At 64.3% G+C, this 54,331-nt stretch carries 47 protein-coding genes and 1 pseudogene (1 of these 48 only partly in view); 18 read left to right on the top strand and 30 right to left on the bottom strand.

All coding sequences use genetic code 11. The features are described from left to right. Positions 1 to 106: 106 nt before the first annotated feature. On the bottom strand, positions 107 to 2,302 hold the full coding sequence (katG, locus tag NKJ78_RS26215; RefSeq protein WP_023738280.1) for a catalase/peroxidase HPI: 2,196 nt from the start codon (positions 2,300 to 2,302) through the stop codon (positions 107 to 109). 140 nt (positions 2,303 to 2,442) lie between these two features. Between katG and NKJ78_RS26210 the strand changes: the two genes are divergently transcribed. Continuing rightward, a complete protein-coding gene (locus tag NKJ78_RS26210) occupies positions 2,443 to 3,351 on the top strand; it encodes a hydrogen peroxide-inducible genes activator (protein WP_023749153.1) in 909 nt (302 codons plus the stop codon). Positions 3,352 to 3,458: 107 nt separating this feature from the next. Here the strand turns inward: NKJ78_RS26210 and NKJ78_RS26205 are convergent, their stop codons facing one another. The 5 genes from NKJ78_RS26205 to NKJ78_RS26185 all read right to left on the bottom strand — a co-directional run bounded on the left by NKJ78_RS26205 (position 3,459) and on the right by NKJ78_RS26185 (position 10,282). Continuing rightward, a complete protein-coding gene (locus NKJ78_RS26205) occupies positions 3,459 to 4,562 on the bottom strand; it encodes a calcium:cation antiporter (protein WP_023738279.1) in 1,104 nt (367 codons plus the stop codon). A gap of 95 nt (positions 4,563 to 4,657) precedes the next feature. Continuing rightward, positions 4,658 to 6,418, bottom strand: coding sequence for an AMP-binding protein (locus NKJ78_RS26200; protein WP_023738278.1), 1,761 nt, complete (start codon positions 6,416 to 6,418; stop codon positions 4,658 to 4,660). Between the two features lie 231 nt (positions 6,419 to 6,649). Further along, on the bottom strand, positions 6,650 to 7,351 hold the full coding sequence (gene hisG / locus NKJ78_RS26195; protein WP_023701298.1) for an ATP phosphoribosyltransferase: 702 nt from the start codon (positions 7,349 to 7,351) through the stop codon (positions 6,650 to 6,652). Then, the gene (locus NKJ78_RS26190) at positions 7,348 to 8,466 is read right to left on the bottom strand and encodes an ATP phosphoribosyltransferase regulatory subunit (protein ID WP_023738277.1); all 1,119 of its coding nucleotides are present in this window, start codon (positions 8,464 to 8,466) and stop codon (positions 7,348 to 7,350) included. The genes hisG and NKJ78_RS26190 overlap by 4 nt, the downstream gene beginning before the upstream one ends. Positions 8,467 to 8,644: 178 nt before the next feature. After that, positions 8,645 to 10,282: a histidine--tRNA ligase gene (locus tag NKJ78_RS26185; RefSeq protein ID WP_023738276.1), complete on the bottom strand. Its 1,638-nt coding sequence runs from the start codon at positions 10,280 to 10,282 to the stop codon at positions 8,645 to 8,647. 203 nt (positions 10,283 to 10,485) lie between these two features. Here NKJ78_RS26185 and NKJ78_RS26180 point away from each other — a divergent pair, with 203 nt between their 5' ends. Then, positions 10,486 to 10,728, top strand: a complete 243-nt coding sequence (locus NKJ78_RS26180; protein ID WP_023738275.1) for a hypothetical protein — start codon at positions 10,486 to 10,488, stop codon at positions 10,726 to 10,728. Positions 10,729 to 10,865: 137 nt separating this feature from the next. Here the strand turns inward: NKJ78_RS26180 and NKJ78_RS26175 are convergent, their stop codons facing one another. After that, a complete protein-coding gene (locus NKJ78_RS26175) occupies positions 10,866 to 11,504 on the bottom strand; it encodes a DNA-3-methyladenine glycosylase I (protein ID WP_023738274.1) in 639 nt (212 codons plus the stop codon). A 209-nt stretch (positions 11,505 to 11,713) separates the two neighbouring features. On the opposite strand from NKJ78_RS26175, the gene NKJ78_RS26170 reads away from it, so the two are divergent. Beyond that, positions 11,714 to 12,460 carry a L,D-transpeptidase gene (locus NKJ78_RS26170; RefSeq protein ID WP_023738273.1) on the top strand — a complete coding sequence of 249 codons (747 nt, stop codon included), beginning with the start codon at positions 11,714 to 11,716 and terminating at the stop codon, positions 12,458 to 12,460. A gap of 271 nt (positions 12,461 to 12,731) precedes the next feature. Continuing rightward, positions 12,732 to 13,651, top strand: a pseudogene (locus tag NKJ78_RS26165) (bifunctional 5,10-methylenetetrahydrofolate dehydrogenase/5,10-methenyltetrahydrofolate cyclohydrolase). Positions 13,652 to 13,655: 4 nt separating this feature from the next. Here the strand turns inward: NKJ78_RS26165 and glcF are convergent. The 4 genes from glcF to NKJ78_RS26145 all read right to left on the bottom strand — a co-directional run bounded on the left by glcF (position 13,656) and on the right by NKJ78_RS26145 (position 19,485). Beyond that, positions 13,656 to 14,981: a glycolate oxidase subunit GlcF gene (gene glcF, locus NKJ78_RS26160; protein WP_352562729.1), complete on the bottom strand. Its 1,326-nt coding sequence runs from the start codon at positions 14,979 to 14,981 to the stop codon at positions 13,656 to 13,658. A 4-nt stretch (positions 14,982 to 14,985) separates the two neighbouring features. After that, positions 14,986 to 16,197 carry an FAD-binding protein gene (locus NKJ78_RS26155; protein ID WP_023738271.1) on the bottom strand — a complete coding sequence of 404 codons (1,212 nt, stop codon included), beginning with the start codon at positions 16,195 to 16,197 and terminating at the stop codon, positions 14,986 to 14,988. Between the two features lie 203 nt (positions 16,198 to 16,400). After that, a complete protein-coding gene (locus tag NKJ78_RS26150; protein WP_023686828.1) occupies positions 16,401 to 17,897 on the bottom strand; it encodes an FAD-linked oxidase C-terminal domain-containing protein in 1,497 nt (498 codons plus the stop codon). Positions 17,898 to 18,162: 265 nt separating this feature from the next. After that, entirely contained in the window at positions 18,163 to 19,485 is a 1,323-nt protein-coding gene (locus NKJ78_RS26145; protein ID WP_023738269.1) for a DUF3422 family protein, read from the bottom strand. A gap of 205 nt (positions 19,486 to 19,690) precedes the next feature. Here NKJ78_RS26145 and NKJ78_RS26140 point away from each other — a divergent pair, with 205 nt between their 5' ends. The 3 genes from NKJ78_RS26140 to NKJ78_RS26130 are packed head-to-tail and all read left to right on the top strand — an operon-like array spanning position 19,691 to position 22,460. Continuing rightward, positions 19,691 to 20,488: an FCD domain-containing protein gene (locus tag NKJ78_RS26140; RefSeq protein ID WP_023695102.1), complete on the top strand. Its 798-nt coding sequence runs from the start codon at positions 19,691 to 19,693 to the stop codon at positions 20,486 to 20,488. Positions 20,489 to 20,500: 12 nt separating this feature from the next. After that, the gene (locus tag NKJ78_RS26135) at positions 20,501 to 21,637 is read left to right on the top strand and encodes an alpha-hydroxy acid oxidase (RefSeq protein WP_023738268.1); all 1,137 of its coding nucleotides are present in this window, start codon (positions 20,501 to 20,503) and stop codon (positions 21,635 to 21,637) included. Between the two features lie 55 nt (positions 21,638 to 21,692). Next, the gene (locus tag NKJ78_RS26130; protein WP_352460445.1) at positions 21,693 to 22,460 is read left to right on the top strand and encodes a metallophosphoesterase family protein; all 768 of its coding nucleotides are present in this window, start codon (positions 21,693 to 21,695) and stop codon (positions 22,458 to 22,460) included. On the opposite strand, the gene NKJ78_RS26125 is transcribed toward NKJ78_RS26130, so the two are convergent. Together NKJ78_RS26125 and NKJ78_RS26120 are read right to left on the bottom strand one after the other, a co-directional pair. Beyond that, a complete protein-coding gene (locus tag NKJ78_RS26125) occupies positions 22,457 to 22,597 on the bottom strand; it encodes a hypothetical protein (protein WP_006206855.1) in 141 nt (46 codons plus the stop codon). The two genes, NKJ78_RS26130 and NKJ78_RS26125, sit on opposite strands and share 4 nt — an antisense overlap. A 277-nt stretch (positions 22,598 to 22,874) precedes the next feature. Then, positions 22,875 to 23,573 carry a type 1 glutamine amidotransferase gene (locus NKJ78_RS26120; protein WP_023692350.1) on the bottom strand — a complete coding sequence of 233 codons (699 nt, stop codon included), beginning with the start codon at positions 23,571 to 23,573 and terminating at the stop codon, positions 22,875 to 22,877. An 86-nt stretch (positions 23,574 to 23,659) separates the two neighbouring features. Here NKJ78_RS26120 and NKJ78_RS26115 point away from each other — a divergent pair, with 86 nt between their 5' ends. The 4 genes from NKJ78_RS26115 to NKJ78_RS26100 all read left to right on the top strand — a co-directional run bounded on the left by NKJ78_RS26115 (position 23,660) and on the right by NKJ78_RS26100 (position 27,713). Continuing rightward, positions 23,660 to 24,307 (top strand): hypothetical protein, encoded by a 648-nt coding sequence (locus tag NKJ78_RS26115; RefSeq protein ID WP_023738266.1) that lies wholly within the window; start codon positions 23,660 to 23,662, stop codon positions 24,305 to 24,307. Positions 24,308 to 24,338: 31 nt separating this feature from the next. Beyond that, positions 24,339 to 25,073, top strand: coding sequence for a 16S rRNA (uracil(1498)-N(3))-methyltransferase (locus NKJ78_RS26110; protein WP_023738265.1), 735 nt, complete (start codon positions 24,339 to 24,341; stop codon positions 25,071 to 25,073). Between the two features lie 114 nt (positions 25,074 to 25,187). Continuing rightward, positions 25,188 to 26,561 carry a glutamate--cysteine ligase gene (locus NKJ78_RS26105; RefSeq protein WP_023670558.1) on the top strand — a complete coding sequence of 458 codons (1,374 nt, stop codon included), beginning with the start codon at positions 25,188 to 25,190 and terminating at the stop codon, positions 26,559 to 26,561. Between the two features lie 90 nt (positions 26,562 to 26,651). After that, entirely contained in the window at positions 26,652 to 27,713 is a 1,062-nt protein-coding gene (locus NKJ78_RS26100) for a DUF937 domain-containing protein (protein ID WP_023710135.1), read from the top strand. A 233-nt stretch (positions 27,714 to 27,946) separates the two neighbouring features. On the opposite strand, the gene NKJ78_RS26095 is transcribed toward NKJ78_RS26100, so the two are convergent. Continuing rightward, a complete protein-coding gene (locus NKJ78_RS26095; protein WP_023670560.1) occupies positions 27,947 to 28,237 on the bottom strand; it encodes a DUF1127 domain-containing protein in 291 nt (96 codons plus the stop codon). A 178-nt stretch (positions 28,238 to 28,415) separates the two neighbouring features. Here NKJ78_RS26095 and NKJ78_RS26090 point away from each other — a divergent pair, with 178 nt between their 5' ends. Then, positions 28,416 to 29,372 carry a LysR substrate-binding domain-containing protein gene (locus NKJ78_RS26090; RefSeq protein WP_023670561.1) on the top strand — a complete coding sequence of 319 codons (957 nt, stop codon included), beginning with the start codon at positions 28,416 to 28,418 and terminating at the stop codon, positions 29,370 to 29,372. 6 nt (positions 29,373 to 29,378) lie between these two features. Here the strand turns inward: NKJ78_RS26090 and NKJ78_RS26085 are convergent, their stop codons facing one another. Then, entirely contained in the window at positions 29,379 to 31,577 is a 2,199-nt protein-coding gene (locus NKJ78_RS26085) for a bifunctional diguanylate cyclase/phosphodiesterase (RefSeq protein ID WP_352562728.1), read from the bottom strand. Positions 31,578 to 31,668: 91 nt separating this feature from the next. On the opposite strand from NKJ78_RS26085, the gene xseA reads away from it, so the two are divergent. Together xseA and NKJ78_RS26075 are read left to right on the top strand one after the other, a co-directional pair. After that, positions 31,669 to 33,345, top strand: coding sequence for an exodeoxyribonuclease VII large subunit (gene xseA / locus NKJ78_RS26080; RefSeq protein ID WP_352460442.1), 1,677 nt, complete (start codon positions 31,669 to 31,671; stop codon positions 33,343 to 33,345). Between the two features lie 8 nt (positions 33,346 to 33,353). After that, entirely contained in the window at positions 33,354 to 34,472 is a 1,119-nt protein-coding gene (locus tag NKJ78_RS26075; RefSeq protein WP_352460441.1) for a DmpA family aminopeptidase, read from the top strand. A 33-nt stretch (positions 34,473 to 34,505) separates the two neighbouring features. Here the strand turns inward: NKJ78_RS26075 and NKJ78_RS26070 are convergent, their stop codons facing one another. The 7 genes from NKJ78_RS26070 to NKJ78_RS26040 form a co-directional block, all read right to left on the bottom strand. Beyond that, positions 34,506 to 34,748: a DUF768 domain-containing protein gene (locus NKJ78_RS26070; protein ID WP_023670565.1), complete on the bottom strand. Its 243-nt coding sequence runs from the start codon at positions 34,746 to 34,748 to the stop codon at positions 34,506 to 34,508. 621 nt (positions 34,749 to 35,369) lie between these two features. Next, positions 35,370 to 36,263 carry a sugar phosphate isomerase/epimerase family protein gene (locus tag NKJ78_RS26065; protein ID WP_352460440.1) on the bottom strand — a complete coding sequence of 298 codons (894 nt, stop codon included), beginning with the start codon at positions 36,261 to 36,263 and terminating at the stop codon, positions 35,370 to 35,372. 65 nt (positions 36,264 to 36,328) lie between these two features. After that, positions 36,329 to 37,267 carry an ABC transporter substrate-binding protein gene (locus NKJ78_RS26060; RefSeq protein ID WP_023670567.1) on the bottom strand — a complete coding sequence of 313 codons (939 nt, stop codon included), beginning with the start codon at positions 37,265 to 37,267 and terminating at the stop codon, positions 36,329 to 36,331. 76 nt (positions 37,268 to 37,343) lie between these two features. Next, a complete protein-coding gene (locus NKJ78_RS26055) occupies positions 37,344 to 38,336 on the bottom strand; it encodes an ABC transporter permease subunit (protein ID WP_023738261.1) in 993 nt (330 codons plus the stop codon). After that, positions 38,333 to 39,829 (bottom strand): sugar ABC transporter ATP-binding protein, encoded by a 1,497-nt coding sequence (locus NKJ78_RS26050; protein ID WP_352460448.1) that lies wholly within the window; start codon positions 39,827 to 39,829, stop codon positions 38,333 to 38,335. Before NKJ78_RS26050 ends, NKJ78_RS26055 begins: the two co-directional genes overlap by 4 nt. Before the next feature lie 44 nt (positions 39,830 to 39,873). Then, entirely contained in the window at positions 39,874 to 41,253 is a 1,380-nt protein-coding gene (locus NKJ78_RS26045; RefSeq protein ID WP_352460439.1) for an FGGY-family carbohydrate kinase, read from the bottom strand. After that, the gene (locus tag NKJ78_RS26040) at positions 41,250 to 42,032 is read right to left on the bottom strand and encodes a DeoR/GlpR family DNA-binding transcription regulator (protein WP_023701285.1); all 783 of its coding nucleotides are present in this window, start codon (positions 42,030 to 42,032) and stop codon (positions 41,250 to 41,252) included. The genes NKJ78_RS26045 and NKJ78_RS26040 overlap by 4 nt, the downstream gene beginning before the upstream one ends. A gap of 193 nt (positions 42,033 to 42,225) precedes the next feature. On the opposite strand from NKJ78_RS26040, the gene NKJ78_RS26035 reads away from it, so the two are divergent. Genes NKJ78_RS26035 through NKJ78_RS26025 form a run of 3 tightly spaced genes read left to right on the top strand, consistent with a single transcriptional unit; the run spans position 42,226 to position 45,390 of the window. Beyond that, the gene (locus NKJ78_RS26035; protein ID WP_352460438.1) at positions 42,226 to 43,269 is read left to right on the top strand and encodes a class II aldolase/adducin family protein; all 1,044 of its coding nucleotides are present in this window, start codon (positions 42,226 to 42,228) and stop codon (positions 43,267 to 43,269) included. Next, positions 43,253 to 44,542, top strand: a complete 1,290-nt coding sequence (locus NKJ78_RS26030) for an FGGY-family carbohydrate kinase (protein ID WP_352460437.1) — start codon at positions 43,253 to 43,255, stop codon at positions 44,540 to 44,542. Before NKJ78_RS26035 ends, NKJ78_RS26030 begins: the two co-directional genes overlap by 17 nt. Further along, complete coding sequence (locus tag NKJ78_RS26025; protein ID WP_352460436.1) at positions 44,539 to 45,390, top strand: TIGR01459 family HAD-type hydrolase; 852 nt, start codon at positions 44,539 to 44,541, stop codon at positions 45,388 to 45,390. Before NKJ78_RS26030 ends, NKJ78_RS26025 begins: the two co-directional genes overlap by 4 nt. A gap of 69 nt (positions 45,391 to 45,459) precedes the next feature. On the opposite strand, the gene NKJ78_RS26020 is transcribed toward NKJ78_RS26025, so the two are convergent. Genes NKJ78_RS26020 through NKJ78_RS26005 form a run of 4 tightly spaced genes read right to left on the bottom strand, consistent with a single transcriptional unit; the run spans position 45,460 to position 49,393 of the window. Next, on the bottom strand, positions 45,460 to 46,641 hold the full coding sequence (locus tag NKJ78_RS26020; protein WP_352460435.1) for a hypothetical protein: 1,182 nt from the start codon (positions 46,639 to 46,641) through the stop codon (positions 45,460 to 45,462). 30 nt (positions 46,642 to 46,671) lie between these two features. Beyond that, positions 46,672 to 47,682, bottom strand: coding sequence for a succinylglutamate desuccinylase/aspartoacylase family protein (locus tag NKJ78_RS26015; RefSeq protein WP_352460434.1), 1,011 nt, complete (start codon positions 47,680 to 47,682; stop codon positions 46,672 to 46,674). Between the two features lie 2 nt (positions 47,683 to 47,684). Beyond that, complete coding sequence (locus tag NKJ78_RS26010) at positions 47,685 to 48,029, bottom strand: RidA family protein (protein WP_023670576.1); 345 nt, start codon at positions 48,027 to 48,029, stop codon at positions 47,685 to 47,687. A gap of 38 nt (positions 48,030 to 48,067) precedes the next feature. Continuing rightward, the gene (locus tag NKJ78_RS26005) at positions 48,068 to 49,393 is read right to left on the bottom strand and encodes an alanine racemase (RefSeq protein WP_352460433.1); all 1,326 of its coding nucleotides are present in this window, start codon (positions 49,391 to 49,393) and stop codon (positions 48,068 to 48,070) included. Positions 49,394 to 49,464: 71 nt separating this feature from the next. On the opposite strand from NKJ78_RS26005, the gene NKJ78_RS26000 reads away from it, so the two are divergent. Further along, positions 49,465 to 50,406 carry an amidohydrolase family protein gene (locus tag NKJ78_RS26000; RefSeq protein ID WP_352460432.1) on the top strand — a complete coding sequence of 314 codons (942 nt, stop codon included), beginning with the start codon at positions 49,465 to 49,467 and terminating at the stop codon, positions 50,404 to 50,406. Here NKJ78_RS26000 and NKJ78_RS25995 read toward each other — a convergent pair. The 4 genes in view from NKJ78_RS25995 to NKJ78_RS25980 are tightly spaced (at most 27 nt apart) and all read right to left on the bottom strand, a layout consistent with a single transcriptional unit that may run on beyond the window. After that, complete coding sequence (locus NKJ78_RS25995) at positions 50,380 to 51,351, bottom strand: ABC transporter permease (protein WP_352460431.1); 972 nt, start codon at positions 51,349 to 51,351, stop codon at positions 50,380 to 50,382. The genes NKJ78_RS26000 and NKJ78_RS25995 overlap by 27 nt on opposite strands. Beyond that, positions 51,348 to 52,313: an ABC transporter permease gene (locus tag NKJ78_RS25990; RefSeq protein ID WP_352460430.1), complete on the bottom strand. Its 966-nt coding sequence runs from the start codon at positions 52,311 to 52,313 to the stop codon at positions 51,348 to 51,350. Before NKJ78_RS25990 ends, NKJ78_RS25995 begins: the two co-directional genes overlap by 4 nt. Beyond that, entirely contained in the window at positions 52,310 to 53,809 is a 1,500-nt protein-coding gene (locus NKJ78_RS25985) for a sugar ABC transporter ATP-binding protein (RefSeq protein ID WP_352460429.1), read from the bottom strand. Before NKJ78_RS25985 ends, NKJ78_RS25990 begins: the two co-directional genes overlap by 4 nt. Before the next feature lie 27 nt (positions 53,810 to 53,836). Then, positions 53,837 to 54,331: the 3' portion of an ABC transporter substrate-binding protein gene (locus tag NKJ78_RS25980; protein WP_023723360.1), read on the bottom strand. 558 nt of this gene lie beyond the right edge of the window; only the last 495 of its 1,053 coding nucleotides appear in the window; the start codon falls outside the window, past its right edge; its stop codon occupies positions 53,837 to 53,839.

Raw genomic sequence — 54,331 nt, 5'->3', positions numbered from 1 at the left:
TCGCTGCTGTGGTGGGGGGGGCTTTTTTTTTTATCCTCCCCTGCCCCCCCCCCCCAACCCGGCGGGGGGGGCCCCGGCCCCCGCCCCCTTCGTTTGGGAGGTTGTATCAGGCAGCGATGTCGAAACGGTCGGCGTTCATCACCTTGGTCCACGCCTTGACGAAATCGCCAACGAATTTCTGCCCGGCATCCGCCGACCCGTAGACCTCGGCCAGCGCGCGCAGCTGCGCATGCGAGCCGAAGATCAGGTCGGCGCGTGTGGCGGTCCACCTGACTGCCCTGGTCTTGCGGTCGCGTGCTTCGTAGACCTCATGCGAGCCGGGCTCGGAGGCCGGATCCCAGATGGTGCTCATCGAGAGCAGGTTGACGAAGAAGTCGTTCGTCAGCGTGCCCGGCCTGTCGGTCAACACACCATGCTTCGAGCCGCCGGTGTTGGCGCCGAGCACGCGCAGGCCACCAACCAGCACCGTCATCTCCGGCGCCGTCAGGTTGAGCAGTTGCGCCCGGTCGACCAGCATGGCTTCGACCGACATCGGCGGTTTGCCCCTGACATAGTTGCGGAAGCCGTCAATTTTCGGCTCGAGCGCCGCAAAGGAATGGACGTCGGTCTGCGCCTGCGAGGCGTCGGTGCGGCCGGGCGTGAAGGGGACCTTCACCGCATTGCCGCCATCCGTTGCGGCTTTCTCGACCGCGGCGACGCCGCCGAGCACGATGAGGTCGGCCAGCGAGACCTTCTTGCCGCTTGCGTTGAACTCGTTCTGGATGGCTTCGAGCTCCGCCAGCACGGTAGCCAGTTCGACAGGCTGGTTGACCTCCCAGTCCTTCTGCGGCGCCAGGCGAATGCGCGCGCCATTGGCGCCGCCGCGCTTGTCGGAGTTGCGGAAGGTCGAGGCCGAGGCCCAGGCGGTCGAGACCAATTGCGAAACGCTGAGGCCCGAAGCCAGGATCTTGGCCTTCAGCAATGCAATGTCCTGGTCGCTGACCAGCTCATGGTCGACGGCCGGAACCGGATCCTGCCAGATCAGCTCTTCCTTCGGCACCAACGGGCCGAGATACCGCACGACCGGCCCCATGTCGCGATGGGTGAGCTTGTACCAGGCACGGGCGAAGGCATCGGCGAACTGCTCCGGATGCTCATGGAAGCGGCGCGAGATCTTCTCATAGGCCGGGTCGGCCCGCAGCGCGAGGTCGGTGGTCAGCATTGCCGGCGCATGACGCTTCGAGGGATTGTGCGCGTCCGGCACCGTAACCGCGCCAGAGCCGCCCTTCGGCGTCCACTGATGGGCCCCGGCCGGGCTCTTGGTCAGCTCCCATTCGAAGTTGAAGAGATTGTCGAAGAAGTTACTGCTCCACTGGGTCGGCGTCGTCGTCCAGGTAACTTCGAGGCCGGACGTGATCGCATCGCCGGCAATGCCGGTGGCATGCTTGCTCGACCAGCCGAGGCCCTGCGCCTCGATGCCCGCGCCTTCCGGCTCGGCGCCGACAAGTGCTGCATCACCGGCCCCATGGGTCTTGCCGAATGTGTGGCCGCCGGCGATCAGCGCCACGGTTTCCTCATCGTTCATTGCCATGCGCGCGAAGGTCTCGCGGATGTCGCGGGCCGAGGCCAGCGGATCCGGCTTGCCGTTCGGCCCTTCCGGGTTGACGTAGATCAGGCCCATCTGCACCGCGCCGAGATGGCCGTGCAGCTCACGGTCGCCGGAATAGCGCTTGTCGTCGAGCCACTTGGTTTCCGAACCCCAGTCGACATCCTGCTCGGGCTCCCAGACATCGGCGCGGCCACCGGCAAAGCCAAAGGTCTTGAAGCCCATCGATTCCAGCGCGACGTTGCCGGTGAGAATCAACAGGTCGGCCCAAGAGATCTTGCGGCCGTATTTCTGCTTGACCGGCCACAAAAGCCGGCGCGCCTTGTCGAGATTGGCGTTGTCCGGCCAGCTGTTCAGCGGCGCGAAACGCTGCTGGCCCGCACCGGCGCCACCCCGGCCGTCGCCGATGCGATAGGTGCCGGCGCTGTGCCAGGCCATGCGGATGAACAGCGGCCCGTAATGGCCGAAATCGGCCGGCCACCAATCCTGCGAATCCGTCATCACCTTGTGCAAATCCTCGATCACCGCATCGAGGTCGAGCGTCTTGAACTCCGCGGCGTAGTCGAAAGCTTCGCCCATCGGGTCCGAAAGGCTCGACTGCTGGTGGAGAACGCCGATGTCGAGCTGGTTCGGCCACCAGTCGCGGTTGGTCCTGGCGGAGGTTCCATGCGCGACCGGGCATTTGCCGGCGCTGTTGTCGTCGGTCATCGCGTCCATCTTGGCCTCCGAATTGCTGATTTATGTGTTGGTTTTTCCGGGCCGGCCGGGAGCCGCGCCACTCTGGAATGGTTCCAGACTAAGCCGTCTCTTCGATAAAAACAAATTGCCTTTCCTGTTTGTTGCGATAGGTTTTCCTTATGATTGGCCTGACGGTGCGGCAGATGCAGTATTTCGAGGCTTTGGCGCAAACGCTGCATTTCGGCCGCGCCGCAAAACTCGCCGGTGTCAGCCAGCCGGCGCTGTCCGCGCAGATCGCCGAGATGGAGCAAAGGCTGAACTGCCGGCTGTTCGAGCGCGGCGGCAAGGCGGTGCGGATGACGGAAGAGGCGCAAGCGCTGCTGCCACGCATCGAGCGCATCCTGCGCGACATCAGCGACGTCGAGACGACGGCCCGGCGCGGCCGCCCGGCCATGGAAGGCCGCTTCCGGCTGGGCATCATCCCGACCGTGGCGCCGTATCTTTTGCCGCATGTGCTCCCGGAGCTGAAGCGGCATTTTCCGTCCCTGCAGCTCGAACTGCGCGAAGCAGTGACGGCATCACTGGTCGAGGACACGGCAACCGGACGGCTCGACGCCTTCATCGCCGCGCTGCCGCTCGAGCAGCCGGGCCTGGTCACCGAGGAACTGTTCGCCGACCGCTTCTTCCTCGCCGTGCCAGCCGGAGATCCAGCCTTCGCCTCGCCACCGGTGCCGCCGGAAAGCCCGGCGCTGGAGCGGTTGATGCTTTTGGAGGAAGGCCACTGCCTGCGCGAACAGGCGCTGGCCCTGTGCGGCAGCGTGCGCCCGGTGGCAATGGCAAGCTATGGCGCCACCAGCCTGACGACGCTCTTGCAGATGGTGGCGCATGGTCTCGGCGTCACGCTCATCCCCGAAATGGCGGCAAGGCCGGCCAGCGCCATGCCGGACCTCAAGATCGTGCCGTTCCAGGAGCCAATGCCGCAACGCACGATCTGCCTGGCCTGGCGCCGCAACAAGGTGCGGCATGATGAGTGCGTCGAGTTGGCGAAGATCATTCGCGGGCTGGGTGGGATGGTGATGGGGGGGTGAGTCGTTTGGGTCTTGGATGTCGCCTTGGGAACCCCGAAAAAAAGCTCAAATCAGGCGCGTTCGAGAATACCCGCCTTGGTGGCTGGTCGCCAGATCGCACCAAAGCCTCAAGGGATAAATACCAGAAATACATACGTAAAAAACACAACGGCATGGACGATTCCGGTCAGGAAGGTCGTCCTTTCGTTGCTAAAGCTTACGCCGCATATGAAAAGCGCTAAAACCAAAAGTACTGCGTCAGCTTCCGGGAGCCCCAGGGTTAAGCCTCGTCCCGTAAGCAGGCTGGCTGCTGCGACCGCAGGTATCGTCAAGCCAATCGTGGCGCAAGCCGAACCCATTGCGACATTCAGGCCGCGCTGCAGCTCATTGTTGAGTGAAGCACGAACCGCCGAAATGGCTTCCGGCATCAAAACCAGACCCGCGATCATTGCCCCCACAATGCTGTCAGCCTGGGTCATCTGGTAAGCAACGAGCGCATTTTCAACACTTGCGGCGACCTGCTCGGCGAGCATGACAATTCCGATCAGTCCGATTATCAGGAGCAGAGCGCTGGAAGAGATGCTTTTGTGAGGGGCGGTTCGCGCCGAAAGGTCGTGTGCCAGTCCTTCGATGAAGTCGTCCCGGTGCCGGACGGTTTGCGCGAACACAAAACTTGCATAGAGCAGCACGGAAAGTACGCTCACAAGGCCAAGCTGAGCTGCCGAAAATGTGCCGGCATCGGTGGTCCGTGTATAGGTCGGCAGGATAAGCGTCATGACGGTCAGTGCGGCCAGAACCGCCAGATATGCGCTTGTCCCTTGCCGGACAATTGCCTGCTTGCGATGACGCCAGCCGCCAAACGTGAGACACGTCCCCACAACGCCGGTGGAGGCAATCATCACCGTCGAGAAGACGGACTCACGTGCAAGCGTGGGGTTGTTCTCTCCATGCAGCATCATGGAAACGATGATCGACACCTCGATTGCCGTCACGGCAAAAGTCAGCACCAATGTGCCGTAGGGTTCCCCCACACGGTGGGCCACCGCCTCGGCGTGATCGAGCACCACGAAAATAGTGATGAACATGATCGCACTCGAGAGCGCTCCGACGAGAATCCTGACGCTCGGCGAACCTTCGTCCATCGATAGCCCGCTGACTCTGACCGCAACGGCCAGTGCCAGCGCGGCCAAAGGCATCGCATAGGAAGTCGCTGATCGTGCGAAACCAGTCATTCAAGCCCCAATGCGTTCGGCGAACCTTGCGGAAGCCTGTCGAGCACCCCAATGTCGTTTCGAAGCGGGCAATCCCGTCCCCCGGCGTTCAACCCTCAAGCCGTCTTCTGCACCACCAGCCCCAGTTCCTCCACCATCGCCTCGCGCATCAGAAACTTCTGCGGTTTTCCCGTCACCGTCATGGGCAGTTCGGTGCGGAAGCGGATGTAGCGGGGGATTTTGTAGTGGGCGATCTGGCCGGCGCAGAAATTCTTGATCTCCTGCTCGGTGGCGATCTGGTTGGGCTTCAGCACGATCCAGGCGCACAGCTCCTCGCCATATTTGGCGTCGGGAATGCCGAACACCTGCACCTCCTTGACCTTGGGATGGCGGTAGAGGAATTCCTCGACCTCTCTGGGATAGACGTTTTCGCCGCCGCGGATGACCATGTCCTTGACCCGGCCGACAATGTTGCAATAGCCCTTGGCGTCGATGGTGGCGAGATCACCGGTGTGCATCCAGCCGTCGGCGTCGATCGCCTCGCGGGTTTTTTCCGCGTCGTCCCAGTAGCCTTTCATGACGGAATAGCCGCGGGTGCACAGCTCGCCCGGCGCGCTGATGGCGACGGTGGCGCCCTCGGCGTCGATGGCCTTGACCTCGACATGCGGATGGATGCGCCCGACAGTGGAGACGCGTTTTTCCAGCGGGTCGTCGACGCTGCTCTGGAAGGAGACGGGACTCGTCTCCGTCATGCCATAGGCTATGGTCACCTCTTCCATATGCATCAGCGACACCACCTTCTTCATCACCTCGATCGGGCATGGTGAGCCCGCCATGATGCCGGTGCGCAGGCTGGAGAGATCGAAGCTGGCGAAATCCGCATGGTCGAGCATGGCGACGAACATGGTCGGTACGCCGTAAAGGCCGGTGCAGCGTTCCTGCGCCAACGCCTTCAGCGTGGCGCCGGCGTCAAAACCCTCGCCCGGGAAAACCATGGTTGCGCCTTTGGAGACACAGCCCATCGTGCCCATCGACATGCCGAAGCAGTGGTAGAGCGGCACCGGGATGCAGAGCCGGTCGTCGACGGTGAGCTTGATCGCAGCGGTGACGAAATTGCCATTGTTGACGATGTTGGTGTGGGTCAGCGTCGCGCCCTTGGGCGCGCCCGTCGTGCCTGATGTGAACTGGATGTTGATGGCCTCGCCCGGCTTCAGCCCTTCGGAGATGCGGTCGAGGCTGTCATGCTCGTCGCGGCCGGCCATCGACAGCACATCGGCGAAATTGAACATGCCGGGCGAGTTGTCGTCGCCCATGCGAATGACGATCTTCAGCGTCGGCAATTTCTGCGCCTTGAGCTTGCCGGGGGTGGCCTTGGCGAGCTCCGGCGCCAGCGTCTCGATCATGCCGAGATAGTCGGAGGTCTTGAAACTGGCGGCGGTGACCAGCGCCTTGCAGCCGACCTTGTTGAGGGCATATTCCAGCTCCGTCAGCCGGTAGGCCGGGTTGATGTTGACCAGGATCAGGCCGATGCGAGCTGTGGCGAATTGGGTGACCAGCCATTCCCAGCGGTTGGGCGACCAGATGCCGACACGGTCGCCTTTTTCGAGGCCGAGCGCCAGGAAGCCGGCGGCGAGCGTATCGACCGTGTCCGACAATTCGCTCCAGGTGAAGCGCTTGTCCTGTCCGACGAAGACGGCAGCATCCTGCGTGGCGTATCTGCCGACCGTGTCGGAGAAAAGCTGAGGGATCGTCTTGTCGAGCAGCGGCACCGAACGGTCGCCCGACACATGTGCCCGGCCGTCGAGCGGAGCGATGAACGCCCTGCCGCGCCCGCGCAGATTGGTGGCGTTCTTAAGCTCGTCGAGATTAATCGCCATCGCCGTTTCCTCCCGATGAGTGAGCCTAGCAGCCTGATGGGGTGGTGGAAAGTACAGGCGGTTCCCCTCCCCCTCGAGGGGAGGGTGCCTCGCGAAGCGAGGCGGGTGGGGTCCTCGGCGAAGTGCTCGACTTCCTTGGTCACGGTCGACCCGGCTTGGGTGGTCTCGCGTCGAGCACTGCCGGAGCGACCCCACCCGTCCATCCGCCTTTGGCGGCTGTCCACCCTCCCCTCAAGGGGGAGGGAGCGCGCTCATCTTCGCGGCTATTTCCCGCACTAGCGCCTCATCCGCAGCAGCACGATCTTTCCTGGCAGCCACGAGGCAGGCCTGCGACTTCAGCACAACCCCATCGGCCAGCACCTTGAGATGGTTGGCGCGCAGGGTCGAGCCGGTGGTGGTGATGTCGACGATGACATCGGCAAGGCCTGCCGCCGGCGCGCCTTCGGTGGCGCCGAGGCTTTCGACGATGCGGTAGACCTGGATGCCGTGCTTTTGCGAGAAGAACTGCTGCGTGAGCCGCCAGTATTTGGTTGCGATCCTCAGCCGCCTGCCGTGGCGCTGGCGGAAATCGGCGGCGACATCGTCGAGATCGGCCATAGTATCGACGTCGAGCCAGATGCCGGGCACCGCGACCACGACATCGGCATGGCCGAAGCCGAGGCGAGCGACGATTTCGGCGCGCGCCTCCCAGTCGGCGAGGTTTTCGCGCAGCAGATCCTCGCCGGTAATGCCGAGGTCGACCGAACCTTGCCCAATCTCGCCGGCGATTTCGGACGCCGACAGGAACGCCACCTCGATGCCCTCCGTGCCGTCGATGCGGGCGCGGTACTGGCGCTCATCGCCGGGCAGACTGACGGCAAGCCCGGCCCTGGCCAGCACCTCCAAGGCCTGCTCCTTCAGCCGGCCTTTCGACGGGATCGCCAGCGTGATCATTGCGGCTCTCCCCGCAGCGCTTCGATGCGGTCGAGCCAGACGGAGAAGCCGACGCCGGGGATCGGCGTCTTGGCGCCGAGCAGGGTCAGCAGCCGGTCGTAGCGACCGCCGCCGGCCAGCGGCCGCTCGCCACCAAGTGCTGCGATCTCGAAGACGATGCCGGTGTAGTAATCCAGCGGACGGCCGAAGGCGGCGTCGTAGCGGATCGTCTTTGCAGGCAGGCCATGTGCCTCGATGGCTTTGGCGCGGGCGGCGAATTTTTCCAGCGCCGCGCCCAGCGAAAGCCCGGCAGAGGCCGCAAAACTTTCGAGCGCAGCACTCGAGCCGTCGAGCGGCACGTCGATGGCGAGAAAATCCCTGAGCGCTGCAAAGGCCTCGTTCGACAGCCGCACGCTGCGCAGTTCGGCCTTTTCGATCAGCCGCCGGGCAATGTCGACTGGCGCGCGCCCGCCGGAGCCGGACAGGCCGGCCTCTTCCATGCCGCCGGCAATGTGGGCGGACAGCGCTTCGAGATCGCCATCGAGCACAAGGGCCGCGGCTTCGCCGTCAAGCTGACCGTTGCGTGGCGGATTGGCGAGATCGGACAACGCTGCCTGCAGCATCGGCGCCGAACCGAAGGCGCGCGCAAGTCGCATGCGCCAGCCGCGCGGCAGGCCGAGGGCCGCCAGCACCGCCTCGAAGATGGTCTGGTCGCCGAGCGTGATCGCAAGAGGTTGCGCCGGCAGCACCAGCTGCAGCAGCGCATGCGCATCGGCCAGCGAACGCGCATCGGCCTTGGCCGTATCGCGGTCGCCGAGATCCTCGATACCGGCTTGGAAAAACTCGTTGCCGCCCTCGCGGCGCTGGCGGAACACTTCGCCGAGATAGCAATAGCGGCGCGGCGTGCCGGCCTGCGAGGCGATGTGGTCGAGGCAGACGGGGATGGTGAATTCGGGACGAAGGCACAGCGTCTTGCCGGTCTCGCTTTCGGTGAGAAAGATGCGGCGGCGCAGATCCTCGCCGGCCATATCGAGGAATGGGTCGGCCGGCTGCAGCACCGCGACCTCGACCGCATGGGTGTTGCGGGTGGCGAAGAGCTTGGTGATTTCGGATGCGATGGCGGGATAGCGAGTCATCGGCTGGTTGGGTGCGAGGCACCCCCCTCTGGCCTGCCGGCCATCTCCCCCTCAAGGGAGGAGATTGGCAGCTTGGAGCGCAGCGCCTCTTCTTCAACGCCGGAGATTGGCGAAACCATGCGCGACATCCAATCTCCCCTCTTGAGGGGGAGATGGCCGGCAGGCCAGAGGGGGGCGTTCATGCGCCACCCTTCGCACGGTCAGCGGCCTGCGCAGCCAAAATCTTCTTCACCTCGGCGACCAGCTCAGCCTCCGGCACCGTGACCTGTGCCGGTCTTGCGGCGCGCCATTCGGCGTTGTCGGTGATCTCAGCCGACATCCGCGCGCCTTCGATCAGATCCTTGATCTGCAGCTCGCCCTTGGCGCGCTCGTCGCCGCCCTGGATAACGGCGACCGGGCTGCCGCGGCGGTCGGCGTATTTCAGCTGCGCCTTCATGCCGGCGCCGCCGAGATACATTTCGGAGCGGATGCCGGCGGCGCGCAGCTCTGCGACCATCTTCTGGTAGCGGCCAAGGCTATCGGTATCCTTGTCCATGACCAGCACGACGACCGGCGCGATGACATCGGTGGTGTCCAGCTTGCCGAGGTTCTTCAGCGCCGTCATCAGGCGGGAGACGCCGATCGAAAAGCCGGTCGCCGGCACCGGCTCGCCACGGAAGCGCGAGACCAGCCCGTCATAGCGGCCGCCACCACCGACCGAACCGAAGCGCACGATCTGGCCGTCTTCGTTGGGGATTTCGGCCAGAAGCTCGGCCTCGAAAACCGGGCCGGTGTAGTATTCGAGGCCACGCACGACGGAGGGATCGATTGCGACTCGGTCATCGTAGCCTGCCGCAACTAACATCTTTCCGATATCGAACAACTCGTTGTAGCCATCGAAGCCACTTTGAGTTGCGTTGGCATCGCCACCAAATTTGAAGAAAGCGGAACGCAGCACACCTAACGGCAGCGAATAGCAGCCAGCTTCTTGAGCTTGGGCAGCTAGGAGGTCTAACTCGTTAGGTTTCCTATAAACTGGCTCGTCGGGTGATAAACCGACATCTGCTACTGTACGCCCTTCAAAGCAGGCAAACAGAAATTCAAACTTATCAATCTGCCCCTCATTCAGTCCGGCGCCCTTGGCGAAATCGCCATCCCCTTCCTTGCCGCCGTCCCACCGTCCTGGGCCAAGCAGGAGCCTCACGCCTTCCGGTCGGAGCTTGTCCAGCTTGTCGATGGCGCGCAGCACCGTCAGCCGGCGGCCGGCATTCTCATCGCCGCCAAGGCCAATCGCCTCCAGCACGCCATCCAGGACTTTGCGGTTGTTAACGCGGATGACGTAGTCGCCGCGTTTGATGCCGAGCGCTTCCATCACGTCGGCCATCATCATGGCCATCTCGGCATCGGCCGCGACCCCCGGCGTGCCGATGGTGTCGGCGTCGAACTGCATGAACTGGCGGAAGCGGCCCGGGCCGGGCTTTTCATTGCGGAACACCCAGCCGGACCGGTAGCTGCGATAGGGTTTTGGCAGCCGCTCAAAATTCTCGGCGACATAGCGCGCCGTCGGCGCGGTCAAATCGTAGCGCAGCGACAGCCACTGCTCGTCATCGTCCTGGAAAGAAAATACGCCCTCATTAGGCCGGTCCTGGTCGGGCAGGAACTTGCCCAGCGCATCGGTGTATTCGATCAGGGGCTGGTCGGCCGGCTCGAAACCGTAGAGCTCATAGACCGAACGGATCGTCGCCATCATCTTCTCGACGGCGCGGATATCGTCGGCGCTGCGGTCGGCAAAGCCGCGCGGCAGCCGCGCTTTCGTCTTTTCCGATTTGTCGGCCATGGGATGGGTCTTTTCGCTAAGTAATCGATGACTTGTTTGGAGTCGGCGTGTCCTAACCGAAGCGGCTTGGTGCGGCAAGGGTTTGCGCTCTTTCCTTCTCCTTCGAAACAAAACGCACCAAAAGGAAACAATTCCGCCATCGGCGCGGCATCGTGCCGACACAATCAGAGCCGATAAGCGCGCCGAAACAAAGGGTTGGGGCCATGACTGCGGCACGCAAATTCGATATCAGAGACGGCGGCTTGCATGAAGTCCGGCTGCGGCCGGCCGAGAGCCGTGCGCATGTGACGGCGAGCCCCGGTCCGTTTGAGGTCACTGCCGACGAGCGCAAGGGTTCCACCGTGCGCGAGGCGCTGATGACTGGATTGCTGGTGATTTATCCGGCCTTTGCGGCACTGGCGGCGATTGTCGCCGGGCTTTTTCTGACGGGCGCCAGCGGGACGTGAGTTCCTTACCCTCCCCCTTGTGGGGAGGGTCGACGCGTAGCGTCGGGGTGGGGGTGCGGCGCCAAGATACCCCCACCCGCGCCTTCGGCGCGACCTCCCCACAAGGGCCCACAAGGGGGAGGTCGGGGGACAGCGCCCTACTTCGGCCTCTTAAAGGCCTTGCGTTCCTTCTCCACCTGCTCCCGGCACACGCACCCTTCGAGATGGTCATTGACCAGGCCCATCGCTTGCATGAAGGCATAGACCGTCGTCGGTCCGACAAAGCTCCAGCCGCGCTTTTTCAACTCCTTCGAAATCCTGATCGAAACCGCTGTCGTTGGGTTGGCGCGCAGGTGGGCGAGGTCGACGATCTCCGGCCGCTCGTCCGGCCCCGGCTCGAACTTCCAGAACCAGGCGGCCAGCGAACCGAACTCGTCGACCATTTCGCACGCCCGTTTGGCGTTGTTGATGGTCGAGACGATCTTGCCGCGGTGACGGATGATGCCGGCATTGGCGACCAGGCGCTCGACATCCTCGTCGGTGAAGGCGGCGACCTTGTCGAAGTCGAAACCGGCGAAGGCCTCGCGGAAATTCTCGCGCTTGCGCAGAATGGTCAGCCAGGACAGGCCGGACTGAAAGCCTTCCAGGCAGATTTTTTCGAACAGCCTGCGGTCGTCGGCGACCGGCCGGCCCCATTCATGGTCGTGGTAGTGCAGATAGTCCGGCAGATTGCCGTGCCAGAAGCAGCGCGTGATCCCGTCGGAGCCGGTAAGCAGTCCGGTGTTGTCTTGCGCCATGGCCAATCCATCCGTTAACGCGCTTTCGCGCTGCATTTACCGCGGCTTTACCAGATTCCTGAACCCGGCGGTAACCACACCAAAAGGTTTACTGACAAAGCGGCATTTTACGCATTCCGATTCATGTTTCGGTTGCCGCTTCGCGCCAAGGATCGCGCAACCGGGGGCAAGTTCCGCCTCCGTCCGTTCGACGATCAAGGTGCGTTCCGATGAAGATCTTTTTGCGTTCCGTGCTCGGCGCCGTGGCCATTCTGGCCGCCGGCGTCACCTCGTGTGCCGCCAACGACCGCTATGCCGACAGGCCGCCGGTTATGGTGAGCCCCGACCTTTCAGCGCCCTGGGTGCTGCAGCTTGGCCGCGCGCCCGGCATCGTGCGGCAGAGCCGCCAGTTCGTGCAGCAGCAGCCACGCCTTCGCTATGCGCAGCCGGCGCGACCCGATCGGGTGCGCACTGCTTCCGTGCAGGCGCCGGCCAAGCGCGTGGTGATGCGGCCGCAGATCAATCCGCTCTACCTGCCGCAGGAAGTCGCCTATGACGGCCCGCAGAAGCCGGGCACGATCGTCATCGATACGACGCAGAACTTCCTGTTCCTGGTCGAGAAGAACGGCAAGGCGCGGCGCTATGGCGTCGGCACCGGCAAGCCTGGCTTCGAATGGTCTGGCACGCACAAGATCACCAACAAGCGCGTCTGGCCGGACTGGCGCCCGCCAGCGGAGATGATCAAGCGAGAGGCCGCCAAGGGCCGCTACCTCCCGACCTATCTGGCCGGCGGCGAGGAAAACCCGCTTGGCGCCCGCGCGCTCTATCTCGGCACGACGGAATACCGCATCCACGGCACCAACCAGCCATGGACCATCGGCGGCTCGGTGTCTTCCGGCTGTATCCGCATGCGCAACGAGGACGTGGTTGACCTTTACGAGAGGGTCAATGTTGGAACGACCGTGGTCGTGATATAGTCGGCTACCGAATCATCTGGTTCAGAAGGCTAGACCTTCAGGGATCGGGAAGAGTTTACGGGGGACGGGCCGTGTGGGGATGCGGCCAGTCAGAAAAGGGCAGCCTGGGAAACCGCGCTGCCCTTTCTCTTTGCATCGGTAGCTGAGCCAGGCTGCGCCAGAACGTCGCGCCAGGGGGATGACGGTTCGCTTTCACGCTGCCTTGCCGCATTTCCCCTGCTATAGGGACGGCCAAACTCCCCTGCGCCAAACTCGCTGCAAAGGTTCAGCCATGTCTCCGCCAGACGATAGCCGCTATCTCCGGGGCGGTCCGGTCGCCCAGCGCATCATGGCATCCGTACGCGAGGATGCCGCCATCGCCACCGCGAAGGTTTTCCGCCCAAGCTGGTGTCGATCACCGTCGGCGATACCGCTGCCGTCGATGTCTATGTGCGCAACCAGCGCGCCAAGGCCGCCCTTGCCGGGATCGGTTTCGAGGAGCGGCGGTTCCCCGCCGACATCAGCGCCGGCGAACTCGAGGCGGCGATCCATGGCCTGAACGCCGACCCGCGCGTCACCGGCATCATCATCCAGCGGCCGGTGCCGGCCCACATCCCGATCAAGACGCTGCAGGCTGCGGTGCATCCGCTGAAGGACGTCGAGGGCATGCATCCCGCCTCGATCGGCAACATCGTCTACAACCAGCTCGATCTCGCGCCCTGCACGGCGGCGGCCTCGGTCGAGCTGTTGAAGGAAACCGGCCTCGACCTCAAGGGGCTCGAAGTCGTCGTCGTCGGCCATTCCGAGATCGTCGGCAAGCCGATTGCCTTCCTGCTGATGAGCGAAGGCGCAACGGTGACGGTGTGCCATCACATGACGCGCTCGGTGGCCGCCCATGCGCGCCGCGCCGACGCACTGTTCGTCGCCGTCGGCAAGCCCAGGCTGATCAAGGCCGACATGGTGAAGCCCGGTGCGGCCGTCATCGACATCGGCATCAATTCCGAGATCGGCCCGGACGGCACGAGCCGCATCGTCGGCGACGTCGACACCGAGAGCGTGAAGGAAGTCGCGTCCTGGATCACGCCGGTGCCCGGCGGCGTCGGTCCGATCACCGTGGCGATCCTGCTGCGCAACACAATGGTAGCGCTCAGCCGCCAGCGCGCGCGCTACCAGGCGACGTATGGCGTGGTGGACCGGCTGGCAGCGGAATAGCTGCTTACTCGGCGGCGACCAGGTTTCCTTCGGAGACGCCCTCCGGCTTCGGACCACCATAGGCCCAGTCGAGCAGCTTGATCGTGTGCACCACCGGCAGCTTCGCGGCGGAAGCGATCTGGGTGATGCAGCCGATGTTGCCGGTGGCGACGATTTCGGCGTCGGTCGCCTCGATGTTCTTCACCTTGCGGTCACGCAACCTTGCGGAAATCTCCGGCTGCAGGATGTTGTAGGTACCGGCGGAGCCGCAGCACAGATGCCCCTCGCGCGGTTCGCGCACGACGAAGCCCGCCTTGGACAGCAATTCCTTCGGCTGGCGGATGATCTTCTGACCGTGCTGCATCGAACAAGCGGAGTGGTAGGCGACAACGGTGCCCCGCTTGCGCACCGGCTCCGGCAGATCGAGGCCTGAGAGATATTCGGTGATGTCCCTGGCCAGCGCCGAGACCCGCGCGGCCTTGTCGGCGTAGGCCGGATCGAGGCGCAGCATGAAGCCGTAATCCTTGATGGTGGTGCCGCAGCCCGACGCGGTGATGACGATGGCGTCGAGCCCGCCCTGGTCGATGGCACGCGTCCACGCATCGACATTCTGCCGTGCCGAGGCAAGGGCTGCTGCCTCGCGGCCCATATGATGGACCAGCGCGCCACAGCAGGCTTCGCCCTGCGGCACCACGACCTCGACGCCAAGCCTGGTCAGCAATGCAATCGTCGTCTCGTTGATGGCGGGGTCGAGCACCGATTGGGCGCAGCCCGTGAGAATGGCGACGCGGCCTCTCTTCGTCCCCTGCCCGGCATGAATGCCGGAAGAGGCCATTGGCGAGACCGTCGGGATCGAGGCCGGTGCCAGCTTCAGCATCGCGCTGAGCGGCTTCAGGGCCGACACCTTTTCGAACAGACCAATGAATGGCTTGCCGAGTCTCGCCAATTTCAGCGCGGCGCGAAAGCGCGCGGGATAGGGCAGCACGAAGGCCAGCATGGCGCGGGTGAGCCGGTCGAGCAGCGGCCGCTTGTAAGTTTCCTCGATATGGGCGCGGGCATGGTCGACCAGATGCATGTAATTGACGCCCGACGGGCAGGTGGTCATGCAGGCCAGGCAGGACAGGCAGCGGTCGATATGGGTGACGATCTGCTTGTCGGCCGGGCGGCCGTTCTCCAGCATGTCCTTGATGAGATAGATGCGGCCGCGCGGCGAATCCAGTTCGTTGCCAAGCGTCACATAGGTCGGGCAGGTGGCGGTGCAGAAGCCGCAATGCACGCATTTGCGCAGGATCTTCTCCGATTCCGCGACATGCGGATCAGCAAGCTGGGCAAGGGAGAAGTTGGTTTGCATTATCTTAGCCTTGGGCCATGCGGCCGGGATTGAGGATGGACTTGGGATCGAACTCGGCCTTGAGCCGCGCCGACAGTGCGGCCTTATGCGGTGCCTGCGGCTCGAACACCGGGACGGCGGCGCGATGCGAAGGGGTGGCGCGCACCAGCGTGGCGTGGCCGCCGCCAAGCTTTCTGATTAGCCCGCGCAGCAGGGCGGCCTCGGGATCGCCCTCCTCCATGCGCAGCCAGACCAGCCCGCCCTGCCAGTCGTAGAAGGCGCTGGCACCGATCTGCATGCGCAGCGTCAGCACCATCTGATGGGCCTGAGACGGCGCCATGGAGACGCGCCAGACCGGCTTTTCGCTACTGTCGGCGAATGGCGTGCAGTCCCTTATGTCACGCCAGAGGGTATGCGATGTCTCACCTGCGATCTCCTGCAGCGGGCCGGCATTTTTCAGCAGGGTCTTCAGCGCCTCAATGCGATAGGCGACCGATGGGCCAAACCCTTCGACGCGCAGCAGCGTTGCAGCGTCGGTGCCTAGACTGCCCCCGGCAACGCGCGCGGCGATGCGTTCGGGCAGATGGGCCGCGCTCGACACTTCGGCGCTGGAGCCGAGCGCCAGCGCCATGGCGGCAGAGGCGGCATCGTCGAGTAGGCCGCGCATGGCAAGCGTCACCTCGGTCTCGGCCGCCGGCAGCACCTTGAAGGTGACATCGGTGAACACGGCCAGCGTGCCCCAGCTGTTGGCCATCAGCTTCGACAGATCGTAGCCGGTGACATTCTTGACGACGCGGCCGCCGGACTTGAAAGCCTCGCCGCGTCCGGCAACCGCATTGATGCCCAGAATATGGTCGCGCGCGGCGCCCGCCTTCAGCCGGCGCGGGCCGGACAGGTTGGCGGCAAGCACGCCGCCGATGGTGCCCTTGCCGGGCTCGCCGCCGAGTAAAGGACCGTAATCCATCGGTTCGAAGGCGAGCTGCTGGCCGTTTTCGGCGAGCAGGTTTTCGATCTCGGAAAGCGGCGTGCCGGCCTTGGCCGACAGCACCAACTCGGCCGGCTCGTAGAGGGTGACGCCGGTGAGCTTCGAAAGATCGAGCGTGTGTTCGCTCTGCTGTGGCCGGCCGATGCCGCGCTTGGAGCCGTGGCCGATGATTTCCAAAGGTGACTCTTCCGCCGCCGCCCATTGGACGGTGGAGAGGATCTCGGCCGATGTGGTGGGGGTGAAGGTCGTCATGGCGAAGATGGGTCGAGTTCCTTCGCGCCCCCCTCTGTCATGCCGGACATCTCCCCCTCAAGGGGGGAGATCGGAAGTCGCGTCCGATTTCGCCAATCTCCGACCTTGAAGGAAGGGTAAGGCGCGCAAGCTGCCAATCTCTCCCCTTGAGGGGGAGATGTCCGGCAGGACAGAGGGGGGTGTTCACGCGCCAACTTAGCCACTCAAAACCTCGGAATGTCCGGAAACGCCACCTGGCCGCGATGCACATGCATGCGTCCAAGCTCCGCGCAGCGGCGCAGTTGCGGGAACACTTTTCCCGGGTTGAGCAGATGGTTGGGATCGAAGGCGCATTTGACGCGCATTTGTTGGTCGAGGTCGATCTGGTTGAACATCTCCGGCATCAAATCGCGCTTCTCGACGCCGACGCCGTGCTCGCCGGTCAAGACGCCGCCGACCTTGACGCAGAGCCGCAAGATGTCGGCGCCAAAACTTTCCGCCTTGTCGAGTTCGCCCGGCACGTTGGCGTCATAGAGGATCAGCGGATGCAGATTGCCGTCGCCGGCGTGGAAGACGTTGGCGACGCCGAGGCCGTATTTCTCCGACAGTTCGCGCATGCCGGCGAGCACACCCGGCAATTCCTTGCGCGGGATGGTGCCATCCATGCAGTAATAGTCGGGCGAGATGCGGCCGACCGCCGGGAAGGCCGCCTTGCGACCGGCCCAGAAGCTCAGCCGCTCCTGTTCGGATTGCGAGACGCGGCATGTGGTGGAGCCGTTCCTGTAGGCGATCGCTTCGACGAGACCGATCAGGTGATCGACCTCGACGCCCGGCCCGTCGAGTTCGACGATCAGCAGCGCCTCGACATCAAGGGGGTAGCCGGCATGGACGAAATCCTCCGCGGCATGGATCGCCGGCCGGTCCATCATCTCCATGCCGCCAGGGATGATGCCGGCGCCGATGATGTCGGCGACGCATTGGCCGCCCTGCTCGCTGGTCGGAAAGCCGATCAGCAGAGCGCGGGCCGTCTCCGGCTTTTTCAGGATGCGCACGGTGACCTCGGTGACGACGCCGAGCAGGCCTTCGGACCCCGTCATGACGCCGAGGAGATCATAGCCTTCCGAGTCCAGATGATTGCCGCCAAGCCGCACCACCTCGCCGTTCATCAGCACCATCTCGATGCCCAGCACATTGTTAGCGGTCAGGCCGTATTTCAGGCAGTGCACGCCGCCGGAATTTTCAGCGACATTGCCGCCGATCGAGCAGGCGATCTGGGAGGATGGATCGGGCGCATAGTAGAAGCCCTCCTGCTCGACGGCGGTGGTGATGCCGAGATTGGTGACGCCGGGCTGAGCGACGACGACGCGATCGGGATAGTCGATCGCAAGGATGCGGTTGAAGCGGCTCATGACCAGCAGCACGGCATCCTCGAGCGGCAACGCGCCGCCGGAGAGTGAGGTTCCGGAGCCGCGCGGCACGACACGGATGTTGCGGTCGTTGCAGTATTTCAGCACCCGCGACACCTGCGCCACCGTTTCCGGCAGCACCACGACCAGCGGCAATTGCCGGTAGGCGGTGAGACCGTCGCTTTCGAAGGCGCGCATTTCGTTGGTGGCGTCGACGACGCCCTCGCCCGGCACGATGATGCGCATATCGGCGACGATCTCCGCCCGCCTTCGCATCGTGGCGTCGTCTGGCTTGGGCATGACAAGGCCGGACATCGGCGGCGTCCTCCGCTTAGCTGGTAAAAATCTTTTACCAGTTACATCCGGATGTTGCAAACACCGCGTCGGGCAAAGAGCGTACTGCCCGCCTTCCGCAGCGGCAATCTGCCGCTATGGATCTTAACCCTCCCCCTTGTGGGGAGGGTCGCGAACGCAGTGAGCGGGGTGGGGGTCCGCGCGACGAAAGCTCTTTACGAGCACCCTCACCCCGATCCGCTATGCGGATCGACCCTCCCCACAAGGGGGAGGGTAAAGTGCGCTCCTACTCCCCCGGATGTTTCGCCGGCTCGGAGTGCATCCGCCTGACTCGCCGCACGCCCCACCAGACCAGCAGGATGGCGACCGGCACCGCCGCGGCAGTGACGATTTCGGGTGCAAAGGCATGGCCGAAGATCGATGCGCCCTTGGCGAGATAGGAGATCAGGCCGACGACATAGTAGGACACTGCTGCCACCGACAGGCCCTCGACCGTCTGCTGCAACCGCAGTTGCAGCCGGGCGCGGTTGTTCATCGACGCCAGCAGATCGCGGTTCTGCTTCTCGACCTCGACATCGACCCACGTGCGCAGCAGCGTCGTGGCGCGGGTCAGTTTTCGCGACAGGTTGGCCTGGCGCTCCTCGACCGACCGGCAGGTGCGCATGGCGGGTGCCACCCGCCGCTGCAGGAAGCCGCCCCAGGTGTCGTAGCCGGGCACGGCTTCTTCCTCCAGCGCTTCCAGCCGCTCGACAACGATGCCGTCATAGGCGCGACTGGCGCCGAAGCGATAGAGGCTGGAGGCGGCATCAGCCTCGAGTTCAGCGGCAAGCTCGGTCAGGTCGGCGAGCAGCGTCTGGCTGTCGCGGGTTTCAGCGGCCTTCATTTCCAGCGTGGTCTGCGCCAGCCGGTCCTCGATGCGGCGGGCGCGGCCCGACAGCGTCAGCGCCAGCGGCAGGCCGAGCATGGCAAGCGTGCGATACGTCTCGACGTCGATCAGCCGCTGCGACAGCGCGCCGGTCCGCGCCGGCGTCAGGCCGCGATCAAGCACCAGGATGCGGGTCAGGCCGTCGCCGTCCTGGCGGAAATCGGTGACGATGGCCGCATTGCCGCGCTCGACCAGCGAATAGCAGAGGCTCGTCGGGTCGAAGGCCGCAATCAGCTTCTCGCTTGCCGGCGTCCATTTGCGGATCTCCAGCCTTATGCCTGAGATCACCGTTCCCGGCGGCGAGAACCCGTTGCCGAAAGGAGAATCCTCCTGCGCCCTGCCGCTTTCGGCAAGCGGCCCTTCCCAAAGATAGGTCGAGAATTCCGTATGCCGCTCCCAGCGCAGCGTACCCTTGCCCCACTTCATGGCGTGGTGGCGGGCATGACGGTCGGGCGCCGCGATGCCGAGGCGCCGCGACAGTTCGGAGAGCACGGCCATGTCGACGCCGGAGCCGCCCTCGGTCATGAAGGCGAGTTGCACAAGCACGCGCGGCTTCTCGATCAGCGGATGCGGCCGGGCATGTACCTCGCCGATCGCGCCGGGCCGTCCCTCATGCGCGGGAAAGCCCATCACGCTGCCCTGGGCGCGCGGCTGGAATTCGAGGTTGGACGTCTCGTCCGACACGGTGGTCCCCCTGTTCTCGACCCTTCGTGTGATGGCGTCCTCTAAAGGCAATCCATGAGGCGCGTAAACACCAAAGTCTAGCATCGTAGGTCCTGCCGGCGCGACGCGCAGACCGACCCGATTGGGCAAATTGGATAAATAATTTGACCAGTTGGCGACGCTGGCTTTATCTTGCGCGACGCCGGTTCAATTTCCCATGCCCCCGTTGAGCGATATTTTCTCCAGGATCGAGCATTCGCGCACCGCCGACGAGGTGGTGCAGCAGATCGAAAGCCTGATCCTTGAAGGCGTGCTGCGCACCGGCGACCGGCTGCCGGGCGAGCGCGAGCTGGCGCGCCAGTTCGACGTGTCGCGGCCGATCCTGCGCGATGCGCTGAAGGCGCTGGAAGGGCGCGGGCTGCTGATCACCAAGGCCGGCGGCGGCACCCATGTCGCCGACGTCATCGGCCAGTTGTTCACCAAGCCGGTGACCGACCTCATCTCGATGCACCGCAAGGCGGTGACCGACTATCTGGAATACCGCCGCGAGATCGAAGGTGTTGCGGCCGAATATGCGGCGCGGCGCGCGACAGCGGACGACATTGCGCTGCTCGACCGCATCATGGCGCGCATGGACGAGGCGCACCGCACCGGCGATTTCGACGACGAGGCGGAAATCGACGTCGAGTTCCACCATGCTGTGTGCGAATGCGCGCACAACATCATCCTCTTGCACACACTGCGCTCCTGCTACCGGCTGCTGTCTGAAGGCGTGTTCCAGAACCGGCTTCTGGTGTTCAGCGTGCCCGGAGCGCGCGAGGCGCTGCTGGCCCAGCACGGCGCGATCTACAAAGCCGTGAAGGCCGGCGATCCCTCAGCTGCCCGCCAAGCGGCGATGGACCATATCTCCTATGTCGAACGCTCGATGCTCGAGGCCGAACGCAGCGGCGACTGGCAGCGCGTGTCGCGGCTCAGGCTCAAGCAGCGCTCCGACGCCGACGACGGCTTCAAGACGACTGGCTAACGAGGAACCACCATGAGCGACATCCTCACCATTGCCGATCTCAAGGACCTGGCGCGCCGGCGGGTGCCGAAGATGTTCTACGACTATGCCGATTCCGGCTCCTGGACCGAAAGCACCTACCGCGCCAACGAGGAGGACTTCCAGAAGATAAAATTCCGTCAGCGCGTGCTGGTCGACATGAGCAACCGCTCGCTGGAATCGACCATGATCGGCGAGAAAGTGGCGATGCCGGTGGCGCTTGCCCCAACTGGAATGACCGGCATGCAGCATGCCGATGGCGAGATGCTGGCCGCGCAGGCGGCAGAGGAATTCGGCGTGCCGTTCACGCTGTCGACGATGAGCATCTGCTCGATCGAGGATGTCGCGTCGGTGACCAAGAAGCCGTTCTGGTTCCAGCTCTACGTGCTTCGCGACAAGGATTTCGTGCTCGACCTGATCGACAGGGCGAAGGCTGCAAAATGCTCGGCGCTGGTGTTGACGCTCGACCTGCAGATCTTGGGGCAGCGCCACAAGGATGTCCGCAACGGGCTGTCGGCGCCGCCCAAGATGACGCTGGCCAACATTGCCAACATCGCCATGCGGCCACGCTGGCTGATGGGCATTGCCGGCACCAAGCGCCGCACCTTCCGCAACATTGTCGGCCATGCCAAGGGCGTCGGCGACGTCGCTTCGCTGGCATCGTGGACGACGGAGCAGTTCGACCCGCATCTGTCGTGGAAGGATGTCGCCTGGATCAAGGAACGTTGGGGCGGCAAGCTGATCCTGAAAGGCATTCTCGACAAGGAGGACGCGCTGATGGCGGTCGAGACCGGCGCCGACGCCATCATCGTTTCCAACCATGGCGGGCGCCAGCTCGACGGCGCATCGTCGTCAATCATGGCGCTGGAAGAGATCGCCGATGCCGTCGGCGACAGGATCGAGGTGCATATGGACGGCGGCATCCGCTCGGGCCAGGACGTGCTGAAGGCGCTTTGCCTCGGCGCCAAGGGCACCTATATCGGCCGCCCGTTCCTGTACGGGTTGGGCGCCATGGGCAAGCAAGGCGTGACCCTGGCGCTGGACATCATCCGCAAGGAGATGGACATCACGCTGGCACTGTGCGGCAAACGGCTGGTGACCGAGATGGGCAAGGACCAGTTGCGGCGATAGGGTCTTGTTCACCGATTAGACCCTAGCCTCGCTGGATCACGGAGACGAAGCCGCCTTGACCGAGACCGGCATCCACTACCTCGACGCGCGCGCACCCGATGGCATGCGCCTCTATGCGATCGGCGACGTGCATGGCCGGCTCGACCTGCTCGCGGCCATGCATCGCCGCATCGAGAGCGAACTCGAATACAAGCCGACCAGCGATTGGCGCGTCATCCACCTCGGCGACTATGTCGACCGCGGACCAGAGTCCAAGGGCGTCATAGACTTCCTGATCGAGGTACAGAAACGCGATCCACGGCATCTGATGCTCGCCGGCAACCACGATATCGGCTTCCTCGATTTTCTCGACGAGCCTGACCCGGAAGGGCTGTTCATCCGCTATGGCGGCGTGCAGACGGCACAATCCTATGGCGTCGACCTAGCGGGACACGCAAGCTGGTTCGGCAAGGGCGAGGCGTTACGGCGGGGACACCAGGCACTGGTCAATGCTGTATCGCAAGCCCATGTCGACTTCCTGCGGTCGCTGCAATTGTCACTGATATCAGGTGATTTCTTCTTCTGCCATGCCGGCGTCAGGCCTGACGTGCCGCTGGAGAGCCAGAGCCCGCAGGATCTGGTCTGGATCCGCGACGTCTTCCACAACCATCCAGGGCTTTACCCGAAGGTGATCGTGCACGGCCACACACCGGTGCCGCAGGCGGAGGTGATGCCGAACCGCGTCAATGTCGACACGCTCGCCTGGCAGTCAGGCATGCTCAGCGCGCTCGCCGTGGACGGCGCGGACAAGCGTATCCTGACTGTGCAGGGAAAAGCGTTTTAGCGAAGCGCGGCGGTGACGCCGTAGCCGTCGACGGCCTGATGGTTGTTGGCTGCATCGGCGGAATAAATGCCGAGACCGCACAAAACGATGGCAGACAGCATGACAAAGGACAGAAGCGCTGCTTTCACGGACGTCATCTCTAGTTGAGCTTCCTGCATCTGGGCACGAGGCGGTTACCAATGGGTTGAAACCGAGAATTCGTCTCAAAGTTTCGACGATTTCGCGCTTGTAGGTCGATTCTGTATCGGCGGTGTGTCGCGCGGATCACACAGAAGGTTCATCGCGGTTGCATTGCCGATGCATAGCGCGCGCCTTGTAGGATGGCGTTCGGCCACAAACCAAGGACGAAAGAAGTTGTCCCCGGCAGATTCCCCGCCGCGTGCCAATTATGCAACGGCCGCGCGTTGGCTGGGTTCAGATCGTCGCCACCCAGGCGCGGGCAATGGCCAAGCCCGCGGCATCAGCCTCGGGGCCGTTGAGAGCCATTTCGCTGTCGAGGCGGTCGTGCCAGTCGGGATGGCGATCGGCAATCAGCGGCGCGAAGGACGTGCTCCAGTCCCTCACCATCGGCCGGTCGGCCTCGAAATGGAACTGGAAGCCGTAGACGGCGCGGCCGATACGGAACGCCTGGTTCTCGGCAATTTCGCTGCCGGCAAGCCGCACCGCATTTGACGGCAGCGCGAAAGTGTCGTCGTGCCATTCGAAGATGGGGAAATCCTGGGGAAGTGCGCCAAGCACCGGATCGGTTCTGGCATCCGGCGTCAGCGATACCTTGTGCCAGCCGAATTCCGAGGCGCCGCCGATCTGGTTCTCACCGCCGAAAGTGCGGGCAACCAACTGGCTGCCCAGGCAGATACCGAGAACCGAGCGATCCTTGGCGGCGAAATCGCGGGTCAGTTCGAGCAGCGCCGGGAAATACGGGTAGTCATCGTCGGCCAGCGCATTCTGACCGCCGCCCAGCATCACCATGGCATCGTGTCCGGTCGCGTCGTCTGGCAGCGCATCGCCCTTGTAGGGCCGGCGCAGGTCGAGATCGGCGCCGGCTTCGGCGAGCGCGGCACCAACCTGGCCAAGGCCGGTGTTGTCGTAGTTCTGGACCACCAGCACCCGCATCGCAAAACCCTGCTGACATGAAATGACGCGACGAGCGATATCATGTCGCCAGCATTGCAGCCAAGATGCGTATTCGGGAGAGAGCTATGCCACTGCAGAACCGGGTCGATCCGTTCGGCGCCATCCATGCCAAATCCGAGCGCGGCCTGTTCACCGGCAATCGCGGCATCATCCACGATCCTGAGACCAAGACGCTGCTGAAAAAGCGTTGGGCCTTGCCGGCCTGGATCATCTGCGTTTGCGAATTCCGCAATGTGCGGCGCGAGCCGATGGGCAGGAACCGGCCGGGCGGCAGGGCCGGCTGGACCGAGTTGTTCTTCCTCGACGAGGTGACGGCGCTGGCCGCCGGGCACCGTCCCTGTTTCTATTGCCGGCGTGAGCGAGCCACGGATTTTGTCGGGCGTTTCGGCAAAGTCTTCGGTGTAAACGAACCGCGCGCGCCAATGGTGGACAAGCGGCTGCACAAGGAGCGGCTGGCTTCGGGCGGCAAGCCACCCGATGTCACCATGGGAGAGCTTGCCGAATTGCCGGACGGAGCGATGATCGCGGATGGCGGCTCGGCCTATGCGCTGCGCGGCGGCAACGCGCTGCCCTGGTCGTTCGCAGGCTATGGCGATGCGGCGGCCTTCGACAGCCTTGCCGGCCGTTCGCTGCGCCTGCTCACACCGGCCACGACCGTTTCGGTGCTGCGGCACGGTTTTGAACCGGTGTGGCATCGTTCCGCCGAGACTTGACGCCAGGCACCGCCTCGCCCATTCCTCGGCGATGCGCGCCAATTACAAGATGCAGCGGCTGTTCTTGGCCGACGATCTCGCAGCCGACATCGAATTCGATGCCGGCCAGCAGCAAAGCCATTACCTCATGCATGTGCTGCGGCTCGGCGAAGGCGCCGAGATTCTGGTCTTCAACGGCCGCGACGGCGAGTGGTCGGCGGCGATCGCTTCGACGTCGAAGAAGGCGGTGCGGCTGAGAGTGCTCAGCCAACAGCGGCCGCAACCGCCTTTGCCCGATCTAGTTTATTGCTTCGCGCCGCTGAAGCAGGGGCGGCTCGACTATCTCGTGCAGAAGGCGGTGGAGATGGGCGCCGGCATCCTGCAGCCGGTGATCACCCAGCACACGCAATTGGCAAAACCCTCCATCGACCGGCTGCGCGCCAATGTCGTCGAGGCGGCCGAGCAATGCGGCATACTGGCGGTGCCGGAAGTGCGCGAGGCCGAGAAATTCGAGCGCCTGCTCTCCGGCTGGGACAAGGAACGCCGGCTTATCTTCTGCGACGAGGATGCCTCGACCAACAACCCGCTGCCGGCATTGCAGGCAATACCTGAGAGGAAGCTGGCGCTGCTGGTCGGGCCGGAAGGCGGCTTTTCCGACGACGAACGCAAGATGCTGCGGGCGCTCCCCTTCGTCACTGCCATCCCGCTCGGACCGCGCATCCTGCGCGCTGACACAGCAGCTGTAGCGGCGCTTGCGGTGATGCAGGCGACGGTCGGAGACTGGTAAGAAGCGTAAAGATCAATTCCTGTTGACCTGTGGCTCAGGATTTTTCGCTTGATCGGCTGCTGACATTTCGTCCATTTAGCGCCGGCGGGCTCCGAGAGCCGCAGAGGGGGCCCCATGGCGCGCGACACAACAGATTTCCGGCCAATCGAAGGCATCGACGAACTGGTCGAGCATCTGGCCGAAGGCAACAAGCCGCGCGACAAGTGGCGCATCGGGACCGAGCACGAGAAGTTCCCCTTCTATGTCGACGGGAACGCGCCGGTGCCCTATGGCGGCGAGCGCGGCATCCGCGCCATCCTCGAAGGCATGCAGCAAAAGCTCGGCTGGGACCCGATCATCGATGACGGCCGCATCATCGGCCTGGTCGAGCCGACCGGACAGGGCGCGATCTCGCTGGAGCCTGGCGGCCAGTTCGAGCTGTCCGGCGCGCCGCTGGAAACGATCCACCAGACCTGCCGGGAGGGCAATGCGCATCTGGCGCAGGTACGCGAGATCGCCGAGCCGATGGGCATCCGCTTTCTCGGCCTCGGCGGCAGTCCGAAATGGTCGCTCGCCGAGACGCCGAAAATGCCGAAATCGCGGTACGAAATCATGACCCGCTACATGCCCAAGGTCGGCACCAAGGGGCTCGACATGATGTATCGCACCTGCACCATCCAGGTGAACCTCGACTTCGAAAGCGAAGCCGACATGCGCCGCAAGATGCAGGTGTCGCTGAAGCTGCAGCCACTGTCGACGGCGCTGTTTGCCAACTCGCCCTTCACCGACAGCCGGCCGAACGGGCTGCAGAGCTGGCGCGGCGACATCTGGCGCGACACCGACAACCAACGCTCGGGCCTGCTCGAATTCTGCTTCTCGCCCGAGTTCGGCTTTGCCGACTATGTCGAATGGGCGCTCGACGTGCCGATGTATTTCGTCATCCGCGACGGCCACTATCACGACATGACGCACATCACCTTCCGCCAGTTCATGGCCGGCGTTGCCCGCAATGAAGTACCGGACGGACTGCCCACCATGGGCGACTGGGCGAACCATCTGTCGACCCTGTTCCCTGACGTCAGGCTGAAGCGCTTCCTCGAAATGCGCGGCGCCGATGGCGGGCCGTGGCGCCGCATCTGCGCGCTGCCGGCCTTCTGGGTCGGGCTGCTCTATGACGAGGCCGCGCTCGACGCCGCCGAGGCGCTGACTTCGAGCTGGACCTATGAAGAAACGCTGGCGATGCGCAATGCGGTGCCGGAACAAGGCATTTCCGCGCCGTTCCGCAACACGACGCTGCGTGAGATCGGCCGCGATGTAATGACCATTTCGCGCCTTGGGCTGAAAAATCGCGGCAGGAAGAACCGCGACGGCTATGACGAGACCTCGTTCCTCAACACGCTGGACGAAGTCGTGGCGCGCGGTACCACCAGTGCCGAGGAAATGCTGTCGGCCTACCACACGCGCTGGGGCGGCTCGATCGAGCCGGTGTTCATGGAATATGCGTATTAGCGTCGCGCCTTGAGCAGCGGCAAAAGCCGCTTCAATCGAACATCGAAACGAACTAGGTTCTCCCTCGAGGATTTCCGGGAGGAGAAACCGATGCCTACCTTGTTCGACATATTGGCGCAGGCGCAGAACGGCAACGGCATGCAGGCGCTTGCCCAGCAGTACGGGCTTTCCATGCAGCAGACGCAGGCGGCTGTCGCCGCTCTGCTGCCGGCCTTCTCGCAAGGGCTGCAACGCAACACCGCCGATCCCTATGGGCTCGGCGCCTTCATGACGGCGATGGCGAGCGGCCAGCACGCCAAATACTTCGAGGACGCGACCAGGGCGTTCTCACCGCAAGGCGTCAATGAGGGCAATGGCATTCTGGGTCATCTGTTCGGCTCGAAGGAGCTGTCGCGCGCGGTGGCCAGCCAGGCCGCGCAGGCGACCGGCGTCAGCCAGCAGATCCTGCAGCAGATGCTGCCGGCCATCGCTTCGATGGTGATGGGCGGATTGTTCAAGCAGACGACAAACCAGTTGACCGGGGGTCAGATGCAGGCCGCCGGTGGCTTCGGCGGCGGCAGCAATCCGCTCGGCGAGATCATCGAACAGATGATGCGGCAGGCGGGCGGCGGGGCACAGCCTGCGCCGCAGCCAGCACCCAATCCTTACGGTGAGAACCCGCTGGGCAAAGTGCTGCAGGACATGTTCGGCGGCGGCGCCCAACAGCCGCAAAGCCAGCCGCAACAGGCGCCCAACCCCTATGGCGACAATCCGCTGGGCAAGGTGCTGCAGGATATGTTCGGCGGTGGCGCGGCACAGCAACCGCAGGGCCGGCCGCAGCAGCCAACACAGCCGCAACAGACGCAGAGCCCTTACGGCGACAACCCGCTGGGCAAGATTTTTGAAGAGATGATGCGGCAAGGCGGTGGTGGCGGCTTCGGCCTGCCCGGTGGGCAGCCGGCGCCGCAGCAGCCGCAAGCACCCCAGCCGCGACAGGCACCGCAGGAGCGCCAGGCGCCGCAACCGCAGGCCAATCCGAGCGGCAGGCCACGCAATCCGTTCGACGATATTTTCGGCAAGATGTTCGAGACGGGCGCCCAGCAGCGCGACGACTATCAGAAGGGCGTGGAAACGATCTTCGACCAGTTCAAGCGGGACATGGACCGGCGGTAGTTGGCGGTAGTTGGGCGCTGACCTTCGCGGCTTCGGAGCAAGGAACGAAGCGACGCGGCGCAGACCGCACGATGACGACGGAGCTTTAAAAGAAAAGCCCGGTCCTGGAGGAGGACCGGGCCAGTGTGCAGGCTGGCCGGCGGGGAACCGGCAGGGAGTGGGGAGCCTGCTATACTCGTTGGTCGCAGCGAGCCTGAGAAAGGTTCACGGCAACCGAAACAATGCGCCCGATATCACGCTATCTGGCGGGCGAGATCTTCGATCGTATCGGCACGATCGCTCGCAATCGCACGCAGCTTCACGGTCGGATCGGCGCCGAACGGCACATCGATGGCGACATGGAGATCCGCGCGCGTCAGGCCGATATCGGCGAGTTCGGCGTCCGACATCTCGCCGAGGCGATAGAAGGCCCGGCGATTTTTCCAGGCCTGGTAGGCATTGAGAAGGGTGTTGGCCACGCGCGTCGCAACGGCCGGACGCGAGGTTATGCGCGAGGTCTCGGTGGCGAAATCAAACGTGGTCATGTCGGTCTCCTTCAGACTCGAACTGGACAAGACCAGGCGATCGGCGCTGGGGACAGCGGCCGTTCCGGTCTCGATTCACATGCCTTCATGTGGACAATGTGAATTTGCCACGCACCGATTGATTAATCCAACGAATGTTTCTAATCTTTAGCATCAACGCTAGTGATGGATTGGACCGATGAAAGCGCCACTCGATCTCGACCAGTTGCAGACCTTCATCTCGATTGCCGATACCGGCAGCTTTACCCGCGCGGCCGAGGAAGTGCTGCGCACGCAATCGGCGGTGTCGATGCAGATGCGCCGGCTGGAAGAGCGGATCGGCAAGCCGCTGTTCGAAAAGGACGGCCGCACCAACAGGCTGACCGAGGAAGGCGACAAGCTGCTCTCCTACGCGCGCCGCCTGCTCTATCTCAACCGCGAAACGCTGGCCGCCTTCGATGACCAGCGGCTCGAAGGCACCATCCGCATCGGCACCCCCGACGACTATGCCGACCGGTTCCTGCCCGAGATCATGGCGCGCTTCACACGGTCAAACCCGCGCGTCGAACTGACCGTCATCTGCGAGCCTACGCCAGGCTTGGTCGAGCATATCAAGCGCGGCAATCTCGATCTTGCGCTGGTGACGCACAACGATACGCGCGGCCAGTCGGAAGTGGTGCGGCGCGAGCCGCTGCTATGGGTGACCTCGGCCAACCATGCCACGCACGAACAGGAAGTGCTGCCGATGGCCTTCGGCCGGCCGAACTGCATCTGGCGGCGCGCCGCCGTCGATGTGCTCGACCGGCAAAGCCGCGACTATCGAATCCTGTTCACCAGCTTCTCGGCGACCGTCATTACCGCTGCGGTGCTGTCGGGGCTGGCGATCTCGGTGCTGCCGGAATGCGCGCTGCGGCCCGGCATGCGAGTGCTGGGCGAGGCCGACGGTTTTGGCGCCCTACCCGACTGCCGCATCGGCATCATGCGCGGCCAGACCTCGCGTCCCGAAATCGTCGACGCGCTGGCCCGGCACATCTCGGAAAGCCTCGACAATATTTCCGTGCCGCTCGGCGAAGAAACGGGAAGCTTCGATTTCGCCTCGCTCGCCTTCGCCAAGATGAAGCGGAGCAAGCCGAACCAGATCCTGCCTGGCTGGTAGGAACGATCAGGCCGACGCTGCCGCCTCCGTCGTTGCGTTGGCCGACGACAGGCCGGGCAGCGCCACCAATTGCGCCGGCTCCAGCGGCGGCGACAAGAGGTAGCCCTGCAGCTGCTGGCAGCCCATGGCGACCAGCAGCGCCTTTTGCACCTCGGTCTCTACGCCCTCGGCGGTGACCTCGACCTTGAGCGCGCCGGCGAGATCGATCAGCGCCTTGACGATGGCGCCCGAATTGCCGTCGCCGTCGAGAAGCCGCACGAAGGAGCGGTCGATCTTGAGCTTGTCGATGGCATGGCGGCGCAGATAGCTCAGCGACGAATAGCCGGTGCCGAAATCGTCGAGCACAATGCCGACGCCCGACTGGCGCAAGGCTGCCAGAGCCGCTCTGGTGGTGTCGTTGTTTTCCAGGAGAACGTTTTCGGTGATCTCGAGCTGCAGGCGCTTCGGCGCCAGTCCCGTTTCGGCGAGGATCGAGGCAACCTCTTCGGCAAAGCCGGCGTCGCGCAATTGCAGCGGCGAGACATTGACGGCGAGCCACGGCAGTTTGGTCTTCACGGCGAAGCGGCAGGCTTCCAGCAGGGCCCATGCGCCGAGCTGCCCGATCATGCCGCGTTCCTCGGCGATGGCGATGAACTGCGCCGCCGGCAATGCGCCATGGACCTCATGCGCCCAGCGGATCAGCGCCTCGGCGCCGACAATGGTCTTGCCGTCGCTGGCAAAGACCGGCTGGTAGGCGAGCTTGATACCGGTGCCGCCGTTCAGCGCGCTGCGCAGCTCGCTCTCGACCTTGCGCTTGCGCAGCAAAAGGTCGTCCATGTCGCCGGCGAAGACCTGGTAGCGGCCACGGCCGTTCTTCTTGGCTTCGTAGAGCGCGATGTCGGCCTTGCGCAGCAGATCGTCTGCATCGGCATCAGGGCCTGTCGACAAGGCTATGCCGATGCTGGCGCTGATAAAGACCTGATCGTCCATCAGTTTGAACGGCTCCTGCAGTTTCTGCAGCACCCTCTCGGAAATATCCTCTGCGTTCCTGACGTCGCGGACATCGATCAGGATCACCGCGAATTCGTCGCCACCCAGTCTTGCCACCGTGTCGACGTCGCGAACCGTATGCTGAAGCCTGGCCGCCGTCTGGCGCACGAGTTCGTCGCCTGCCGGGTGACCAAGCGTGTCGTTGACATGCTTGAAGCGATCTAGATCGAGATAAAGCAGCGCGACCTTGCTTTCATTGCCGGAGGTAAGCAAGGCACGCCGCAGCCTGTCCTCGAACAGTGCCCGGTTGGGCAGGCCGGTGAGGGTGTCGTGAAAGGCGAGATATTGCGCCTGGGCCTGGCTGGTCTGCAGCGCCGATGACGCACGGCGCAGACGCCGGAGCAGAAAGGCCAGCACGCTCGCCGCGACCAGCGCGGCCAGAGCCAGGGCCGGGCTTGCCTTGCCGACCAGCGTCAGGCCGGGCCGTTCCTGGTCCCAGGCAATATAGCCGAGGATGACACCCTGTTTGTCGATAAGCGGAATGGCAGCCGAGCCAAGCGGCTGAGCCATCGGCAGGAGATGCGCCCCCGCCAGCAGATATTTCTGGGCAATCTTGCCGATCACCGCGTCGTTGACGAACTCTATGGAGACATGCAGATATTCGCTGCCGGGTGCCTGGGTGACGCGATCCGAACTCGGCACCAGAGGCATGACGCTGAGTATGGCAGGCTGACCGCCAAGCGAGACCAGATCGTCGGCAACGAATTTTGCGCCGGCCTGGCTTGCGTCCTTGCTCATCATCTGGCGCAACCTGGCGATTGTCGGCCGCAAAGCGGGTTCGTCCTCGCCAAAGACGGCAGGCGACACGACCTTCCCTTCGCGCATGGCGTGGACCGGCCGGTTGGCGTCGTCCAGCACATAGACCCGGTTGTGGCCGTAATACGAGGACATCCAGACGCTGAGATTCTCGGCCATCCAGGTCTGGTTGCCGGCCTTGGCGTTTATAACGGAATCATCCCAGACGGCGACGCTTTCCTGCTCGCGCTTTGCCGCGGCGATCTGGTCCTGCAGGCCGTTGGCAAGGAAAACCTTCTGCCGCTCGAGCGAGACCCGGTCGGCCTGCATGGTGGCGTAAAGGCCGAAGCCGACAACGATGGCCAGTGCAAAAACGGCAAGCGTCAGCACCGTCAGGGTGACCTGGAACGTCAACGGGCTGCGTTGTTTGCGGGCGCTCATGCGTCCTCCTTGGCCCAGAGTCAATCAGGCCAGGCTTAAGATCAAGTTATGGAATCTTGACGCGGAGCGACAACAGCCGCTCAATCGGCCGATGAGCGACGCAGAATCCGAATCACGAACCAATGCCACCGAATACACGGTGAGCGAGATTTCCGGCGCGCTGAAGCGCACGGTCGAGGATGTCTTCGGCCATGTGCGGGTGCGCGGCGAAATTTCCGGCTATCGCGGGCCGCACTCTTCCGGCCATGCCTATTTCACGCTGAAGGACGACCGCGCGCGGCTCGATGCCGTGGTCTGGAAAGGCACGATGAGCCGGCTGAAATTCCGCCCCGAAGAGGGGATGGAGGTGATCGCCACCGGCAAACTCACCACCTATCCCGGCAAATCCAACTACCAGATCGTCATCGACAATCTAGAACCCGCCGGCGCCGGGGCGCTGATGGCGCTTTTGGAAGAGCGCAAGCGGCGACTGCAGGCCGAAGGACTTTTCGATGCCGGCCGCAAGCGGCGGCTGCCGTTCATGCCGCGCACCATCGGCGTCGTCACCTCGCCGACCGGATCGGTGATCCGTGACATCATCCATCGCATCAAGGACCGCTTTCCGCTGCATGTGCTGGTCTGGCCGGTAAGAGTGCAGGGCGAGACGGCGGGGGCGGAAGTGACGGCGGCCGTCAACGGCTTCAACGCGCTGGCCTGGGATGGAGCGATCGTGCCGCCCGACCTTCTGATCGTGGCGCGCGGCGGCGGCAGCCTCGAGGACCTCTGGGGGTTCAACGATGAAGGGCTGGCGCGCGCCGTCGCCGCCTCGCGCATCCCGGTGATTTCGGCCGTCGGGCACGAGACCGACTGGACCTTGATCGATCTCGTCGCCGACATGCGGGCACCCACGCCGACAGGTGCGGCGGAGATCGCGGTACCGGTGAAAGCGGACCTCGAAGCGACACTAGCCAGTCTTGGCGCACGGCTCAAAGCAGCCACCTTGCGCAATTTCGAACGCAAGCGGCAGGCCTCGCGTGCGGCCGCCCGCGCGCTGCCCTCGCCCGACCAGTTGCTGGCGCTGCCGCGACGGCGGCTGGACGAGGCGGCCAGCCGGCTTAGCCGGGGGCTGATGGTCTCCACCGAAAGAAAGCAAGCTCGGTTCTTCGCCGTGAAGCTCACTCCGGCAACGCTGTCGCGGCGGATTGCCGAGGCGCGACGCACCAACGACCGCAACCTTTTGCGCGCCCAGGGGGCGCTGCGCGCATTGGCGAGAGCCCGGCGCGCGGAGTTGAATCGTGCGGCGGATCAGTTGCCAAAATGTGCGAAAGCATCCCTGCAACGGCACAGGCAGCAACTGGCTTTGCTGCAAGGCCGCATTACGATCGAGCCAACGGCACGGCGGCAAACCGTGCAGAGGGATCTTCTGACAGCTTTGACGAGACGCGGCACGCAAGCGGTACTGCTCAGGCTGGAGCGACTGCGCGGCCGCATCGTCCAATCCGAGAGGCTGATGGCGACGCTGTCGCACAAGGCTGTGCTGGCCCGCGGCTTCGCGCTGGTCAAGGATGCCGAGGGCGCGGTGATCAAACTGGCAGTTGATGTGGCGCCGGGCGCTGGCCTGCAGCTGGAGTTCGCCGACGGCATGGTAAATGCAATCGCGACTGGCGACGCCGAGCGGCTGGAGGCCGTTGCCAAACCAGCGGCCACGCCGCCCGCCAGCAAACCTGCCGCCGCAAAGCCGGCGGCCAGCAAACCGAAAGAACCGGGCAGTCAGGGCTCGCTTTTTTAGAGGACGGCATGACCGGACACGACCCGCATCTTCAAACGCCGGCCGGCAAGCCGCGCGCGCGTGCTTTCGGCATTGCCTTCGAGGGCACGCCGGGCGGCTTCAACGCCATCACCGATGTGCCCGGAGTATCGGTCGGCTATGCGACGCGGATTTCCGGCGAGGGTCTGCTCGAGGTTGGCACGGGGCCGGTGCGCACCGGCGTCACCGCCATCCTGCCGCGGCCGTTGGCTGAGCTCGCCACGCCGGTGTTTGCCGGTGTCTTCAGCCAGAACGGCAATGGCGAGTTGACGGGGTCGCACATTATCGAGGAAGTCGGCGCCTTCAACCTGCCCGTCACGATCACCAACACGCATTCCTGCGGCGTTACCCGCGACGGCACGCTGCGCTGGATGCAACGCGTGCTGCCGGCGGCGCTCGACAGCGGCTGGGGCCTGCCGGTTGCGGCGGAGACCTATGATGGTTTCCTCAACGACATCAACGGTCATCACGTCGGCTTCGAACATGTCGAAGCCGCGCTCGACGGTGCCGCCGGTGGAGCGATCGAGGAAGGCAGTGTCGGCGGCGGCACCGGAATGATTGCCTTTGGCTTCAAGGCCGGCTCGGGCACGGCATCGCGCATCGTCGAGTGGCAGGGCATCAGGCATACGGTCGGCGTATTCGTGCAGGCGAATTTCGGCAAGCGGCGCAATTTCACACTGCGCGGCGCCCGCGTCGGGCCCGATCTGGTAGAGCCGGCGATGCGCGAAGGCACGCCGCGTGCCGAAAAGGGCTCGATCATCGCCATCGTCGCCACCGATGCGCCATTTCTGCCGCACCAGATGAAGCGGCTGGCAAAGCGCGTGCCGCTCGGCATCGCCATGACAGGCGGCTTCGGCTACCACAGTTCGGGCGACATTTTTCTGGCCTTCACCACCGCCAATCCGCAAGCAGCACTTGCACCATCGGGACGAACCGCAAACGTCGCTTACATCCCGGACGTCGATATCGATCCGTTCTTCGATGCGGTGGCGCAAGGCGTAGAGGAGGCGATCCTCAATGCAATGGTCGCCAATGAGGATATGAGCGGACGCGACGGCAATTTCGTGCCGGCGCTGCCGAAGGCCTGGCTGAAAGATCGATTTGGATAGAGGACAAGGCCTGGCGGCGCCAGGCCTGTTGCGTCACGGCTTGGCCGCGTTGCTCTGGTCGGCCTCGGCCGCCTCTTCGAGCCGCGATGCGATCAGTTCCTGGATGTCGCCGACTTCTTCCTGGATATCTTCCAGCGGAATGCCGACCTCAGCGGCCTTCGCCGCGCACTCCTTGGCGAGGGTCTCGGCCTGCTTCTCGATCTTTACCGGCGAGTGCTGGCAGTGGACCTTTTCACCGATCCATCCGCGCAAGAACTCGATTGCATGTTCACTCATACTGCTTTTCCCTGGCGGCTATGCCGGTTGGTAACCGTAAACGTCCGCACCCGGTAAAGGATGCATGCTGCCATTCGAACCGAGTCGGCTTCGCCCGGCAAGTTGATCTTGTCGGAGGTCCGAAGAGCCGAATGAAGGGAAGGGTTCAATGAGCACGTTCTGATTGTTTGATAGAGTGGTACGTTGGCCGGGATCGGCTTCGGCTCTATGCTGTTGTTCTTACGATCTTTTCCTGCTGTCGACGGCCGATTTGTATCACAATAGGGATCACAACGCGTAACACATTTTCTGCTGCTTCGTGGTACACCGCCACAGCTACACGGTCGAAGCCGCCGCTATATAGTGACATCATTATGCGATGTCGACTCTATCAGCCATCCTGCTTCTTTCCGCCGCGCTGTGTCAAACCTCATCCCCGTCCAGTATGGAAATCGGATGGCCCCGGAGGGCGTATGAAGATGTTGATTTTATTGCGTTTCGTGAGCCAAAATCAGAAAGCTCTCGTCAGCGTCACCCCGCTCGACTGCCTCCGCCACACTCAGCGCCTCCGACGTCGATTCCTTGCACGTAACGCGCGGGCCGGATGAACGACAACATTGGCGCTTTGGCAGCGCGCTCCTGCTAAGGACGATGTCTCGATGCGACAAGCTCTGCCTTGCGCTGCGCCGTCTCCAGCCCGATTGAGATGAAGGCGCGCGCATGCCGGGCCAGTTCCATATTGTCGGCCCACAGATTGCGCCAGATCGCGGTCTTCCGTGAGAGGTTCTCGTCGACGATCTTCGACGAGAAGGATTCAAAGCTGAGGTCGTCCCTATAGCCGATTGCGGTCAGCGCATCGAAGATGGCGGCAAAGTCGATATTGCCGGTGCCGAGGAAACCGCGATGGCTCTCGCCGATATGGACATAACCGATCTTGTCAGCGGCATGGCGGATAGCCAGTCCGACATCGGCCTCCTCGATGTTCATGTGGAAGGTATCGAGATGCAGGAAGATGTTGTCGGAGCCGGTATCCGCGATGAAGGCCAGGCCTTGTGAAGCGGTGTTGAGCAGATTGCTTTCGAAGCGATTGACGATCTCCAGATTGAGCGCGACTCCGGCGGACTTGGCCGTCTCCGCAACCTTCGCAAGTGTCCCCGCGCTGCGGTTCCACTGATCGCGCGTCGGCGCCTGCGTCTGCAAGCCATGGCTGGTGCTGAGGATGCCGCCAACCTTCTGGCCGCCGAGATCGCGGGTAAGCGCGATCGTCTCGTTGAGGATCTCGACGCCGCGCGCGGCAACCGCCTTGTCGGCACTCGAAATGTCGCCGTCGGCCGGCAGGCCGATGCTGATCGCGACGCCGAGCTTGAGGTCGGCGATGCGCCTGGCCAACCCGCCAACGTCGACATTGGCGGGGTCAAGATAGGAGAACTCGATCAGGTCGAAACCGGCCTCCTTGGTGTTGGCCAGCGTCCGTTCGAGGTCGCCTTGCGCCGAACTCGCCGACCAGACGAAGGAATGAATACCGATGCGCGACATGATCGTCTCCCGTTTCTGAATTGAGATGCGGCCGGGTTGCCCCGGCCGCATCGGCCTTGGGAGGCTTAGCGGGCTGCGGTCCAGCCCTTGTAGTCTTTCAGGTTCTCGGCCGTGATCAGCTTCGGGTCGAGCAGCACGGTCGGCTCCGCCGGCTTCTTGCCGGCAAGCAGCTCAGCCGCCATCGTCAGCGACTGGCCAGCCATCACGTAGGGATCCTGCGAAGCCGAGGCCTTGATCATCGAGGTGCCGGAAGCGAGTTCCTTCTCGATGTCGGGCGCTCCATCCACTGCGGTGAAGATGAACTCCGAGCGATTGAGCTGCTTGGCCGCAAGCTGGGCGCCGATCGCCGTCGGATCGTTGATGGCAAACACCGCATCGATCTTGTCGAAGCGGGTCAGCAGCGACTGAAAGACCTTCAGGCCGCCGTCGCGCGAGCCTTCGGCATTCTGATCGTCGGAGAGGATCTTGATGTCGGGGTGTTTTGCAAGGACGTCCTTGCAGCCCTTCACCCGCTCCAGGATCGACGACGACGCCGGGCCGTTGAGGATAACGTAGTCGCCCTTGCCGCCGGTGTGGTCGACCAGATACTGGCAGGCCTCTTCGCCGGCCTTGACGTTGTTGGTCATGACGGTGACGTCGGCGCCTGGCGCCGAGACGTCGAAGGCGGCAACGACGATGCCCGCTGCTTGCGCCTTCTTCACCGCCGGGCCGATCGCCTTGGCATCGACCGCATTGAGCATGATCACGTCGACTCCGGCGGCGATGAAGGAATCGACCTGAGAGACCTGCTTGTTGAGGTCGTAGTCGGCCGACACTGAGGTTACCTCGACCTTCGGGTTGATCTTCTTGGCCGCGTCCTCGATGCCCTTGATGGTGGCGACGAAGAAGGGGTTGCCGAGCAGGCCGACCGAGATGCCGACCTTGTTGAGGTCCTTGGCCGATGCGGGCGCGATGGCGGCAGCCGCGAGTGCGACGCCGCAGAGCAGTTTAGCGATGGTCTTCATTGCTTTCCTCCAATTGCCCCGCGCCTCTCACGGTGCGTTACACAAACCGGTCGTTTACGCCGGCGACCAAGGTCAATCACGTTCTCGCTCCTGCCTGGAGCCTGTAGCGGTCGAGGGCGACTGCCACGATGATGACCAATCCCTTGATGATGTACTGCCAGATGTCCGAGACACCGGCCAAGATAAGCCCATTGGAGAGCACCGCTATGATCAGGCCGCCGATCAGCGTGCCCCAGATCGAGCCGACGCCGCCGACGAAGCTGGTGCCGCCGAGAATGACCGCGGCGATGGCATCCAACTCGTAGGACTGGCCGAGCTGCAGCCCGTTGGCCGCATAGAGCCGGGCCGCTGACATGGCGCCGCCAAGGCCGGCCAGCAGGCCGGAAACGCCATAGACAAAGAGCAGCACCAGCGGCACCTTGATGCCGGTCAGCCGCGCCGCTTCGGCATTGCCGCCAACGGCATAGATCCAGGTGCCGAGCACGGTGCGCTTGAGCACCAGCCAGGACAGCACCACGACCGACAAGGCGATGATGACCAGCCAGGGAACGCCGAACAGCGTACCGTTGCCGATGAAGTCGAACGGCAGGTCCGAGTTGAACACCGTGGTGTCCTGGCCGAGCAGGCGGGCGACGCCGCGCACAGCGGTCAGCGACCCCAGCGTGACGATGAAGGGCGGCAGTCTGATATAGGCGATCAGCAGCCCGTTGATGACGCCGAAGCCGAGGCCGACGAGAATGGCCGCCGGCACGCCCAGCAGTCCCCAATCAGGCACCAGCGACACCATCACCGCCACCATCGCCGAGGCGGCAAGTATCGAGCCGACGGACAGGTCGATCCCGCCGGTCAGGATGACGAAGGTCATGCCCGCTGCCAGCACAATGTTGATCGACGATTGCTGCATGACGATCAGCAAATTGGTCTGGGTGAAGAAGCGCGCGTTCATCAACTGAAAGCCGACCGCCAGCAGGATCAGGATCGGCAGCATACCAAGGGCGGCGAAGGCGGTGCGCAACCGCCGGCTCCTGCCGACAACCTGGCCACTGATCTCGGTCGCCTTGTCGGTCATCCCTTAGCCGCTCCCGTTGCAAGTTCCATGATTGCTTCCTGGCGCAGCGGCTGGTCTTTGGACGCCGTAACCTCGCCGGCAATCGTGCCGTCGCGCATTACCAGCACGCGGTCGGCAACGCCGATCACCTCCGGCAGTTCGCTGGAGATCATCAGGATGGCGATGCCCTTTTTGGCGAGGTTGTCGATCAGCCGGTAGATTTCCGACTTCGCTCCGACATCGACGCCGCGCGTCGGTTCATCCAGGATGACCACTTGCGGCTCGGTCTCGAGCAGGCGGGCAAGCAACACTTTCTGCTGGTTGCCGCCCGACAGCGAACCCGCATTAGCCTGTACCGACCTGGTGCGGATGGAGAGATCCGAAACGGCCGTGGCAGCACGTCTCTCGGCGGCTTTGAAATCGCGCAAGCCGCCGGGCCGCGCATCCCTAGCCAGCACGCCCATGCTGATGTTGTCGGATATCGACATATCGAGAAACAGGCCGAGTTCCTTGCGGTCTTCGGTGAGATAGGCGATGCCGGCATTCAGTGCCTCGCTTGGCGAGCCGATGGTTACTGGCTTGCCGTCGAGTTCCAGCGTGCCGGCGATGCGTCTGTCGGCACCGAAGATCAGTCGCGCGATTTCGGTGCGGCCCGAGCCGACAAGGCCAGCCAGAGCCAGCACCTCGCCCTTGTACAGTTCGAAGGAGCAGTTCTTCAGGAGATTGCCGTCTGCCATGCCGCGCACCGACAAGGCGACCGCGCGCTTGCTGTCCGGCGGGCGATGATCCTTCCTGTAAAAAGCCGACAGGTCGCGGCCAACCATCATCGAGACGAGACGCGAGGCGTTCAGCTCGGCGCGCTCGAGTGTGCCGACATAGCCGCTGTCGCGCAGCACGCTGACACGGTCGGCCAACTGGTAGACCTCTTCCATGCGGTGGCTGATGTAGATGATGGCGATGCCTTGCGACTTCAGCGTCGCGATGACCTCGAACAGACGGTCGGTCTCGCGCGAGGTCAGCGAGGTGGTTGGCTCGTCCATGACAATGATGCGCGCGCTGGTCGAAAGCGCGCGGGCGATTTCGACCAGCTGACGCTCGCCGAGCGACAGGCTGGAAACGTGGGCCCGTGCGGAGAAGGACACGCCGAGACGCTTGATGATCTCATTGCTGCGCCGGTAGCATTGGTCGCGGTCGACGATGCCGAAGCGCCTCGGCTCATTGCCGAGGAAGATGTTCTGCGCGACCGTCAGGTTGGGCGCCAGCGACAGTTCCTGATAGATAACCGCAATGCCGTGAGCCCGCGCCTTGATCGGGTCGCCGGTGGCGACCGGCACGCCGTCAATCAGTATCTCGCCGCCGGCATCAGGCCGATAGGCGCCGGACAGCACCTTCATCAAAGTTGACTTGCCGGCACCGTTTTCACCCATCAGCGCATGGACTTCGCCGGCATGGACGGTCAGCGACACGTCCTGCAAGGCGCGGACTGGCCCGAACGTCTTCGAGATGTGCCGCATTTCCAGCACTGGCTGGCGCGTGACTTCGGCCTGAGCAGCGACGATCACCGTGCGCCTCCCGCTGCCGCGCGGGGGATGCCCTGCTCGCCGATGAGGCCACGCCATGTGTCGCGATATCGGGCAAGTCCGGTGAAGCTTGCGGCACGCACGGGCTCCGGCACTTCCGCGGCAAATTCGCGGCCGACGGTCTCGAAGGCCAGCGCCGCCGCCCCGGTGGCGCTGCCCTCCAGTGTGGCCCCTTGCAGGAAGGCCTGGCTGGGACGCAGTTGCGCCACTAGCCCGGCGAGCAGGCCGCCAGCGTTCAGTCCGCCATCGACGATCACGGTGTTATCCGAATGGATCTGGTCGAGGCAGAGGTCGACCATCAGCGCGACGTAGAGCAGCGCCACGGCTGCGCGTTCCTCGGCGCTTGGCATGCGGCCGACCAATTTGCCGGCGCGGCCGGGCATTGGGCCGCCCGGCGCGAAGCTCGGCAGCGCCATGCTGCCGGCGTTGATCACCCGCTGCACTGTCGCCGGCGCGATCGCGCCTTGCCAGCCGTCGCTGATCGTGGCGAATTCGCGCCCGCCCATAAAGCGGATGGTCGGCACAGGGCCGCCGTCGACATCGACATTGACCAGCATGTCGCGCTGGCCATCGAGCGCGTCGAGCAGGCAATCCGGATTAAGCACGACGACCCAGGTGCCGGTCGAGATGACGGTGACCGGGCCAAGCTCCTGCCGGCGATAGGCATGGAGCGCGGCATTGCTGTCATGGACACCATTGTGGATGGCGATCCGCCGCTTCGTGTCGCCGAGGCGTTGCTCGCCGATAACCGAGCCCGCCCGCTCGAAAGCGGGCATCCGGTCGCGCCAGCCCTCAATGTCGACCAGCGAACTGAAGTCGCGCTTGCGCGGCGCCCATAAATGCGAGTGGCAGCCGAGATAGGACACTTCCGAGACCGCCCGGCCGCCAAACCGCCAGCTCCAGTATTGTGGATAGCCGAGGATCGATTTCGCGGCCGTGAATGCACCGGGTTGCACCGCCTGTAGCCACAGCATGTGGCGACCGTAGTTGAAGCCGAGCGGCAATCGCGGCGAGAAGGTCTCGGTGAAATCCGGAACGAGGCGATCTATTTGCGCGGCAATATCAGCCGGCGGCTCTTGCTCGTAGTCGAGTATCGGATGCGTCAGCGCCGCCTCGTCGATCAGGGCAAAGGTGCAGCCATGGCCCGACACCATCACGCCCTCTACGCCATGGATGTCGGCGGCCTCGCTAACGGCGCGAACCGCCCAATTGTGAAGTGCTGCCTCATCAAGCACGCTGAAGCCATCTTTGCGCATCCAGTTCGGCCGGGTCCGGCGCTCGTCGACGATGCGCCCGTCCTGAGCGAAGACGAACAGCTTCGAATTGGTCTTGCCGAAATCGAGGACGGCCATCTTCACTGGATGGCTCCCGAAGCCGAAGCGATGCGCACCATGACGCCCGCGTCTTCCAGCATGCGCGCGTCGACGTCGGACAGGCCGTCATCGGTCACCAGCGTGCCGATGCGCGACAAGGGCAGCGCGATGTTACGGGCGTGGATCGACAGTTTACGGCTGTCGGCCAGCACCACGATCTGGTCGGCACACAGGCTGAGATCGGCGATGGAGCGGACCAGCAGCGGGTGCGATTCCAGCACGCCCTCCTGGCCAAGGCCTTGCGCGCCGAGAAAGAACTTCGATGCGTAGAACGGCTCCGCCTGGGTCGGTGAATGGATGATGCCCGGCTCACGATGCAGATCGCCGCCGGCAACGGTCAGGCTGCAATGGCCGTGGTCGCTCAGATAGGCAGCGAGCGGCATCGAATTGGTATAGAGACGGATGCTGCGCTCGGCGAGCTTGACCCCGAGGTGGAAGCAGGTCGAACCGCCATGCACGATGACCGCATCGCCGTCGCGCACCATCGTGGCCGCGAGAGCGGCGATCTGCCGCTTGGCCTCGACCGCGAGGTCGCGGTTCTCGTCATAGGGCCTGGCATAGGCAACACCCGCCTGTGAAGCACCGTCGAGCGCCGAGATGCCGCCATAGACCTTCCGTGCTTCACCGGCCTCGTCGATCTTGTCGATGTCGCGCCGCACCGTCGCCGCCGACACGCCGAGCTGCTCCTGCAGTTCGCGCACCGACGCGAAGGGGCGATCCCGCAGCAACTCGACGATCTGACGCTGGCGGCCGGAGTCGCTCAATCGGTTTTCCTCCCAGGAGCCGTTTTTGCCACGGCATTTGACGTAACTTACTCAACATCTTTCCAATTGCAAGAACCTTTGATGGTACTAGATCACCATTGACGTAAGTCGCTCGCATCTGCGATACACATCAACATCTCACGACGGGTATCCGAAGCTGCGAGGCTGGCGGAGCTGATAGAGGAAATGCGCCATGGCGACCTATGCGGATGCGCAGGAAATGACTGCCTTGCGGGCGCTTTCGGCCAGCATCGGGCGCAATCCAAACCTGACCCAGGCCGCCGGCGGCAACACCTCGCTGAAAGCCGGCGACACGCTGTGGATCAAGGCTTCCGGCACATGGCTGAAGGATGCGCTCTCCGAAGACATCATGGTGCCGGTGGCGATGGCGCCGCTGCTCAGGGCTGTCGAACAGCGCGACAGCGCTGCCGACCAGCCGCAAATCTTCGCCATCGAGACGCTCAACGCCCGGCGCCTGCGCCCTTCGATTGAAACCACCGTTCACGCGCTGATGCCGCAGCGCGTCGTCCTGCATGTCCATTGCGTCGAAACCATTTCGCTGGCGGTACAGGCCAATTGCGAGGTGGAAGCCGCCAGACGCCTTGATGGTCTCAAATGGGCGTATGTTCCTTATTTCCGGCCAGGCCTGCCGCTTGCCCAGGGTATTGCCGAGCGGCTTCAGGCTGGGGTCGACGTGCTGATCCTTGCCAATCACGGGCTGGTCGTCGCGGCCGATACCGTCGCCGAGGCCGAAGTGCTGCTGCGCCGCGTCACGCTGCTTCTGGCGCGGCCGGCGCGCCAAGTGGCGGAACCGGATGTTGCGGGATTGGCGGCGCTGGCCGGGAAAACCGGTTACAGGCTGCCGGCGGAAATCGAGGCGCACGCGGTCGCCATCGATCCCGAAAGCCGCCGCATGGCGTCCGGGGGCAGCCTCTACCCCGATCACGTCATCTTTCTGGGTCGGGGGTCGGTTGAGGCAAAGCCCGGTGAGGATGTGCCGCGCGTCATCGAGCGGTGCGGTGCAAACCCTGCGGCGATCCTGTTTCCCGGGCTGGGCGTGCTGATGCGCGGCGACGCCAGTGCCGGCGCCGACGCCATGCAACGCTGCCTTGCCGACGTGACGGCACGCATCGACATTGCAGCGCGGCTGAACTACCTCACCGCCGCCGAGAACGATGAACTGGTCAACTGGGACGCCGAGAAGTATCGCCAGAAACTCAATGCCGCCAGCCGCTGACACGCCGCTTGCCATAGGCATCGACATCGGCACGTCCGGCGCGCGCGCGGTCGCCATGCGTCCGGATTTTTCCATTGCCGCGCGTTCCGCCGTTTCGCTCGAGTTGTTTGGCCGGAATGCCCGCGACCCTGCAGTGTGGTGGTCAGCGGTCGGCGCAGCGCTGGCGGAACTGCTTTTGGGCATCGACCGAACAGCGGTCCGATCGATCGCTGTTGACGGCACTTCAGGTACGTTGCTGCCGGTCGACGGCGCCGGGCGGCCGCTGGCCGAGCCGCTGATGTACAACGATACGGTCGCCGACAACGCCATTCTGGTCGCGATCGCTCGCGAAGCCCCAGCGACCAGTGCCGCACTTGGGGCGACGTCCGGTCTCGCCAAGGCGCTCTGGTTCCAGCGCACGCCCGGTGTTGCCGCGGTGCTGCATCAGGCGGACTGGATCGCGGGACAATTCTCCGGTCGCTTCGATGTCAGCGACGAGAACAATGCCTTGAAAACCGGTTACGACATCACGGCCCGCTGCTGGCCGGACTGGATTGCGGCCACCGAAATGCGCATGGAGTTGCTGCCCGGTATTGCCAGGCCGGGCGATGTCGTCGGCAAGCTCACCGCGGATGCCGCGGATATGTTCGGCTTACCGCGCGAAATCGCCGTCGTCGCCGGAACGACCGATGGCTGCGCCTCGTTCCTGGCGACAGGTGCCGCGGCAATAGGCGACGGCGTCACCGCGCTGGGGTCGTCGTTGACCGTCAAGATCCTGTCCGACCGGCCTATCTCGGCGCCACGCTTCGGCATCTACAGCCATCGGCTTGGAGATGTCTGGCTGGCGGGCGGCGCATCGAACTCCGGCGGCAAGGTGCTGACACAGCATTTCCCTCTGGCGCGCATCGTCGAGCTGAGCATGGCGATCGACCCGATGACCGAGACCGGCCTCGACTACTATCCTCTTGCCACTGCAGGCGAACGCTTTCCGATCGCCGATCCGGCACTGCCGCCGCGTCTTGTGCCGCGACCGGTGGAGGACGCCGACTATCTGAAAGCGATGTTGGAGGGTATCGCCGCGATCGAGGCACTCGGCTACGACAGGCTCGCCGAGCTCGGCGCGCCGCGGCTGACATCGGTCAGAAGCGTCGGCGGCGGTGCGGCGAATGCCGCCTGGACGGCGATCCGGCAGCGCAGACTTGGTGTTGATTTCCTGCCGGCACTTTCGGACGAAGCCGCCGCCGGCACGGCGCGGCTGGCGCTGACGGGCGCAACCGCGGCGGGGCTTCTATGAGTGCGAAAACAGTCGAACACCTCAACGGCGTCAACCAGCTGGCCGAGCGCTATGATGTTTTCCTGCTCGATCAGTTCGGCGTGCTGCATGACGGCGCCAGCCCTTATCCAGGGGCCGTGGAAGCACTGTCGACGCTGAAGCGCGCCGGCAAGACCATTGTGCTGATCTCGAACTCCGGCAAGCGGGCGGGGCCTAACGAGAGCCGGCTGCTAAAGCTCGGCTTCGAACCGGGGAGCTGGGACAATTTTGTTTCTTCCGGCGAGGTCGCGTGGGAGTTCTTCGACGACATGGCGGTATCCGGAAAGCTACTGCCAAACACGAAATGCCTGTTGATAAGCCGCGACGATGACCGCTCGGCGATCGAAGGTCTGCCGTTCGCATTGACCAAGGACGGTGACGATGCCGGGCTGGTGCTGATTTCGGCCAGCGAGGGCGACCGCTATGATCTTGAGCATTATCGCCGGCTTCTTGCGCCGGCTGCAGTGCGGCAGGTGCCATGCTTCTGCACCAACCCTGACAAGATCATGCTAACGGCAGTGGGGCCGCGCTTCGGCGCCGGCCGGCTGGCGGATCTCTACGAGGACCTCGGTGGTAGCGTCACGCGCATCGGCAAGCCTTACCCCACTATATTCGGCGCCGCGCTAGCGCTGGCAGGCAATCCAGACCGCAGCACTGTGGTCTGCGTCGGCGACAGTGTCGAACACGACATCGCCGGCGGACTTGCTGCCGGCGTGGCCACGGTGCTGGTTCTGTCAGGAATATTGGCGGACACACCTGACCTGTTCGACCTGTTCGACACGATGGACGCATACCCGGATTACACCATGGATGGCTTCAGGTTTCGCTGATTTGATTCACCCGGCAGCGCTCGCGCCCGAATCCGGCCTCAACGCCTCGTAGCCACGAGCATTGGCCGGCTAAGACTGCCGAACAGCGCCGATCCAGTCGAGCCGCGCGGCTGGAATGAGGCCGTAATTGTAGAAATTGACGCCGTCGACACCGGGCGCCAGCGCCGGCTTCACCTTGGCCGCGAAGATGTCGGGGCCGGCCATTTCCGGATAGAACAGCCGATAGCCGGTGCCGAGGAATTTGTCCGCGCCCATTGCCGCACGGCCGGCCGCCATCAGGCTGGCGACATCGCCGGCCTGCATGTCGTAGGCGCACAGGATCGCCCCGTCGCAGACCTTGCCCAGCGCTGCCAGATCGCAACCGCCAAGCCAGCCGTCTTTCAGATCGATAATGACGACCCGCGTCGTGGGATCGGCTACCTCGCGCAGTTCGGCGACCAGGCTGGTCACTGGCTCGAATCGCCACAACAGATAGGCATGGAGTTCCGGCCATGGGGCAAAGGCGTCGAGCCCGCAGGTGGGAAAATCGGGAAAGCGCCGTTCAGGCACCGCACGCTCGCAGGTCTCGACGATCCATTGCCTGGTGAGCTTGCGCGCCGCCTCGGCATCGATGCCGGCTTTTGCCGCACCGGCGACGCAGGACGGACAGAAGCACAGAGACAAAAGAAAATCGTCTTCCGGCGTCAGCCCGACACCGTCCTTCTCGTGATGGTATTCATGGGCAAAGCCCATGAAGGACGGGCTTTCAAGTTCTATCCGGTCCGGCCGGTAGCTGTGCGAGATGTCGGCGATCAGCGCGCGGACATAGGCGCGCGCATCGGGATGGGAGGGGCAGAGATTGTAGTAGTTGGCATCGCCGAAGGCGTTGCGGGTGACGGCCTGCGGATGCAGCATGCCCAGGCGGGTGTTGTGCAGGCAGACCGTCCAGCACGAAACGCCTAGCCCGCCCGCATCGCGATGGCGGATGAGCTGACCGAGCACGTCGCCGCCCTCGGTGATCACGTCAGCCACCTTGGGCTGGATGGCTAGACTTCCCCAGCGCGCAGCGGTCGGCTTGAAATAGATGGTGCCGTCCTCAGGGAAATAGGCCTTGCGGCGCGGACTGCGCGGCTGCAGGAAGCGCCCGGCATGATAGGATGTCGCCAGGCTGATCATGTTGAGCCCGGCGCGCTCGACAAGATCACGTTCGACCGTCTCCAGGCCGAGATCCTGGATGTCCCAGGGATAGGTCCACATGGACAGTTGCTGCATTGAATATCCTCTGCCTGATCCGGGTTTGGCTCAGCCGTCGACCGGCTCTGCGACCTGCATGAGGCAGTCGCCCGCCTCGCACATCGTGTGCAGCCGGCGCGACAGCACCAAGCCGCTTTCGGCGAAATGCAGGGCCTCCTCGGCAACATCGAGCCGTTCGAGATCGTGGTACCAGCCGGCCAATTGTCCTGAAGTGACACTGTCGCCGAGCCTGGCGGCGGGCTCGAACCAGCCGCGGCGGGTGGCATAGAGGCCCTGGCTGTGCCTGGACAGGGACAGCAGCCTTGTCGGCGCCGAAGGCTTTTCGCCCGCGCCAAGAACCGGCGCGTCGACCACACCCATTGCTGTCATCAGACGGTCGAGCGTGCGGGCCGTGATCGCCATCGAATCGACCGTTGCGGTGCCACCGCCGCCGAACTCACCGCTGACGCCGACGGCGCCGGCGCGGCGCGCTGCGCCCATCGAGGTTGGCGAGGCCTGGCCGTTGTCAGCGATAAAGCCGTAGGGCATGCCGAGCGTGCGCATCAGCTCGACGCCACCCCGGTGGCGCTCGGGATCGGCGTTGCGTTCGACCAGCGCGGTCGGCAGATGCTCCATCGACGTGCCGCCCGAATGGATATCGAAGACGACGTCGTGACGGGGAAACAGCTCCGTCTCGAGGAAATTGGCGAGCCGGCTTGTCGGCGTTCCCGAGGGGTCGCCGGGAAAGGCCCGGTTGAGATTGCCGCCGTCGAGCGGCGAGCAGCGCTTGGCGGCCATCACCGCAGGGGCGTTGGCCATCGGCATGATGGTGATGCGGCCCTTGATCCGCCTCGGATCGAGCCGGCGCGCCAGTTTTGCCAGCGACAGCTCGCCCTCATATTCGTCGCCGTGATTGCCGGCCATCAAAAGCAGTGACGGGCCGTCGCCATTGCGGATGAGGCAGATCGGCACCTTGACCTGAAAGTAGGGCGAGCGATCGATCGAGAACGGAATGCTTAGATGGCTGAGCGTCTTGCCGTCGCGGTCGAAATCGAGCGTGTGGGCGAGGCCGGTGTGCATGGTCAGACCGCCGCGACCGCGGTGATTTCGATGCGCAAATCAGGGTCGGCAAGCCGCGCCTCGACGCAGGCCCGCGCCGGCAGGCGGGCAGGATCGATCCAAGCATCGTAGATGCTGTTCATGGCCTCGAAATCACCGATCTGCGGCAGGAAGATGTTGACCGCTACCAGCTTCGACTTGCTGCTGCCGGCTTCGACCAGCAGCGCCTCGACTTTGGCCAGCACGTCGCTGGTCTGGCCTTCGATGCCGGCCTTGCGATCGTTGGCCACCTGGCCGGCTATGTGAACGAGGCCGCCATAGACGACTGCCTGCGACATGCGCGAGCCGGACTGAAAATACTTGATCATATCGGATCCTTTCGACGTTCTCTTTTTGGGGGATCTGGTCAGCCGAACCAGGTGGGAAAAGCGTGGCGGACGTGGCCGGTGGCGTCGACGCCGAAGATCACGCGATAACGGTCGAGGCAGGTGCAGGGATGCGAGATGCCGAATTCGACGACGTCGCCGACGGCGATGTCGTCGCTCGGCGCAATCGACAGGAAGGCATGCTGGTCGTTGAGCTTGACCACCTCGGCGTGCGCCGCCGGCATCGGCAGCGGCTTGCGGGCACGAAAGACGGTGAGCGGCGTTGGAAAGCCCTGGTCGAACGACACGTCGCGCATCCCCATGCCGCAGATGACGAGGCCCGGCTCAGGCCGCGACAATACTTCGGCCCACAGGCGTAGCGCAGGGCGAAAGGAATGCCGCGCCGAAGCGCTGATGCCGGCTATGGCAAAACCCTTGCGGGCATCGAGGGCGCCGAGCGAACGGTCATAGGTGCCGTGGTCGTGGAAGAAGATGGCGCCGCTGCGCAGCACCAGCGTTGCGTTGCCGTCGCTGGAAACGAGGAGTGCAAGCGCCGCGACCACCTGGTCGAAGAAGGCGGAGCCGCCGGCTGTGACGATCAGCGGTGCGTTGCCGCCGACGCGGGCACGCAGCCGCAGGAACATGTCGGCGGTCATTGCCAGCAGGCCGGATATCACCTCATCGGTGCGACCGGGCTCGGGTTGCGCCGCCGCCCCTTCATAGGTCGCAACGCCGGCGATCAGCAGCCGCCCGCCGGCAGCCGTGATCGCATCGGCGATGGCCTCGGCTTGCGCGGTGGTGCGGGCGCCCGCCCTGCCCGCACCAAGTTCGACCAGCACGCGCAGCGGCGGCAGCGCCGCATTGGCGCGCCAAGCCTCGGCAAGCGCGTTCACGGCGTCGACCGAGTCGGCAAAGACATAGAGCTCGGCATCCGGCCAGGCACCAGCAAGCGCGGCCAGCCGGTTGGCGCCGCCGGCTCCGCCAACCTCATTGGCGATGATCAGCCGTGTCAAGCCGGCCTTCAGCATCACTGTCGCTTGCCTGATGTCGGCGACCGTCGTGCCCCATGCGCCGGCCTCGACCAGCGACCGGGCAAGGTCGGGCGCCATCGGCGTCTTGGCATGCGGAGCGATCGCAACATTGTGTTCGCGCGCATAGCGCAGGAACAGGTCGCGATTGGCGGAGAAGGCCGCCTCGTCGAGGGTCAGCACCGGAAGCGCCATGCGTCCATCGGCCGGATGCCAGTGCTCGGCTGCGACAAGGCTGCTGTCCAGCCCGGTTGTGCCGGGAGGCACGCCGCGGATGCGGTCGTCGAGCCGAAAATTTTCGCGCACTGAAAGGGCTCGAACCGGTGAGTTTTCAGTCATGCGATGCTAACCCTTTTACCGTCGCAGAACGAAGCCAGGATCGATCGCCGGTCACAGCCTGAGAGAGATACGTGCCAGAACCTTACGCCGGACCGATCATCGACGCCCATCATCATCTTTGGGATCTCAGACTGGGACGGCATCCCTGGCTCGCCGCCACGGCCGGCGAGCGCGGCGGCCTCGGCGAGCTTGGCCCCTTGCGGCGGAACTATCTGCCCGGGGATTATGCGCGCGATGCCATAGGGCATAATGTCCTCGCGACCGTCCATGTCGAAGCCGGCTGGGCGAGTGGCGACTGCATCGGAGAAACGCGCTGGCTTGAAACACTCGACAAATCGCGCGGCGTCGCCGCCCGCTATGTCGTTCACGTGCCGCTCGCCGATCGCCAGGCGCCTGCGCTGATCGAAGCGCAAGCCGCGTTCGAGCGTGTCGCCGGCGTGCGCGACATATTGAGCTGGGATCCCGACCCTGCCCGCCGTTTTGCGGCACGTGACGGCATCATGGACGATCCGGCCTGGCGCGCCGGGCTTGCCTTGCTTGGCCAGCATCGGCTGGGCTTCGACCTGATGGTGTTTCCGCGTCAGCTCGCCGACGCGGGGCGGCTTGCCAGGGCCTTCCCCAACCAGCAATTCGTGCTCAACCATTGCGGTAGCCCGATCGACCGCGACGCCGATGGCATGCAGGTGTGGCGCGACGGGCTGCGGCTTCTGTCGCAATGCGACAACGTCGCCATCAAAATATCGGATCTGGTCGCCTACGATCATGACTGGACGCTCGACAGCCTGAAGGCCGTCGTCCTGCATTGCATCGATTGTTTCGGCACCGGTCGCGCCATGTTCGGCAGCGACTTTCCGGTCGCCGGCCTGCATGCCTCGTTCGATGACATATATGACGGCTTCAAAACCATCACAGTGGACTTTTCCGCCGACGAGCAGACGGCGCTGTTCTTCGGCAACGCAAGGCGCATCTATCGGCTCGACGATGTGTCATCGGCGCGCCTGCTCCCGGCCTGAGAGCAGCAGCAGGCCGAGGATCAGCGAGCCGAACAGGATGCTGCGCCAGCCGGGCGATGCGTTGACGACGGTGATCAGCGCGGTGATGGTGACCAGCAGGATGGCGCCGGGGATGGTGCCGGCATAGGTGCCAAGCCCGCCGAGGATCGAGGTGCCACCGAGGACCACGGCGGCAATCGAGGCGAGCAGATAGGGATCGCCGATGCCGACATAGCCCTGTCCGTTCATGCCCAACACGAGCACACCGGCAAGTCCCGAGCAGAAGCCGCTGATGCCGTAGACCGCAAGCGTCGTGGACGTGACCGGAACACCGGACAGCGCCGCGGCAAGCGGGTTGGCGCCCATGGCGAAAATCCGGGCGCCGAGCGATGTCGCATGCATCGTGGTCAGCACGATCACCGAGACGACCACCCACAACAATACGCCAGCGGGAATGCCGGCCGGCCGGCCATTGCCGAGCCAGTGGACCAGCGGGTTCTCGGCGGTCACGGCGCTGCCGCCGGCGATGATGATCAACAGACCCTGCAGGAATGTCGCCATGGCCAATGTCATGATCATCGGGTGGACGCGCAGTAAAGCGACGCCGAGCCCGTTGACCAGGCCGATTGCCGTGGTTAGCACCAGAACGGCAAGGATGGCGGTGATGCCGGTCGGATCCACCTGCCACGACAGCAGCGGCAGGCTGACGGCGCTGACCGTGACGATGGCCGCGACGGAAAGGTCGATGCCGCCGGCGATCACCACAAAAGTCTGGCCCGCGGCAACCAGGCCGATGACGGCGCCGAGCTCCACCAGATAGCGCAGATGGCCATAAGCGCCGAAGCCGGGCGAAACGAAGCTCGCCATGATCCAGACCGCGGCAACGATGGCAACGGTGAGAAACGGCCGGCTGCGCAGGACCGTCAGGGCGCGTTTGCCGCCCGCGCTGTCATTCCATGCTGTCATTGCTGTGCCTTGCGGAATTGCGGGATGGCGACCGCGCCGATGATGATCAGGCCCTGGGCCACATATTGTGCGACCGGCGTGAAGCCGAGGAAGAACATGACGCTGATCATCAGGCTGAGCAGCAGGCTGCCGGCAAGCGCGCCGCGCATCGTGCCCTGGCCGCCGAGGAAGCCGATGCCGCCGAGCACCGCAGCGGCAATCGAGTTCAGGGTAAAGGCGGCGCCGATGACCGGGTCGCCCGAACCGGTCTGTGCGGCGACGAACAAGCCGGCGCCGGTGGAGAGCAGACCGCTGATCGCATAGGCCGCAATGCGCGCGCTGTCGACCGGCACGCCGGAGCGATAGGCGCCGACCGGATTCTCGCCGGCGGCATAGAGGCTCAAGCCAAGCGGCGTGGCGAGATAGAGCTTCCACAGGAGAATGATGACCACCAGCAGCACGAATGCCGCCGGTGTGTTGCCGGCAAGCAGGTCGGACAGCCACGCCGGGATTGCGCCGCCGGGCCGCGGCAGGATCAGCAGGGCGGCGCCGCCGATGATGAAGGACCCGGCAAGCGTCACCACGATCGCCGGCAGGCGAAGCCGTACCACGACGAAGCCGGTCGCCGCCCCGATGCCGAGGCCCGTCAGCGCCACCGCGGCAGTGCCCCCGGCGACGCCCAGCTGCCCGGCCATCGTCGTCGCGGCGATGACCGCGCCCAAGCTGACCGTCGCGCCGATGGCCAGGCTGATGCCGCCGGTGAGCATCAGGATCGCCTGCGCCATCGCGACCAGAGCCAATGGAAACCAGCTCTGCGTGAATTTGGCGAAGCCGGACGCCGTGAACAGACCCGGAAAGAGGACGCCATAGGCGATGAGAAACACCAGGACGACGACAAACAGGCTGCGCACGCCGACATTGCGACGCAGCTGCACCGGCCAGTAGAGCGCATCGGTCTGCCGGGCGGAGGAAGATGTGTTCATGCCGCAACCTTCCGCTGTTCGGCGCCCATCGCGGCGGAGACGATGGCTTCCTCGCTCAGCGCTCCACGCGCCAGCATGGCGACGATGCGGCCTTCGCGGACGATGGCTACACGGTCGCAAAGGTGCACGAGTTCGGGCGTGTCGGAACTGAGCAGCACGACCGCCTTGCCGGCGGCGGCGAAATTGCGAAGCATCATGTAGATCTCACGTTTTGTTTCGACGTCGACGCCTCGCGTCGGATCGTTGAGCAGAAGCACCAGCGGGTCGTGCGGCATCCATTTCGCCAGCGCCACCTTCTGCTGGTTGCCGCCCGATAGAGCCTGCGCCGCCCGCCCGAGGTGGCCCTTGATGCCGAGTTGGGCGGCAAGGCTTTTGGCCGTCTCGCGCTCTGCGCGGCGGCTGCGCAGCTTCAGCGCCGGCAGCCTGGCAAAGGCGGGCAGCATCATGTTGGTGATGATGGGATGGATCAGGTGCAGGCCCTCGCGCTTGCGATCCGCGGGCACATAGGCCAGCCCCAGCGCGTTGGCTTTCGGCACGCCGCCGGGCAGGCCGGAGGCGCCGTTGACGGTCGCCGACGCCGTCCGTGCCGGAATGGCGCCGTAGAGACCGAGCAGCAGATCTTCCTGCCCTTGCCCGACCAGGCCGCCAATGCCAAGCACTTCGCCCGTTTTGATATCCAGATCGACGTCGCGCATCAGGCCGGCCGAAAGATTTCGGACGGAGATAGCGTTGGCAGGCAAACTGGAAGGCTGCCATTGCGGAAAAAGATCACCGGGATCGCGGCCGACCATCAGCCGAACCAACCCGGCGGCGTCGGTGCCTTCCAGGGTGCGGTCGGCCGTGCAGGTGCCGTCCTTCAGAACGGTGACGTGCTGGCACAGCGCCATGACTTCGTTCAGTCGGTGCGAGATGTAGAGAATGGCGATGCCTTCGCCGCGCAACCGCTGCAGCAGATCGGTGAGGATTTTGGTTTCGGTTGCCGATAGCGACGATGTCGGTTCGTCGAGAATGAGCACGCGCGGCCGGCGGTAGAGCGCCTTGGCGATCTCCACCATTTGGCGGCGGCCGAGCGACAGATGCCCGACCGGCGTCGACAGCGGCTCGTGCAGCCCGACAAGTTCGCATGCGGCCCTCGCCCGCGCAGCGAGTTCGCGGTAGTCGATCAGGCCGAACCGTTTGGGATAGGCGCCGAGACCAACATTTTCGGCGATGGAAAGACTGGCCGTCAGGCTGAGTTCCTGCTGGACGACGGCGATGCCGGCCTGCCGCGCAACAGCCGGCGTCATGCGTGAGACCGCGCGTCCATCGACCTCGATCGTCCCGCCATCCGGTCTCAAGGCGCCGGACAAAAGGTTGATCAAGGTCGACTTTCCGGCGCCGTTCTCGCCGAGCAGCGCATGCACGCGGCCCGGCTGGAGAGCGATTGAAACGTCGCGCAGGACGGGGTTGCCGAAGAAAGACTTCGACACCCCGCGCGCCGCGAGCAGCGGAGCCATGGTTGTCAACGCTACAACCCTTCAGGCTTATTTCTGAGCCAGCAGCTTCTTGAACAGCTCCTCATCGTAAGGAGAAAAGATGTAGCCGTCAGCCGGGAAGTCCTTGGCCCGGGCGAGGTATTCGTCGATGTTGGAATTGTCGATCACCGGCAGCGGAATCTTGACGAAAGCCGGCACATCCTTGCCTTCCAGCGCCTGGACGGCGGTGTAGGTGGCGAAGGCGCCGAGCCAGTTCGGCTGCATCGTCGCCCAGCTCTTCAAGCCCTTTTCTTTCCAGAGTTCCAAAAACTGCCGGGCGTTCTCACCGGTGATCGGCACCTGTTCGCGGCCCTGCTTGTCGAGGGCCAGCACGGCGCCTGCCGACAGAGCACCGCCGAGCGACAGGATGCCGTCGATCTCGGGGTTGGCGAAGAGCAGGCTGGTGACGGCTTCCTGTGCCGGCGCGACGTTGTAGGGCGTGTTGGTCTCGGCAAGCACCGTCACGTCGGGATGGGCCTTGAGCTCAGCGTCGGCGCCTTTGCG

This window comes from Mesorhizobium sp. M0037 (assembly GCF_040323635.1).
Taxonomy (GTDB): Bacteria; Pseudomonadota; Alphaproteobacteria; order Rhizobiales; family Rhizobiaceae; genus Mesorhizobium.
This window is presented reverse-complemented; position numbering and strand designations above follow the sequence as displayed.

What these genes read in the sequence shown, in the direction of transcription:
- NKJ78_RS26030 (WP_352460437.1), top strand. Translation starts at nt 43,253, where the DNA reads ATGCCGCCAGCCGCTGACACGCCGCTTGCCATAGGCATCGACATCGGC.
- NKJ78_RS26010 (WP_023670576.1), bottom strand. Translation starts at nt 48,029, where the DNA reads ATGATCAAGTATTTTCAGTCCGGCTCGCGCATGTCGCAGGCAGTCGTC.
- NKJ78_RS25985 (WP_352460429.1), bottom strand. Translation starts at nt 53,809, where the DNA reads ATGGCTCCGCTGCTCGCGGCGCGCGGGGTGTCGAAGTCTTTCTTCGGC.
- NKJ78_RS26205 (WP_023738279.1), bottom strand. Translation starts at nt 4,562, where the DNA reads ATGACTGGTTTCGCACGATCAGCGACTTCCTATGCGATGCCTTTGGCC.
- NKJ78_RS26115 (WP_023738266.1), top strand. Translation starts at nt 23,660, where the DNA reads ATGCCACTGCAGAACCGGGTCGATCCGTTCGGCGCCATCCATGCCAAA.
- NKJ78_RS26150 (WP_023686828.1), bottom strand. Translation starts at nt 17,897, where the DNA reads ATGTCCGGCCTTGTCATGCCCAAGCCAGACGACGCCACGATGCGAAGG.
- NKJ78_RS26095 (WP_023670560.1), bottom strand. Translation starts at nt 28,237, where the DNA reads ATGACCACGTTTGATTTCGCCACCGAGACCTCGCGCATAACCTCGCGT.
- NKJ78_RS26125 (WP_006206855.1), bottom strand. Translation starts at nt 22,597, where the DNA reads ATGACGTCCGTGAAAGCAGCGCTTCTGTCCTTTGTCATGCTGTCTGCC.
- glcF (WP_352562729.1), bottom strand. Translation starts at nt 14,981, where the DNA reads ATGCAAACCAACTTCTCCCTTGCCCAGCTTGCTGATCCGCATGTCGCG.
- NKJ78_RS26065 (WP_352460440.1), bottom strand. Translation starts at nt 36,263, where the DNA reads ATGTCGCGCATCGGTATTCATTCCTTCGTCTGGTCGGCGAGTTCGGCG.
- NKJ78_RS26170 (WP_023738273.1), top strand. Translation starts at nt 11,714, where the DNA reads ATGAAGATCTTTTTGCGTTCCGTGCTCGGCGCCGTGGCCATTCTGGCC.
- hisG (WP_023701298.1), bottom strand. Translation starts at nt 7,351, where the DNA reads ATGATCACGCTGGCGATCCCGTCGAAAGGCCGGCTGAAGGAGCAGGCC.
- NKJ78_RS25990 (WP_352460430.1), bottom strand. Translation starts at nt 52,313, where the DNA reads ATGAACACATCTTCCTCCGCCCGGCAGACCGATGCGCTCTACTGGCCG.
- NKJ78_RS26005 (WP_352460433.1), bottom strand. Translation starts at nt 49,393, where the DNA reads ATGACTGAAAACTCACCGGTTCGAGCCCTTTCAGTGCGCGAAAATTTT.
- NKJ78_RS26185 (WP_023738276.1), bottom strand. Translation starts at nt 10,282, where the DNA reads ATGGCCGACAAATCGGAAAAGACGAAAGCGCGGCTGCCGCGCGGCTTT.
- NKJ78_RS26025 (WP_352460436.1), top strand. Translation starts at nt 44,539, where the DNA reads ATGAGTGCGAAAACAGTCGAACACCTCAACGGCGTCAACCAGCTGGCC.
- NKJ78_RS26135 (WP_023738268.1), top strand. Translation starts at nt 20,501, where the DNA reads ATGAGCGACATCCTCACCATTGCCGATCTCAAGGACCTGGCGCGCCGG.
- NKJ78_RS26175 (WP_023738274.1), bottom strand. Translation starts at nt 11,504, where the DNA reads ATGGCGCAAGACAACACCGGACTGCTTACCGGCTCCGACGGGATCACG.
- xseA (WP_352460442.1), top strand. Translation starts at nt 31,669, where the DNA reads ATGAGCGACGCAGAATCCGAATCACGAACCAATGCCACCGAATACACG.
- NKJ78_RS26055 (WP_023738261.1), bottom strand. Translation starts at nt 38,336, where the DNA reads ATGACCGACAAGGCGACCGAGATCAGTGGCCAGGTTGTCGGCAGGAGC.
- NKJ78_RS26090 (WP_023670561.1), top strand. Translation starts at nt 28,416, where the DNA reads ATGAAAGCGCCACTCGATCTCGACCAGTTGCAGACCTTCATCTCGATT.
- NKJ78_RS26100 (WP_023710135.1), top strand. Translation starts at nt 26,652, where the DNA reads ATGCCTACCTTGTTCGACATATTGGCGCAGGCGCAGAACGGCAACGGC.
- NKJ78_RS26035 (WP_352460438.1), top strand. Translation starts at nt 42,226, where the DNA reads ATGGCGACCTATGCGGATGCGCAGGAAATGACTGCCTTGCGGGCGCTT.
- NKJ78_RS25995 (WP_352460431.1), bottom strand. Translation starts at nt 51,351, where the DNA reads ATGACAGCATGGAATGACAGCGCGGGCGGCAAACGCGCCCTGACGGTC.
- NKJ78_RS26105 (WP_023670558.1), top strand. Translation starts at nt 25,188, where the DNA reads ATGGCGCGCGACACAACAGATTTCCGGCCAATCGAAGGCATCGACGAA.
- NKJ78_RS26085 (WP_352562728.1), bottom strand. Translation starts at nt 31,577, where the DNA reads ATGAGCGCCCGCAAACAACGCAGCCCGTTGACGTTCCAGGTCACCCTG.
- NKJ78_RS26050 (WP_352460448.1), bottom strand. Translation starts at nt 39,829, where the DNA reads ATGCGGCACATCTCGAAGACGTTCGGGCCAGTCCGCGCCTTGCAGGAC.
- NKJ78_RS26110 (WP_023738265.1), top strand. Translation starts at nt 24,339, where the DNA reads ATGCGCGCCAATTACAAGATGCAGCGGCTGTTCTTGGCCGACGATCTC.
- NKJ78_RS26200 (WP_023738278.1), bottom strand. Translation starts at nt 6,418, where the DNA reads ATGGCGATTAATCTCGACGAGCTTAAGAACGCCACCAATCTGCGCGGG.
- NKJ78_RS26075 (WP_352460441.1), top strand. Translation starts at nt 33,354, where the DNA reads ATGACCGGACACGACCCGCATCTTCAAACGCCGGCCGGCAAGCCGCGC.
- NKJ78_RS26020 (WP_352460435.1), bottom strand. Translation starts at nt 46,641, where the DNA reads ATGCAGCAACTGTCCATGTGGACCTATCCCTGGGACATCCAGGATCTC.
- NKJ78_RS26060 (WP_023670567.1), bottom strand. Translation starts at nt 37,267, where the DNA reads ATGAAGACCATCGCTAAACTGCTCTGCGGCGTCGCACTCGCGGCTGCC.
- katG (WP_023738280.1), bottom strand. Translation starts at nt 2,302, where the DNA reads ATGGACGCGATGACCGACGACAACAGCGCCGGCAAATGCCCGGTCGCG.
- NKJ78_RS26210 (WP_023749153.1), top strand. Translation starts at nt 2,443, where the DNA reads ATGATTGGCCTGACGGTGCGGCAGATGCAGTATTTCGAGGCTTTGGCG.
- NKJ78_RS26190 (WP_023738277.1), bottom strand. Translation starts at nt 8,466, where the DNA reads ATGACTCGCTATCCCGCCATCGCATCCGAAATCACCAAGCTCTTCGCC.
- NKJ78_RS26155 (WP_023738271.1), bottom strand. Translation starts at nt 16,197, where the DNA reads ATGACGACCTTCACCCCCACCACATCGGCCGAGATCCTCTCCACCGTC.
- NKJ78_RS26070 (WP_023670565.1), bottom strand. Translation starts at nt 34,748, where the DNA reads ATGAGTGAACATGCAATCGAGTTCTTGCGCGGATGGATCGGTGAAAAG.
- NKJ78_RS26120 (WP_023692350.1), bottom strand. Translation starts at nt 23,573, where the DNA reads ATGCGGGTGCTGGTGGTCCAGAACTACGACAACACCGGCCTTGGCCAG.
- NKJ78_RS26015 (WP_352460434.1), bottom strand. Translation starts at nt 47,682, where the DNA reads ATGCACACCGGCCTCGCCCACACGCTCGATTTCGACCGCGACGGCAAG.
- NKJ78_RS26180 (WP_023738275.1), top strand. Translation starts at nt 10,486, where the DNA reads ATGACTGCGGCACGCAAATTCGATATCAGAGACGGCGGCTTGCATGAA.